The 46,266-nt window shown below is 56.1% G+C and carries 37 protein-coding genes and 8 pseudogenes; 23 read left to right on the top strand and 22 right to left on the bottom strand.

Features of this window, described 5'->3' with window-relative positions; translation table 11 throughout:
* Window positions 1–155 precede the first annotated feature (155 nt).
* Window positions 156–1,329, bottom strand: a pseudogene (locus DWB67_RS14675) (IS3 family transposase).
* A gap of 407 nt (window positions 1,330–1,736) precedes the next feature.
* On the opposite strand from DWB67_RS14675, the gene DWB67_RS14670 reads away from it, so the two are divergent.
* Window positions 1,737–2,336: a TRAP transporter small permease subunit gene (locus DWB67_RS14670; protein WP_119808350.1), complete on the top strand. Its 600-nt coding sequence runs from the start codon at window positions 1,737–1,739 to the stop codon at window positions 2,334–2,336.
* Window positions 2,333–4,150, top strand: a complete 1,818-nt coding sequence (locus tag DWB67_RS14665) for a TRAP transporter large permease subunit (protein ID WP_255418693.1) — start codon at window positions 2,333–2,335, stop codon at window positions 4,148–4,150. The genes DWB67_RS14670 and DWB67_RS14665 overlap by 4 nt, the downstream gene beginning before the upstream one ends.
* 72 nt (window positions 4,151–4,222) lie before the next feature.
* Here the strand turns inward: DWB67_RS14665 and DWB67_RS14660 are convergent, their stop codons facing one another.
* From DWB67_RS14660 to DWB67_RS14650, 4 genes and pseudogenes are all read right to left on the bottom strand, one after another.
* The gene (locus tag DWB67_RS14660; RefSeq protein WP_119808349.1) at window positions 4,223–5,344 is read right to left on the bottom strand and encodes a TRAP transporter substrate-binding protein; all 1,122 of its coding nucleotides are present in this window, start codon (window positions 5,342–5,344) and stop codon (window positions 4,223–4,225) included.
* 499 nt (window positions 5,345–5,843) lie between these two features.
* Window positions 5,844–6,191: a transposase gene (locus tag DWB67_RS14655; protein WP_255418694.1), complete on the bottom strand. Its 348-nt coding sequence runs from the start codon at window positions 6,189–6,191 to the stop codon at window positions 5,844–5,846.
* 64 nt (window positions 6,192–6,255) lie between these two features.
* Window positions 6,256–6,510: pseudogene (locus DWB67_RS18065) on the bottom strand (transposase); the annotation flags it as partial.
* Between the two features lie 185 nt (window positions 6,511–6,695).
* A pseudogene (locus DWB67_RS14650) lies at window positions 6,696–7,135 on the bottom strand (IS5 family transposase); the annotation flags it as partial.
* A 266-nt stretch (window positions 7,136–7,401) separates the two neighbouring features.
* Here DWB67_RS14650 and DWB67_RS14645 point away from each other — a divergent pair.
* Window positions 7,402–8,976 carry a family 16 glycosylhydrolase gene (locus DWB67_RS14645; protein WP_119808348.1) on the top strand — a complete coding sequence of 525 codons (1,575 nt, stop codon included), beginning with the start codon at window positions 7,402–7,404 and terminating at the stop codon, window positions 8,974–8,976.
* A 1,041-nt stretch (window positions 8,977–10,017) separates the two neighbouring features.
* Here DWB67_RS14645 and DWB67_RS14635 read toward each other — a convergent pair.
* Complete coding sequence (locus DWB67_RS14635; RefSeq protein ID WP_119808346.1) at window positions 10,018–10,263, bottom strand: hypothetical protein; 246 nt, start codon at window positions 10,261–10,263, stop codon at window positions 10,018–10,020.
* Between the two features lie 292 nt (window positions 10,264–10,555).
* On the bottom strand, window positions 10,556–11,032 hold the full coding sequence (locus DWB67_RS14630; RefSeq protein ID WP_119808345.1) for a MarR family winged helix-turn-helix transcriptional regulator: 477 nt from the start codon (window positions 11,030–11,032) through the stop codon (window positions 10,556–10,558).
* Between the two features lie 307 nt (window positions 11,033–11,339).
* Between DWB67_RS14630 and DWB67_RS14625 the strand changes: the two genes are divergently transcribed.
* Window positions 11,340–12,371, top strand: a complete 1,032-nt coding sequence (locus tag DWB67_RS14625; protein ID WP_182911598.1) for a YHYH protein — start codon at window positions 11,340–11,342, stop codon at window positions 12,369–12,371.
* Window positions 12,372–12,531: 160 nt separating this feature from the next.
* On the opposite strand, the gene DWB67_RS14620 is transcribed toward DWB67_RS14625, so the two are convergent.
* The 7 genes from DWB67_RS14620 to DWB67_RS14590 all read right to left on the bottom strand — a co-directional run bounded on the left by DWB67_RS14620 (window position 12,532) and on the right by DWB67_RS14590 (window position 19,655).
* A complete protein-coding gene (locus tag DWB67_RS14620; protein ID WP_119808343.1) occupies window positions 12,532–13,911 on the bottom strand; it encodes an FGGY-family carbohydrate kinase in 1,380 nt (459 codons plus the stop codon).
* A 13-nt stretch (window positions 13,912–13,924) separates the two neighbouring features.
* Window positions 13,925–14,239: an L-rhamnose mutarotase gene (locus DWB67_RS14615; RefSeq protein ID WP_119808342.1), complete on the bottom strand. Its 315-nt coding sequence runs from the start codon at window positions 14,237–14,239 to the stop codon at window positions 13,925–13,927.
* The gene (locus DWB67_RS14610; RefSeq protein ID WP_119808341.1) at window positions 14,239–15,240 is read right to left on the bottom strand and encodes an ABC transporter permease; all 1,002 of its coding nucleotides are present in this window, start codon (window positions 15,238–15,240) and stop codon (window positions 14,239–14,241) included. The genes DWB67_RS14615 and DWB67_RS14610 overlap by 1 nt, the downstream gene beginning before the upstream one ends.
* Window positions 15,237–16,214, bottom strand: a complete 978-nt coding sequence (locus DWB67_RS14605; RefSeq protein WP_119808340.1) for an ABC transporter permease — start codon at window positions 16,212–16,214, stop codon at window positions 15,237–15,239. Before DWB67_RS14605 ends, DWB67_RS14610 begins: the two co-directional genes overlap by 4 nt.
* Entirely contained in the window at window positions 16,211–17,749 is a 1,539-nt protein-coding gene (locus tag DWB67_RS14600) for a sugar ABC transporter ATP-binding protein (RefSeq protein ID WP_119808353.1), read from the bottom strand. Before DWB67_RS14600 ends, DWB67_RS14605 begins: the two co-directional genes overlap by 4 nt.
* A gap of 73 nt (window positions 17,750–17,822) precedes the next feature.
* The gene (gene rhaS, locus DWB67_RS14595; RefSeq protein WP_119808352.1) at window positions 17,823–18,815 is read right to left on the bottom strand and encodes a rhamnose ABC transporter substrate-binding protein; all 993 of its coding nucleotides are present in this window, start codon (window positions 18,813–18,815) and stop codon (window positions 17,823–17,825) included.
* Between the two features lie 36 nt (window positions 18,816–18,851).
* Entirely contained in the window at window positions 18,852–19,655 is an 804-nt protein-coding gene (locus DWB67_RS14590) for a DeoR/GlpR family DNA-binding transcription regulator (protein WP_119808339.1), read from the bottom strand.
* 181 nt (window positions 19,656–19,836) lie between these two features.
* Here DWB67_RS14590 and DWB67_RS14585 point away from each other — a divergent pair, with 181 nt between their 5' ends.
* From DWB67_RS14585 to DWB67_RS14575, 3 genes and pseudogenes are all read left to right on the top strand, one after another.
* Window positions 19,837–21,945 carry a bifunctional rhamnulose-1-phosphate aldolase/short-chain dehydrogenase gene (locus DWB67_RS14585; protein ID WP_119808338.1) on the top strand — a complete coding sequence of 703 codons (2,109 nt, stop codon included), beginning with the start codon at window positions 19,837–19,839 and terminating at the stop codon, window positions 21,943–21,945.
* Window positions 21,946–22,051: 106 nt separating this feature from the next.
* Window positions 22,052–23,320: an L-rhamnose catabolism isomerase gene (gene rhaI / locus DWB67_RS14580; RefSeq protein ID WP_119808337.1), complete on the top strand. Its 1,269-nt coding sequence runs from the start codon at window positions 22,052–22,054 to the stop codon at window positions 23,318–23,320.
* A gap of 126 nt (window positions 23,321–23,446) precedes the next feature.
* Window positions 23,447–24,379: pseudogene (locus DWB67_RS14575) on the top strand (IS5 family transposase).
* A gap of 74 nt (window positions 24,380–24,453) precedes the next feature.
* On the opposite strand, the gene DWB67_RS14570 reads toward DWB67_RS14575, so the two are convergent.
* The 3 genes from DWB67_RS14570 to nthA are packed head-to-tail and all read right to left on the bottom strand — an operon-like array spanning window position 24,454 to window position 26,056.
* On the bottom strand, window positions 24,454–24,780 hold the full coding sequence (locus DWB67_RS14570) for a nitrile hydratase accessory protein (protein WP_119808336.1): 327 nt from the start codon (window positions 24,778–24,780) through the stop codon (window positions 24,454–24,456).
* Window positions 24,777–25,439, bottom strand: a complete 663-nt coding sequence (nthB, locus tag DWB67_RS14565) for a nitrile hydratase subunit beta (RefSeq protein ID WP_119808335.1) — start codon at window positions 25,437–25,439, stop codon at window positions 24,777–24,779. Before nthB ends, DWB67_RS14570 begins: the two co-directional genes overlap by 4 nt.
* Window positions 25,436–26,056 (bottom strand): nitrile hydratase subunit alpha, encoded by a 621-nt coding sequence (gene nthA / locus DWB67_RS14560; RefSeq protein ID WP_119808334.1) that lies wholly within the window; start codon window positions 26,054–26,056, stop codon window positions 25,436–25,438. The genes nthB and nthA overlap by 4 nt, the downstream gene beginning before the upstream one ends.
* Before the next feature lie 211 nt (window positions 26,057–26,267).
* Here nthA and DWB67_RS14555 point away from each other — a divergent pair, with 211 nt between their 5' ends.
* The 5 genes from DWB67_RS14555 to DWB67_RS14535 all read left to right on the top strand — a co-directional run bounded on the left by DWB67_RS14555 (window position 26,268) and on the right by DWB67_RS14535 (window position 28,966).
* Window positions 26,268–26,627: a hypothetical protein gene (locus DWB67_RS14555; protein WP_119808333.1), complete on the top strand. Its 360-nt coding sequence runs from the start codon at window positions 26,268–26,270 to the stop codon at window positions 26,625–26,627.
* Window positions 26,624–27,241: a DedA family protein gene (locus DWB67_RS14550; RefSeq protein ID WP_119808332.1), complete on the top strand. Its 618-nt coding sequence runs from the start codon at window positions 26,624–26,626 to the stop codon at window positions 27,239–27,241. The genes DWB67_RS14555 and DWB67_RS14550 overlap by 4 nt, the downstream gene beginning before the upstream one ends.
* Before the next feature lie 130 nt (window positions 27,242–27,371).
* Complete coding sequence (locus DWB67_RS14545) at window positions 27,372–28,013, top strand: DsbA family protein (RefSeq protein ID WP_119808330.1); 642 nt, start codon at window positions 27,372–27,374, stop codon at window positions 28,011–28,013.
* A gap of 116 nt (window positions 28,014–28,129) precedes the next feature.
* Window positions 28,130–28,543: a thiol-disulfide oxidoreductase DCC family protein gene (locus DWB67_RS14540; RefSeq protein WP_119808328.1), complete on the top strand. Its 414-nt coding sequence runs from the start codon at window positions 28,130–28,132 to the stop codon at window positions 28,541–28,543.
* A gap of 45 nt (window positions 28,544–28,588) precedes the next feature.
* A complete protein-coding gene (locus DWB67_RS14535) occupies window positions 28,589–28,966 on the top strand; it encodes a hypothetical protein (RefSeq protein ID WP_119808326.1) in 378 nt (125 codons plus the stop codon).
* Between the two features lie 16 nt (window positions 28,967–28,982).
* Here the strand turns inward: DWB67_RS14535 and DWB67_RS14530 are convergent, their stop codons facing one another.
* On the bottom strand, window positions 28,983–29,894 hold the full coding sequence (locus DWB67_RS14530; RefSeq protein ID WP_119808351.1) for a DNA-binding response regulator: 912 nt from the start codon (window positions 29,892–29,894) through the stop codon (window positions 28,983–28,985).
* Window positions 29,891–33,226, bottom strand: a complete 3,336-nt coding sequence (locus DWB67_RS14525; protein ID WP_119808324.1) for an ATP-binding protein — start codon at window positions 33,224–33,226, stop codon at window positions 29,891–29,893. The genes DWB67_RS14530 and DWB67_RS14525 overlap by 4 nt, the downstream gene beginning before the upstream one ends.
* 201 nt (window positions 33,227–33,427) lie before the next feature.
* On the opposite strand from DWB67_RS14525, the gene urtA reads away from it, so the two are divergent.
* From urtA to DWB67_RS14485, 8 genes are all read left to right on the top strand, one after another.
* Entirely contained in the window at window positions 33,428–34,660 is a 1,233-nt protein-coding gene (gene urtA, locus DWB67_RS14520; protein WP_255418692.1) for an urea ABC transporter substrate-binding protein, read from the top strand.
* Window positions 34,661–34,721: 61 nt separating this feature from the next.
* Complete coding sequence (gene urtB, locus DWB67_RS14515; RefSeq protein WP_119808320.1) at window positions 34,722–35,648, top strand: urea ABC transporter permease subunit UrtB; 927 nt, start codon at window positions 34,722–34,724, stop codon at window positions 35,646–35,648.
* Window positions 35,649–35,658: 10 nt separating this feature from the next.
* Window positions 35,659–36,777 carry an urea ABC transporter permease subunit UrtC gene (gene urtC, locus DWB67_RS14510; protein WP_119808318.1) on the top strand — a complete coding sequence of 373 codons (1,119 nt, stop codon included), beginning with the start codon at window positions 35,659–35,661 and terminating at the stop codon, window positions 36,775–36,777.
* A 7-nt stretch (window positions 36,778–36,784) separates the two neighbouring features.
* Window positions 36,785–37,534, top strand: a complete 750-nt coding sequence (gene urtD / locus DWB67_RS14505; RefSeq protein ID WP_119808316.1) for an urea ABC transporter ATP-binding protein UrtD — start codon at window positions 36,785–36,787, stop codon at window positions 37,532–37,534.
* A 10-nt stretch (window positions 37,535–37,544) separates the two neighbouring features.
* On the top strand, window positions 37,545–38,234 hold the full coding sequence (gene urtE / locus DWB67_RS14500; protein WP_119808314.1) for an urea ABC transporter ATP-binding subunit UrtE: 690 nt from the start codon (window positions 37,545–37,547) through the stop codon (window positions 38,232–38,234).
* A gap of 19 nt (window positions 38,235–38,253) precedes the next feature.
* Entirely contained in the window at window positions 38,254–39,489 is a 1,236-nt protein-coding gene (gene fmdA / locus DWB67_RS14495) for a formamidase (protein ID WP_119808312.1), read from the top strand.
* A gap of 54 nt (window positions 39,490–39,543) precedes the next feature.
* Window positions 39,544–39,876: a zinc ribbon domain-containing protein gene (locus DWB67_RS14490; protein ID WP_119808310.1), complete on the top strand. Its 333-nt coding sequence runs from the start codon at window positions 39,544–39,546 to the stop codon at window positions 39,874–39,876.
* 364 nt (window positions 39,877–40,240) lie between these two features.
* Window positions 40,241–42,421, top strand: a complete 2,181-nt coding sequence (locus tag DWB67_RS14485) for an ATP-binding protein (RefSeq protein WP_119808308.1) — start codon at window positions 40,241–40,243, stop codon at window positions 42,419–42,421.
* A 69-nt stretch (window positions 42,422–42,490) separates the two neighbouring features.
* Here the strand turns inward: DWB67_RS14485 and DWB67_RS14480 are convergent.
* Window positions 42,491–42,672: pseudogene (locus DWB67_RS14480) on the bottom strand (transposase); the annotation flags it as partial.
* A 134-nt stretch (window positions 42,673–42,806) separates the two neighbouring features.
* On the opposite strand from DWB67_RS14480, the gene DWB67_RS14475 reads away from it, so the two are divergent.
* From DWB67_RS14475 to DWB67_RS14465, 3 genes and pseudogenes are all read left to right on the top strand, one after another.
* On the top strand, window positions 42,807–43,187 hold the full coding sequence (locus DWB67_RS14475; RefSeq protein ID WP_119808306.1) for a transposase: 381 nt from the start codon (window positions 42,807–42,809) through the stop codon (window positions 43,185–43,187).
* Window positions 43,184–43,530, top strand: a pseudogene (tnpB, locus tag DWB67_RS14470) (IS66 family insertion sequence element accessory protein TnpB). The gene DWB67_RS14475 and the pseudogene tnpB overlap by 4 nt, the downstream one beginning before the upstream one ends.
* A gap of 62 nt (window positions 43,531–43,592) precedes the next feature.
* Window positions 43,593–45,205, top strand: a pseudogene (locus tag DWB67_RS14465) (IS66 family transposase).
* 37 nt (window positions 45,206–45,242) lie between these two features.
* Here the strand turns inward: DWB67_RS14465 and DWB67_RS14460 are convergent.
* Window positions 45,243–45,487, bottom strand: a pseudogene (locus DWB67_RS14460) (IS5/IS1182 family transposase); the annotation flags it as partial.
* 68 nt (window positions 45,488–45,555) lie between these two features.
* Window positions 45,556–46,161 (bottom strand): IS630 family transposase, encoded by a 606-nt coding sequence (locus DWB67_RS14455; protein ID WP_182911597.1) that lies wholly within the window; start codon window positions 46,159–46,161, stop codon window positions 45,556–45,558.
* Between the last annotated feature and the right edge of the window lie 105 nt (window positions 46,162–46,266).

Raw genomic sequence — 46,266 nt, 5'->3', positions numbered from 1 at the left:
ACACGATCCGTCACCACAAAGCGCTGCTCGTTCATCCCAACCTCCGTTTGGGAGATTTGAATCAGAAATCAAAACCTATGGGAAGTATGATTGTCCACGGGCCCTAGTTTTTCGACCAGTTTTCTGCCGCAATAAGCTTTCGCATTGGTTTCATGTCAGGCGGCAGCTTTCAGGTTCGAGTCTTGAGTATCATAGGCCTCTGCCGGGGTCAGCAGGCCATGCGGTGAGTGCGGGCGTTTTTTGTTGTAGTAGCTGAGCCACGCGCCGATCCCACGACTCGCCTCTGAACCGGTCTCAAAGGCGTTGAGATAGACGCACTCGTATTTCGCTGCGCGGTCCTTCGGTTCAGCGACCGCCAGAGCCGTTCGATCATTCGATTGTCGATCCATCGTCCAAGTTCATCCATGGAAATCTTGACCTTGGCGTCGCGCAGCACGTCGGTGAAATCTGTGCTGGTGAACTGCGACCCTTGATCCGGGTTGAAGATTTCCGGCGGACCGTATCGAGTCAACGCATCTTTCAATGCCTCGACGCAGAACCCCACGTTCATGGTATTCGAGAGCCGCCAACTCAGGACTTTGCGGCTGAACCAGTCCATCACGGCAACCAGGTAAAGAAACCCGCGCCGCATCGGGATGTAGGTAATGTCGGTGCACCAGACCTGGTTTGGTCGGGTGATAGGCAATTCTCTAAGAAGAGATGGGTATATCTTGTGCGCGGGATGTTTTTTGCTGGTCTTGGGCTCTTGATAGATCGGGACAAGCCGCATCAGCTTCATCAGGCGGCGCACCTAGTGTTGCCCACAATTGTGGCCTTCCCGTTGCATGTGGCGGGCCATCTGCCGGGAGCCATACCACGGCGTTTCCAAGAACTGCCTGTCGATAATTTCCACTAAACGCAGGTTCCCGGCGCTTTCGCCCCGCGGTTGAGAGTACAGCGCCGCGCGCGACAGGCAGAGCAGCACGCATTGCTGGCGTACGCTTATATCAGGATGATCCTGCTTTACCGCCTTTTGCCTGCAGTCCCGAGGATAAGGCTGGGAGGCACTGGCCAAAAATCTCGTTCCAAGACAAGCTGTCAGATTTTGGCGTGAAGTTTTTCCAGATCCTGATCAGAAACCGACGGCGCAGTTGTCACATTGCCATCAAACGCGGCGGCAATGTTCAGGGTCGCCGCTGTCTTCCAGCCGGTGATCATCGTCGGGTGAATGTCGTATTTTTTGGCCAGCTCGGCCGTCGTCAGTTCCTCGCGAATGGCTTCCAAAGCCACCTTCACCTTGAACTCAGATGTATAGCGCTTGCGTTTCGTTATCTGGGAGCGGTCCTTCATCAGTCCCGAAAGCTTAGCAACTGGTCCGAAATCCTGCGACCAACTCTTCCTTCTTGGTATCACAAAACACCGTCTTTGCGCACCTGCTCCTTCAAGCGTAGAGTGAATGCGTGCTGATGCCGAGCCGAAAGCTTCTTCGTCGGATAGCCCCGTTCCGTGATCCGCACCGCCGTATAGCGTTTGAAATTTTCAGTCAAATTACCTGTACCTATTATGGCTTGCTGGCCTCAGAAGTAGCAAAGAAGGCGTCCACAAGACATGAGGTTGTTCAGTACATCCCGACCCCTACGTCATGTCATGGTCCAAATCAAATTTGGTTTACATCCGGAACGGGGCCTCCATAATCGAAGCCAATAGGAGAGTGGAGCGTTCTAAATGTCTGCAAAAAATGTTACAGGCATGTCATCGTGACGGGCCTTTTGAAATGTGCAAACGCGATTGACCGCCTTAATGGGTGGATCGGGCGCTGCGTTGCGTGGCTGTTGGTGGCTGCCATCGCCATCAGTGCTGGAAATGCCGTCTTGCGCAAATCGTTCAACATGTCGTCCAATGCGTGGCTGGAAGCACAGTGGTATTTGTTCGGCGCGGTATTCATGCTTTGCGCAGCATGGACCCTACGCGATGACGGACATGTGCGCGTTGATGTCCTTTCCAACATGCTGGGCCCGCGGAGGCGGGTCCTGATCGATCTGATCTGTCATATGCTGTTCCTGATCCCGTTTGCGGCGGTCATGGTCTATCTGTCTTGGCCGTTCTTCATGACCTCGTTTGTGTCGGGTGAGCAGTCCAGCGACGCGGGCGGCCTTGTCCGCTGGCCAGCCAAGTTCTTTATCCTGGCGGGGTTCGTCCTGCTGTTGGTCCAAGGTGTGTCCGAGATCATAAAATGCTTTGCAAAGCTGACCGGCGCTCTTACGATTTCCGCCGATACGCCACCGAATAATGAGGCCGATGTGGCAATCGCCGATCCTGCGGTATCCCGCAGCAAACCAAGCGGACCCACGACATGATTGCCGTGCTTGAAATCATCGCGCACAATCTGGCCCCGATCATGTTTATCAGCGTCATGGGATTACTGCTGCTGGGATACCCCGTTGCGCTGACCCTTGCGGCGGGCGGGTTGTTCTTTTTCGCTATCGGTGTTGGCCTTTCTGAATACTCCAGCGACATCAACCTGTTCTGGCCTCTTATGCGCGCCATGCCCGAACGGGTCTTCGGTATTATGTCGAACGAGACATTGCTGGCGATTCCATTCTTCACCTTCATGGGGCTTATTCTGGAACGCTCGGGCATGGCCGAGGATTTGCTGGATACGGTAGGGCAACTGTTCGGACCGTTGCGCGGTGGTGTCGCGTTCGCCGTCATTCTTGTTGGCGCCCTGCTGGGGGCGACTACGGGTGTGGTTGCCGCATCGGTCATTGCGATGGGATTGATTTCTCTGCCGGTGATGCAGCGCTATCGCTATGATCAATCGGTTGCCCTAGGGACAATTGCCGCCGCCGGAACGCTGGCACAGATCGTGCCGCCATCGCTGGTGCTGATCGTCATGGCGGATCAGCTTGGTGTATCCGTCGGGGACATGTATGTGGGCGCTGTCTGGCCGGCACTGATCGTGATTGCCGTCTATTGCCTCTATATCGCAGCGCTGGCCATTTTTCGGCCCGCCAGCGTGCCCGCCCTTCCACCCGAAGAGCGGCGTTTGGGTAACGGCATCGGATCGTTGCTGGCGATGATTGTGCTGGCGGTCGTTCTCTACATGGTTTCGTCGCGCTTGTTGTTTTCTAATATGGTGCCTGCAACACGGCTGGTCTTCGCCAGCGCGATCGCGGTTGCTGTCTGCTATGCCATCGCACTGGCAAATCAGCGGTTTAAGCTTGCTATCCTGTCGCGTCTGTCAGAGGCGATCATCATCGTCCTGATCCCACCACTGGCGTTGATCTTTTTGGTCCTGGGCACGATCTTTCTGGGAATCGCAACGCCGACGGAGGGAGGCGCGATGGGGGCAGTCGGTGCCGTTCTTCTGGCGCTAGGCAAACGCCGTCTTAGCTTGGCGGCATTGGCGTCGGCGGTCATGGCCACTGCCAAGTTGTCGGCCTTTGTCCTGCTGATCCTGTTGGGCGCACGCGTCTTTGGCCTGACGTTCTATGGCGTCAACGGCCAGGTCTGGATCGAGGAACTGCTGTTGGGCCTGCCAGGTGGGCAGATCGGATTTCTGATCGTCGTCACGATCGTGATCTTTATTTTGGGCTGTTTCTTAGACTTCTTCGAAATTGCGTTTATTCTTGTGCCTTTGCTGGCGCCGGTGGCGCAGACGCTTGGGATAGATCTGATCTGGTTCGGCGTCATTCTGTCGCTGAACCTTCAGACATCGTTTCTGACGCCGCCTTTTGGATTTGCGCTTTTCTATCTGCGCTCGGTGACGCCATCCAACGAACGACGCGATCCCGTTTCGGGCGAAATGATGCCAAAGGTGCAGACCAGCGAAATCTATCGCGGCGTGCTGCCCTATATCGGATTGCAGTTCGCCATTATCATGCTGGTGATCTTCATACCCGGGCTGGTTACGCATTACGATGACAGCCGTCAACGCACGGTTGTGCCTGCCACAAGTACAGAAGGCGGGTCCGGTTTGAATTTTGGCGGTCCGGCCACGACGAGCGTACCTGCCACCGGCGATAGCGGGTTCAACTTCGGCGGCGGCAATAACGGCAAAGCGGCCCCAGCCGCGCCGGCGGGTGGTGGGTTCAACTTTGGCAACGGACCGGCCCCCGCCGAAGGTGCCGCAGAACCTGCCCCCGCCGACGGCGGTTTCAACTTCAATTAGCGCAACAAAAGGGCCCGGATCCGCATGGATCCGGGCCTTTTTCAGACCATGGGCTGCAATCACACTGCAGGATCAATTACCGTCGGCGCTCTGCTGACCGGGCAGCTGATTGTTGCGCTGCTTGTCCATCATGAAATTTGCATAGGTGCTTTCCGCGACCTGTTTCCACAGAAAGTGATCGACGCCGAAGGCCATCATGCTGTCGTAGATCGTCTTCCATTCCGGATCGGACGCCAGTTCGCCATACAGCTCCATGGCCGCGTCATAGCTAGCATCCATTACATCCTGCGGGAATGCGCGCAACTGCGTTCCATTTTCCGCCAATGACCGCAAGGCTGTCGGGTTCTTGAAATCGTATTCAGCCATCATCTCGACGTTGGATGCGCGTGCCGCGGTTTGCAGAAGGCTTTGATAAGCGGGCGGCAGGCCATCCCATGCATCCTTGTTGATAAAGCTGCACAGGGTCAGGTTTCCCTCCCACCAGCCGGGATAGTAGTAATAGGGCGCGACTTGGTAGAAACCCAGCTTTTCGTCGTCATATGGACCAATCCATTCGGCAGCGTCGATCGTTCCCCTTTCCAGCGAGGGATAGATGTCGCCACCAGCAATCTGCTGCGGCACGACGCCGATCCGCTCCATGATCTGACCGGCAAGACCGGCGATCCGCATCTTGAGACCTTTCATGTCATCAAGCGACGTGATCTCGTTGCGGAACCAGCCACCCATCTGCGTGCCGGTATTCCCGGCCGGAAGGTATTGCAGGCCGTTCTTGTTGTAGAATTCGTTCAGCAGGTTGATGCCATCGCCATAATAAAGCCAAGCGTTCATGCCGCGCTGGTCCAGCCCGAACGGAATGACCCCGCCCAGAGCCCATGTGGGCGACTTGCCGACATAGTAGTAGCTGGCGGTATGACACATTTCCACGGTGCCGTTCTGCACCGCGTCGGCCGCTTGCAGACCAGGCACGATTTCACCGGCGGCAAAGACCTGAATATCGAATGCGCCGTCAGTCGCCTCGCGCACATAGGTCGCAAGATCGGTCGCGCCGCCATAAATCGTATCCAGCGCCTGCGGAAAGGACGACGTGCAGCGCCACTGCACCTTCTGCGTGTTTTGCGCAATCGCCGGCGCTGCGAGTGCAAATCCACCAGCGCTCGTCACTGCCGCGCTTGTGAGAAACTTACGTCTTTCCATATTCTTCCTCCAAAGAATTCGTTCTCAGCCTTTACTTTAACGATCAAACACAGACCTGCCAGACTGTTTGCGCTATTGCTCATGATTTGACTTGAAATATTACCAATACCGATGCGAGGTTCGGAGTCCTTTGCATATTTACAGACGCTATGCTTTGCCGACCGGACTAGAGAAGCGATCAAGTGCGACCAAACGCCGTGTTAGGTCGCTGGTTAGGTTCAGGACTTCGGTAACGGATCCGCCCCAGTCAAGACATTGTTCCCAAGAAGACTTTTTCCACCGAAGCAGGTGATTTTCATTTTTGACGTTCGTTCCTGATCTTCGTGCCCCGATAATTGAGATCCTTCGGGCACATGCTTCTGTCCGTGGTCATCGCTCGGCTGCAAACATGATGCTGGTTCGGCGCAATTCCGATGTGCCCATCTCATAGGCGTGCTTGACTAATGTCAGCGATGCGGGGCCTCACGGGCCTGCGATCAGGCAGGCAACGGGTGGGAGATCAGGTCGTTGGCGCAGCCTCCATTCGGAACATCGTGCCGTCGACCCACATGCGATGCAGTGTAACTGATATCCGGCGCGCCAAGTCTACCATGGCCCTTTTTCTACCCCGGCGTTTCGCAATCTGAGCGCTCCAGTTCCTCAGCCATGTCGCACGGCCCCGGTTTATCATGACGGTTGCGGCCTGACACAGCGTGCGCCACAGGTTCACGTCACCGGTTTTGGTTATATCACCTGAGACATCGCGCTCGCTAGGATGGTTGCGTGATGATGTCAGGCCAACCCATGGGCCCATGTTTTTTGGAGAGGTGAGGCGTGTAGGGTCGTCAAAGGCGGAGCAGTAGGTCAAAGGCAACAACTGCGCCAATCCCTGGCATCGTCATCAATCGTACGCAGACCGGGTCGTCTTAAGCCATCTGGCGAACCTCACGTTCCAGTGCCTTAATACGGTCCCGTTCTTCAGTGGTCACGCCATCGCGCATGCTACTGTCCTTCTCGGCCTGCTTGACCCATCCGCTCAGGGTTTGGGGAATACAGCCGATCTTGGGTGCAATGGCCGCGATCGCGCCCGCTTGCGTTTCGTAGGAGCCTTGATGCTCGAACACCATTCGGACCGCACGAGCGCGGACCTCGGGCGAGTAGCGATTTGCCATTTTGCTTTTTGTCATAACCATCATCCTTACTTAAGTTGATGGTCTCCGACAAAACCGGAACGATACAAACTGCCTTTGCCAGATCGACCCCGATCATCATATTCTTCATTTTGCCGTCCTCTTCTGCCCGTGGCGTTGAACACCACGACCTTGGCACATTGCGATGCCGTCTAGGGAGGGCAGCAACCACTCCATCTGGCCTGCCCAGCCGACATGAAGAACCGGATAGGCCTTCCTTTCGCATCAGTGACGGCATGTAGCTTTTTGTTCATACCGCCTTTCGTTCGACCGATCTGGCGACCGCGCCCCCCTTTTTTGCATGCAGGCTACAAACCGTGCGGTGCGTCTTGAGGTACGTGGCATCGATCATGATCGTCTTCGGATCGGTATCTTCGGCGGCCAGCCCGACCATGATCCATTCAAAGAACCCGTTTTCACTCCAGCGCTTCCAGCGGCTATAAAGCGTCTTGGCCGGTCCATATTCCCTCGGAGCATCGCACCATCGCAAACCATTGCGATTGATGAAGATAATACCGCTCAACATACGAAGATCATCAACGCGCGGGCGGCCATGGCTCTTTGGAAAGAACGGGCGCAGGCGCGCCATTTGCACTTCGGTCAGCCAGAACAGGTTGCTCATTGAGCAGGTCTCCTTGCGTATCCTGAAACACGCCGAAAGCCTGAGATCAATGAGTCTTAAGCCTAATAACCATCCCGCCAGAGCAATGCTCTATAATAATAAAATCTAATGATTATACATTATGTAAAAATCTATTAAATCTTACCCGTGGGCTAAAATGGCACTTCTTTTATGGAAAATTTATATATCGTCTTTATTATTTTATAAAGATTTGCCGTTATATAGACATGTCTAAGGCGATGCATTCTACATAAAGGGCCATCCAAATGATTCAATCTGAACGCGAAAGTGGCCTGAACATCTATACTTCAAGTGAAGCCAGGCCTAATAATGGCTGGCTTGTTTCGGATTGGGGCGCTGGCCAGACGTCTATTATGAACTGGTCGGAGGATAATGTCCGCGTTTCGGAATACGGACTTATCGAACTTATTCTTGATCGTGCGCCCGAGGGGTCCTCTGAGATTTGGGAAGGAGGCGAAATCCAGAACGCGACTGCCACAACAACCGGCACTTGGAGCTGGACCGCACAGGCCCCCGAAATGGCACCCGGCGCCGTTTTCGGGATGTTCACCTATAAGAGCGACTGGAAAAATGCACCTTGGACCGAATTCGACTTTGAATTTGTTGGTGACGACACGACAAGGGTTCAGTTGAATATCCACATGATTGATGCCTCTGGTCAACATGTTGCTTTGGAGCAGAATAAAGAAAACAAAACGATTATTGATCTTGGATTCGACGCAGCCAAAGGCATGCACACCTATGAGGTGTCGGTCTCTCAGACGCGGGCAACCTTTTACATTGATGGCAATATTGTTGGTAATTTTACAGCTTCCGACATGCCGGGGAACACATGGAACCTTGCGCCGATGAATAGTTATGTCGACCTGTGGGCCGCCCCTAGTTATATGGAACAGTGGACGGGGCAATGGATCGATCCCGGGCGCCCCCTTATTGCGCAGATTTTAGATGCTGAGATCCGAGACAGTGAATACGGCAGTACGTATGTTCCCGTCACCGATCATGTGGATGAGACAACCATACCTGACGCCGATATTTTGCCAGGGAACACCAAAGAAGATGGTATTCTTGGGGACGAGGAGAATAACACCCTTATCGGCAATTCCGAAGACAACGCGATTTATGGTTTTGCTGGCAACGACGTGCTTGACGGCAAATCAGGCATGGACGCGATGTATGGGATGACTGGCGATGACATATATTGGGTAGACGATCTTGGCGACAGCACCGTGGAAAATACGGATGAGGGCTATGATCAAGTCAATTCTTTCACCGATTGGACATTAGCCGATCACATGGAAGCACTGTTATTGCAGAACAAACTGCATATTAATGGCACCGGCAATGCTCTCGACAATACGATTATCGGAAGTGCAGGAAGAAACATTCTTCGGGGTCTAGGCGGGGATGACATGCTAGATGGCAAAGGAGGTCAGGACATTATTTTTGCTGACAGTGGAAGCGATACATTGGTCGGTGGCAGGGGCACAGACAGCATGTTTGGTGGCAGCGACAACGACCGCGATACATTTGTCTTCAATTCAGTAAAGGACAGCAGGCCGGGCTCCGGTCACGACATCGTGCACGATTTCATCTCTGGGGTCGACAAGCTAGATTTTGGGCAATTGGATGCCAATACATCGCTGTACGGGCAGAATGATTTTGTCTTCACCGATTCATCTACCGCATACTCCATATGGACCGTAAGTACTGACGCAGATTTACTCATTCAGGCCGATGTAGATGGAGACTCTTTAGTAGATTTCGAAATCCTGATTAAAGAAATGGCGTTGATTGTCGAGAATGATTTTATATTATAGATCTGACATGTGGCTATAAAAATTTGCTTTAAATTCTTCCGAAATATCAAGTAACACGCATCTAGCAACGATCGAAAAAACGGTTTTACAGAAATTTTTCTTGGCGCATTACCACCCGATACCCATCGATCAAGAATATCCTGAGTTCTGTTTCGGTCAGGTTATCAGCGATTAGCATACTCAATTGACGTCCCATAATGCTTCCTTCTAAGCTTGAGAAAAGATCGCACCATTAAACCGTGTGACCAAATATTTGGTCTTCAGACGCGAAATTATCGGGTGATGCCCGTCGCTTTGGGCAGTATTCTCGAAGTTTCAAATTAACGGCTTGGTCCTTTCGTGCTTCTGGTAGTTCAGTCTGCGGTCCCTTCAAACATGCTTAAATTTTTAAACGACCAATAACAAAAATTAACGAAACTTTATGCTGCCGCGCGTGATATATATTTTTCAATATATAAAATACGTTCCTGGCTTTCACTTATCTTTCATAGATACGTTTAAATGTTAGGACCAAGTGAGCTCTGCGCATTAAATTTAGGGCAATTTATTCATTGGTGATCTTACAAAGATGTTCTAGCGTTGAGACCGGACATCTTACTGCAGGAGGTCGCATGTCCACAAACAAGACCCGTCAAGCCAGATGGCGGTCCGCTAACCCGCAGAAATATGATGCCCATAAGGCGGTGTGTAAAGCAATGCGATCTGGCAAGCTGGAAAAGCAGCATTGCGAGGTTTGCGGCGCATCTCATGTAGACGCCCATCATGACAATTATGACAAGCCTTTAAACGTAAGATGGCTGTGTCGACGTCATCATATCCAACTACACTTCTATGGCGCAGACATGTTTCCCCTAAAAGGTAAAGCGTCGGAGGCAGGGTAACATCCAACTATTGCATGATGTCATGAATGTCGGCCGTATCTGTCAGGTCAAAGTCCAAGCAAAATTGGTAATGTCCAAAGGATGCAGTAAGGCGGCTATATCCCAATTTGGATACAGCGGCCTTACTTATAACAATCACAAAATCGTCCGCAGGACGATCTCAGCGATCCTGATTGTTGTATGCAGTGGTTGTGTTGGTCGGGAATGAGGTGATCATGGTATCGGCAGCGATGCCAGCACGGGTGAGTTCAACAGTGCTCATCACCAAGTCAGCGCGAATTCGCATTGTGTCAGCAGCCGAAGCGGTCGAAATTACGTCAGGGCGTTCGTTGCGGGTGTCGGTCGCAGCGCCGGCGACGCCAGTTGCCATGGCAAGTACGGTCAGGGCTATCATGATGGTTTTCATTATGTCAGTCTCCGGTATCTGGATTCCGGTGGAACAGTAGTTGTGTTCCGATGACTGCCACATAGGCCCCGCCGCCAAATTGATTAGGTGTCGACTTATGGTCTCTTTGTTCAATATGGCAATATAATAGCGCACGATGTTTCTGAGATGAAGAGAAATGGGTTCTTATAAGGCAGCAATTGATGAATAATTTTATTACTATTGACCCGAAGCATCCTCACCCTTGCGAAAAGTGGCTTTGCCAGCTTATTGGCGTATTTTATACAAACCGCTATGTGGAAGATCCGTTACGTCAACTTTGCTGATGACCCGATAACTTACCATGTTTCGTCAAAGGTGCCCGTCCGCCAATTGAATCTCGCAGCCGACCGCTTTGTAAAAACAGCTGTTCGGCGTTTTCCGGGCCTATTGCGTTGCAGATGATCCGGTCGACCTGTTGCCAAACCTCAAGCACTTGGTCCCGAAGATGCCATCCCTTATCAGACAAAGAAAGAAGGGTGGCACGTTTGTCCTTCGGATCATGGCGCATCTGGATGAAGCCGTTGGCTATCAGTCTTTTTGTCATCTGACTCATGCTGGCCGGGGTTACATTGAATTCGGATGCCAAATGCCGTTGTGACGCTTCTTTCAAGCGACCAAGTGCATGAATGAACCGCGCCTGTCCCGGATGAAGGTCAAAAGGTTTTAACAGCTCCCGCAAATGCTCATCAAGCAGATGGGTGCTGTGCAACAAGAGGTGGAAACCGGCACCTTGCAACGTTTCTGACATCAAGTTAGGGTCCTAACTGAGTAAACTGAGGATAATATACTTATACTTATACTTATACTTTTATTAGCGATACCATGCCCGTACTCTCTTTAAAGGCTGTAGTGTCGTTTGGGATGGTGACCATCAAAGCGAATGCACAAGTGAAAGAAAAGGCTTCAGAATGACCATCATTCGACGATCCCACGGGCAGGCTTCCTGTAAGTGCAACCTTGTCCTGCTAAGCGCAGTTGGCAATTTGATGTTTGCAACCGGCGCTTATGCTCACGGCAGCGGACATGCGGATACGCAGTCTCTAGCTGGCAGCGCATTGGCAAGCCCAAGCGAGATCGTCGATTGCACGCTGGAAAATGGGGATGCCACGCAATGCGCGCGCTATGTCGTCAAATATATGCCCGACGATATCAAAATCGGTCCGTTTTGTCCCGCAACGCTGGAGGATGAGGGTGGCATCTGGCATTGGGACGGCGACGAAGCCGGGCTTTACCGGATCGACGAGGCTTTCCTGCGAATGCTGGACGGGCAGGGGTATACTTTTTTCACTGAACAGGGGAAAGTCTATTCTTTCGACATTCTTGTCGAAGGGCCGACAGAACCGCACGAATGTATTCAGGCCTCTGGGGATCCAGATGTCGAAATGACGGTGGTCATTCCGGCCAACCCTGTGTTGGCTGACAAGCCGACCAGCTTGGGGACGGTTGCCAAGGTTGGCATCGGTTTGGACGGCGTTCCGATCTTTGCCGACGCGCCCTCGGTGCTACAAACTGGCCATATGCCTGCACTTGATACATGCGGTGGTCACATCGATCCAGGTGGTTGGTATCACTGGCATGCGACTGCAACCGATCTGAACGAGATCTACAAAAGCGAAGGCGTCAATGCAGAATGCTCCCATGTCGAACAGGATAAAACTGCGCAGTTCGGCTATGCATTCGATGGCTTTGGGATGTTCGGTACGTTGAACTATGACGGATCGACGCCCGAGAATCTGGATCAATGTGGCGGCCATATCGGCCTAACCGAAGAAGGCGGAGAACCCGTCTATCATTATCATTCAGCAACGACCTTCCCCAACCTGCCTACCTGTTTGGCGGGGGTGGTTGCACAAGACAACTTCTCTACAAACGCCACGGGTGGGATCGGGTCTACAAACGGCGCCCGAAGCCATGACGGCCCACCTGACCTTGCCGCCATTGCGAAGACCCTGAACGTAGACAGTGATTTGCTGGAACAGGCAATTGAAAAGGCCGGCGGCCCGAATGCCGACATGAACGAGCTTGCCGATCAGTTGGGTGTTTCGGTCGAAGCTTTACAAGCGGCCCTGCCTGGGCCTAGTGAATAGGGTCATGTCGCAAAGTGTTTGGGGGTTATTTCTGGCTCCAGACCCATTTATTTCGGGTCCTTTGCGTAATTCAGGTCTCCTTGCAGAGCCTGAATCAACCCAAAGGCATGAGATCAATAGGTTCGGAACCTAGGCCGCCGAACGCTCACGTAGACAGTTATTATAAAGCGGACATTGGTATTGTGCCGGTTAAATGCCGCCCCCAAAAAGCGGCGTAGGCGCGCATGGGTTCGGGATTGGAACAGGTGACAGGCGTGGTCTCGGGTAATTGTGCGTCATAGCCAGCAAGTAGGGATGCGCCGACGCTGGTGCCGGTCGCCGAGGCTGCAATACGGACGTCACCCCGTAAGGCGGTCAGCATGGAGGTGAAATCAGGGTTGCGGGTAAAAGGTCCCTCGACGATGACCGGACCTTGTGCTCCGATTAGGGACAGGCAGGTGTCCGTGACCAAAGCCAGATACCACGACAGTGCCAGCATTCTTGCGCCTTGGGTCTTTGGCTGCTGCGTCCAGGAATGGTGGCGATCTTTGAAGGGTCCGCTGTCCTTTACGACTGAGGGCAATAGTGCGATGCCGGAAAGAACCTCGGCGCGGTCCTGATCGGTCGGGACCGTATTGGACCCGTTGCGCATCATTTCGTATTCGCGGCCACCCATGAAACGGGCCGAGGGCACCGGCTGACCAAGCGCATTCACATTTATCAGCGTGTCCCGGGCAGGGTCCAGAGCGGGTGTGTCGTTGCCCATTGCCATAGCGATCACCCATGTGCCGGTCGAAACTACCGAAAAGGGTCCGTCATGCGCCAACACGTGGGGATAAAGCGAGGCGTTGCTGTCATGAATGCCGCAAAGGACCGGCACGTGTTGTGGAAGTCCGGTTCGTTCGGCGATATCGGGGCTGATGGTTCCCAGCACATCGTCAGCTCGGCGGGGTGGGGCCATCTTTTGCGTTAGATCAAGCCTGTCGACCAGTGCTGAAAAAGTGCCCTGACGCGGGTTCCATAGATCGGTGTGACAGCCGAGCGAGGTGACATCCGTAGCCATCCGTCCAGTCAACCGATGGCCCCAGAACTGTGGATAGGTCAGCACATGCGCGACCTTTTCCCGTAGTACGGGATCAGTTTCGAACTGCCAGAACAGTTGCGCACCCAGGTTCAGTCCGTTCGGCAAGCGCGGGGAACCTGTCTGGTCAAATGGGGGCCGGATCGCGTCATAGTCAGCGGCCATGCTTTCGGGGCCGTCATGTTCGTAATCCAGCATGGGGGCCGCAAGTTTGCCATTGCGATCCAGCAACACCGCGCTGGCGCCATGCGTGGTTATGGAAATTGCGTCGATCCCGTGTTTGGCCTGAAAAACAGCCAGATGATCAAGGAAGAAGGCCCAATGGCCCTCCAGATCAAAGCTGGGCCAAGGCGGGCCGGACAGGGCAAGGTTCGGGCGTGTAACGACCGCGATTTCCTGCAGTGTGGTCCCATCGACCAACGCCAGCTTGGCATTGGTCTTGCCGACGTCGATCACGGCGATATGGCGATGTCGGTTCATCCTGCGTTCCTGATCATGGCATCATGAAGACGGTTTCCAGCGCAGTCTCGCGCGGGCGGTTGTCGGGATGTGTGTCCATCAGGTCGGCCATATGCGCCCACCACCGTCGCATCACCGGATGATCGGGCAGGGCGGCCATGCCATGATTTTTTGGCCGCCAAAGCACAGCGAAAAGCGCATGACTGTCCGGATCATAGTGGATCGAATAATCGCGCACACCCGCATCGCGCAGCAGCGCGGACAGTTCTGGCCAGATCTGGTCATGACGCCGGTGGTATTCGTCAAGGCAACCGGGGTTCAGGCCCATGCGGAACGCGTATTTTTCCATCATGCCCTCCGCAACTTGGACCACAGGCGTGGCAATGCGATGACCCCGATCAACAGCAGGCCGATAAAGATAGACATCACAATGCCCGGCACGTTCAGCAGCCCCAGACCGAATGTCACCAGCCCCATAACAAAGGCCGCGATGACTACGCCGCCGATGGTTCCGGACCCACCAAGGATGTTGACGCCGCCAAGGACGACCATGGTCACCACCTCCAGTTCCATCCCGCTGGCGATAGAGGATCTGGTCGACCCAAGGCGCGATGTCAGGCAGACCGCAGCCAGCCCCGACATCAGGCCGGTCAGCAGGAACAGGATCATCTTGACGCGCGCCACCCGGATGCCGGAAAACAGCGCCGCGGTGGGATTGTTACCGACGGCATAGACCGCGCGGCCAAAATTCGTCCTGTGCAGGATGACCGCATAGATCACAGCCAGCAGGGCAAAGATCACGAATTCGACCGTGATGACCCAAAAGGCATAGCCTTGGCCGACCACCGCGAAGCTGTCGGGATAGCCGCGGAAGGCGCCGTCGCCCAGAATGATATAACTGATGCCGCGAAACAGGCTCATGGTGCCGATGGTCACGACGATGGACGGCAGCCCCAGACGCGTCACCAGCAGACCGTTGAAACCGCCGCAAAGCAGACCCGTCACAAGGCCCGTCGCCATGATGGCAGGGGTGCCAAAGCCTGCCTGCATCACCATACCCATGGCCGTGGACGCCAGCGCGATAATAGAGGCAACCGAGAGATCGATTTCACCCGCGATGATTAGCAGGGCCATGGCAAAGGCGATCATCGCCTTTTCGGTGAAATTGAAGGTAGCGTCCGACAGGTTCCAGGCATCCAGAAAATAGGGTGACGCAAAGCTGTTCAGGATGAATATCCCGATGGCGACCAGCAGCAGCAGGCTTTCCCAGCTTTTCAGAACGCGGCTGGTCGGCGTGGACAGCTGATCGGGAATATTGCGCCCTGTGGTATTGGTGGTGATGCTGCTCATGTCGCCTTCTCCGCTGATTTCAGGATGACCCGCCCGCGCGAACGGCCCGATCGTGAATTGAAGGTGACGGCGACTAGGATGGCGGCACCTGAAATGGCCAGCTGCCAGAAGGGCGAGATGTCGACCACTGGCAGGGCGTTCTTGATCACGCCCAGAAACAGCGCCCCCAGAATGGTGCCAAAGACCGTGCCGACTCCGCCCGCGATGGAAACGCCGCCGATGACGCAGGCAGCCACGACGTCCAGTTCGAACCCGCCAGCGATATCAACATAGGCGACCGCATAGCGCGAGATCCACAGATAGCCCGCCAGCCCCGCCAGCGTCCCCGAGATGACAAAGGCCAGAAACTGCGCCCGCCCCACATCAATGCCGGTATAGACCGCTGCATGGGGGTTGTTGCCCGTAGCATAAAAGCTGCGGCCCATGGGCGTGCGGGTCATGATCAGGGCCATGCCTGCGATCACAAGGATGGCCAGCCATCCCAGAACCGGCAGCCCGTAAATCTGCATGCGCGGAAAGCCGGTGAAGGCAGGTGACATCTCATGGCTGTTGATCCATGCACCATCCGACAACAGGAAGATGATCCCGCGATAGATGGTCATCGTACCAAGCGTAACCACGATGGGTGGGATCGCCAGCTTCCAGACCAGCAACCCGTTCACCGCCCCCATGACCGCACCGCAGGCCAGTGCGACAATCAGGATGACGGCGACAGGCAGTCCGGGATAGGCGACGTTCAGCATCGCACATACCATGCCGGTCAGCGCAAGGTTCGCCGCCACCGACAGATCGATACAGCGGGTCAGGATGACAACCATCTGGCCAAGCGCCAAGATTATCAGGGGCGAGGTATCATTGAAGACCGCCAGCAGATTGGCAGGTGCGACAAAGGCTGGAAAGCGGGTGGCGATCAGTCCCAGCAACAACAGGATCGCGCATGTCAGGATGGTCTCGCGGGCCTTCAACATGGTCATGCGGCTTTCCCCTTTGCGGTTTCGGAAATACCCGCCGCGTGGCGAACTAGTGTTTCGGGGGTCAGATCGGACCCTTCCAGCTGGGCGGCAATACGACCTTCGCGCATGACGATAACCCGATCGGACATGCCAAGGATTTCCGGGATTTCCGAGGAGACCATGATCACTGACAGCCCTTCGGCGGCCAATTCGGACATGAAATCATGGACGGCGGCCTTCGACCCGATATCGATGCCCTTGGTCGGTTCATCCAGAATGATGACCTTGGGGCGAGTGGCCAGCCATTTTGCGATGACGACCTTTTGTTGGTTGCCGCCCGAAAGCGCCCCGACGCGCGTATCCAGCGATGCCGCCCGCAGGTCCAGCCGTTCGGTATAGTGACGGGCCAGCGCAAATTCCTCGGCCATACGGGTGAAACCTGATCGCGAGGTTTGCCCAAGAGAGGGCAGCGTGACGTTCTGGAAAATCGGCATATCAAGGATGGCACCCTGCTTGCCGCGATCTTCGGGGACATAGACGATGCCCGCGCTGATCGCATCTGCGGGCGAACGGATCACCTTGATGAAGCCTTCGATCCGTGCAACGCCTTTTGCGGGTTTCGTGATGCCGATCAGGCTTTGCATGAATTCGGAACGGCCCGCGCCGACAAGGCCGTAAAATCCCAGAATCTCGCCTTTGCGCAGGGTAAAGCCGATGTCGTCGAATTCGGTGGGGTGGCAATAGCCAACGACCTTCAGAACCTCATCGCCGATGACGGCGGGGCGCTTGGGATAGATCTGATCGACAGAACGGCCCACCATCAGCTGCACCAGCTTGCCTTCGTCGATATCGGCCATCATGCCCTGGCCCACGAACTGTCCGTCACGAAAGACACACCAGCGATCAGCGATGCGGAAAATTTCATCGAATTTATGGCTGATGAACAGGATCGCCTTGCCTTGGGCCTTAAGCGTATCGACCAGCACATATAGCTCTTCGATTTCTTTCTGGCTCAGGGCGGCGGTGGGTTCGTCCATGATCACCACGCGTGCATCGACCGAAAGGGCGCGCGCGATGGCGACTAGGTGGCGCGAGGCGATGCCAAGATCCTTGAGACGTGCGCCCGCGTCGATTTGGGCGTCGATCCCGTCCAGCAGGGCTTGCGCCTTTGACCGCATCGCCTTGGTGTCGATCAGACCGAAACGTCCGCGCGGCGCGTGGCCCAGAAAGATGTTTTCGGCCACACTCAGTTCATCAAACAGCACCGTTTCCTGATGGATTGCTGTGACGCCGTGATCGGCAGCCGCCTGTGCGGTGGGAAAGGCGACTTCGGCACCGTCCATCAGGATACGGCCGCCGTCAGGTTGATAAATGCCGGTCAGTGTCTTGACCACGGTGGATTTTCCGGCACCGTTTTCGCCGACAAGCGCCGTGACCTGGCCTGCATGCAGTTCCAGATGCACGCCGTCCAGCGCCTTGACGCCGGGAAAAGTCTTGGTGATGGCATCAAGCGCAAGCAAAGCTTGCCCGGTCGCTGCCAAGGAGCGTTCGTCCATCTGAACCTCGCTTACGGTCAGGATATTTGTCAGGGAAAGGGCGGCGCACGGATGCGCCGCCAAGGGACAAGGATCAGAAGATGTCCTTGAATTCGTCGATATTGCTGGAATCATAGACAAAGGGATCGGCCATGGGGGCCGAATTTGTTTCGTCCAGCGTGACGGTGCCCATGCGTCCGATCGAAATCTCCGCACCGGGTTCGGCCTGTGCATCACCCTTGGCCAGATGATAGGCCATCATCGTGGCGGAATATCCCAGATCGATCGGGTTCCAGATCGCAAAGCTTTTCGATGCGCCGCTTTCGATGGCACCGGCCATTTCGGAAGGTAGGCCCAGACCAGTGACATTCACCTGTCCAACCCTGCCTGCATCCACCACCGCCTGCGCGGCAGCTACAATCCCGACCGAAGTTGGCGCGATGATCGCGTCCAGATCGGGGTGCGATTGCATCAGACCCTGCGCCTCGCGATAGGATTTATCTGCCAGATCGTCGCCGTAGACCGTGCCCACGACCTCGATCCCGGGATAATCGCCCATGACCTTGTTCATTTCCTCGATCCAGATGTTCTGGTTGGTCGAGGTGGTGGTGGCCGACAGCAGACCGACCTGACCGCCTTCTGGCAGTTCATCCGCCGCCAGCTTGATGATCATATTGCCGATCAACGGGTTCGAGGAGGGGTTCAGATGCGCCATGCGCCCGTCTTCGGCCACGCCGCTGTCCCAACTGACCACGGTAATGCCGCGTTGCATCGCCTTTTTCAGTGTCGGGACCAAGGCGTCGGTGTCATTCGCCGAAATGGCGATCGCATCGACGCGCTGTGCAATCAGCGAATTGATCACCTCGATCTGGCCTTCGGCGGTGGTGTTGGTCGGACCGGTATAGATGATCTGCACATCGCCCAGCTCTTCGGCGGCTTCCTCGGCACCCTTGGCTGCGGCTTCGAAAAATCCGATGCCAAGCGCCTTGGCGACCACGGCAATCCGCATGTCTTCTGCGGCTGCGGCATGCGCCATCAGTCCGGTTGCCATTGCGACCGTCATTGTCAGTTTAGAAATTCTGTTCATCATATCCTCCCTTTGAACCTCCCCGATCAAAGCCGATTAACCGGCTGCCTTATCCTCCTTCGTGGCCACCGTCGGGGCCACGATCAGCTTTACATCCGCGCTTTCCACCATTGCGGCGGCACGGTCGCTGATCCCGTCATCGGTGATCAGCACGTCGATCCGGTCTAGTCCGCACAGCACCAGCGACGAGCGGTTCTGGAACTTGGTTGAATCGACCAGCAGGACCAGTTCATCCGCCTGACCGATCAGTTTCTGTTCGGCCTGGATCAACAGTGGATCAGCCTCCATCAGTCCTAGCGGGCCGACCCCCTGTGCGCCCATAAACATGCGTCGCGCATAGAAATTGCGCGTCACGTCATTGTCGAAGGGTGACAGGATGATGTTCTGTTCGCGATAGATTGCCCCGCCCGGCATGGTGATCGTATTCCGCGAATGCTTCAGCAAATGCTCAGCAATAGGAAAAGAGTTGGTGAACACCTGCAACCGTCGCGAGGCTAGCGGATGCACCATCTGGAATGTCGTTGTGCCACCGTTGATAATGATCGGATCGCCATCGTGGCAAAGTTCGACAGCTGCACGGGCAATTTCCCGCTTTTGCGCGATCATGATCGTTTCGTTGATCGAAAACGGCCTTCCTGCAAGCGCGGGGATGGCATTCGGATCAAGGGCCTCGGCACCGCCACGCACGCGGCGCAGCTTCTTCTGCGCATGCAAGGCTCCGATGTCACGACGGATTGTCGCCTCGGAAGCGCCTGTCAATGCACAGAGTTCCGCAACCATGACGACTGGGCGGTCCTCGATTGCGGACAGAATGGCGATATGGCGTTCCTTTTCGTGCATTGTGCTCCTCCTGTTGGAATACTGATTGCCATATCAATCAATGTCAATCAATATATGCCAAATTTTGCGAATAAAGATTGTAAATGACTAAATATGATCATTAATGATTGACATGAGGTAATCTTGGCGGCAGCTTTACTGCGAAACGACCATCAGACTGTCCACCGGGAGGAGAATACCGATGACATCCGTTGACCAAAGGCTGCATGCCTGTCTGCAATCTCAATGGGATGATACCCTTGCGCAAGACATGAGCGAGTCGGAAAAGCTGCTTTATCGGTCCAATCTTCTGGGTTCGGACAAGCGTATCACCAATTACGGGGGCGGCAACACCTCGGCTAAGGTCATGCAGCCCGATCCTTTGACGGGCAGCGACACCGAGGTGCTGTGGGTCAAAGGATCGGGCGGAGATGTCGGGTCGATCAAGATGGATGGCTTTTCGACGCTGTATATGGACAAACTGCGGGCGTTGAAGGGTAAGTATCGCGGCCTTGCGTTCGAGGATGAGATGGTCGGCTTTCTGCCGCATTGCACCTTTAACCTGAACCCCCGCGCTGCATCCATCGATACACCGTTGCATGCCTATGTGCCCAAAGCACATGTCGATCATATGCATCCAGATGCAATCATTGCTATCGCCGCGTCGAAGAACTCTAGGGAACTGACCCGCCAGATCTTCGGTGATCAGATCGGATGGCTGCCGTGGAAAAAGCCGGGATATGAATTGGGCCTGTGGCTGGAAAAATTCTGTCTTGAAAACCCCGATGCCAAGGGGGTGGTTCTTGAATCCCACGGTCTGTTTACATGGGCCGATGATGCCAAGGAATGCTATGAACTGACGCTGCAGATCATCAACCGCGCCATCAATTTCTTTGACGCCGAAACCAAAGGCAAGCCCGCATTCGGCGGCGCGGTCCATACATCGCTGTCCCCTGATGCGCGTCGTGCTGTCGCCGCCGAAATGATGCCCGCCATCCGTGGCTTTGTTTCGGGAAACCAGCATATGGTTGGCCATTTCGATGACAGTGATGCGGTGCTGGAATTCGTCAATGCGCGTAACATGCCCGATCTTGCCGCCTTGGGAACATCCTGTCCCGACCACTTCCTGCGGACCAAGATACGCCCGCTGGTCGTGGCCTTCGATCCCGCCCGTGAAAATCTGGACGAGGTTCTGACCGGTCTGCCCGATCAGATCGCGGCTTATCGCGACGATTACGCGGCCTATTATGACCGTTGCAAGCACGCCGACAGCCCTGCCATCCGCGATCCGAACGCGGTCGTTTATCTGGTGCCCGGTGTGGGCATGATCACTTTTGCCAAGGATAAGGCGACGGCGCGCATTTCGGGCGAATTCTATGTCAATGCGATCAACGTCATGCGCGGCGCATCCTGCGTTTCGGAATACTGCGGGCTACCTGAACAGGAAGCCTTCGATATCGAATACTGGCTGCTGGAAGAAGCAAAGCTGCAGCGGATGCCAAAGCCGAAATCGCTGGCCGGACGTGTTGCATTGGTTACGGGGGGTGCTGGTGGCATCGGAATGGCCACGGCCGAACGATACCTATCCGAGGGTGCCTGCGTGATGCTGGCAGATATCGATCAGGATGGGTTGGCCAGCACGGCCTCGGCACTGTCAGGCTCTTACGGCAATGATGTCGTGCGGACGGTCCAGATGAATGTCACGGATGAAGCGGCAGTCGCGGCAGCCTATATTAACCTGTCAGTGGAATTTGGCGGCATCGACATTCTGGTATCCAATGCAGGCATCGCATCCTCGGCGCCGATCGAGGATACTTCGCTGGAACTGTGGAACCGCAATATGTCGATCCTGTCTACGGGATATTTCCTTGTCTCGCGCGCGGCCTTCGGCATCCTGCGGACACAGGGGATCGGCGGTTCGATCGTGTTTGTAGCGTCTAAAAACGGTCTTGCGGCAAGCCCGAATGCCGCTGCCTATTGTACCGCCAAAGCGTCGGAAATCCATCTGGCCCGCTGCCTGGCGCTGGAGGGTGCGGATGCCGGTATCCGCGTGAATGTCGTCAATCCCGACGCTGTGCTGCGCGGCAGTCGTATTTGGGAAGGCGAATGGCTGGACCAACGCGCCTCGACCTATGGCACCGATAAAGACGGGCTCGAGGAAATGTATCGCCAGCGCAGTATGCTGAAACGGTCGGTCTTCCCCGAAGATATTGCCGAGGCTGCCTATTTCTTTGCTTCGGACAAATCGGCCAAGTCGACCGGCAACATTATCAATGTCGATGCGGGCAACAAAGAAGCTTTCACACGCTAGGCCGCAATTTTCAGGACTGGTCGGCGCGCAAGCGACCGACCCGCCTCTTGCATGTCACAAAACGGGCCGGCGCACCCGGAATTGCGCTAAATGGGGGAGGGATTATATGATTTCCGAGGACGTCATCGCCGTTGAAAACGCGGCCCGCACTGCCGATCTTGCCGCTGATTTCGATGCGTTGGGGGCAAAGCTGGCCCGTAACGGCATCGATATCGATGCGCTGACCGAAAGGGCAAAGGGCTTTGCCGTGGCTGTTCCCAGTTGGGGCACCGGTACCGGCGGCACGCGGTTCGCGCGCTTCCCCGGCGAAGGTGAACCCGCGACAATTTTCGACAAGCTGGATGATTGCGGTGTTATTTACCAGCTGACGCAGGCGACGCCCACGGTTTCATTGCATATTCCATGGGACAAGGCCGACCCGTCCGATCTGTCGGCCAAGGCAGAGGAAACCGGGCTGGGCTTTGACGCGATAAACTCCAATACTTTCAGCGATAATGGCGACGGGCACAGCTATAAGTTCGGATCACTGTCGCATGTCAGCGCCGCAACACGGGCGCAGGCTGTCGAACACAATCTTGAATGCATCGAGATTGGCCGGAAGATAGGATCAAAGGCACTGACGGTCTGGATCGGGGACGGTGCGAATTTTCCGGGCCAGACCCATATCGGCCGCCAGTTCGACCGTTATCTTGCCGCGATGAAGGAGATCTATGCCGGTCTTCCCGACGATTGGCGTATCTTTTCAGAGCATAAGATATACGAGCCTGCCTTCTATTCGACCGTTGTGCAGGATTGGGGCACATCGCTACTGACCGCGCAGGAACTGGGCGACAGGGCGATGTGTCTGGTCGATCTGGGCCATCACGCGCCCAATGTGAATATAGAGATGATCGTGTCGCGCCTGATCCATGCGGGCAAACTGGGCGGCTTCCACTTCAATGATTCCAAATATGGCGACGATGATCTGGACGCAGGAACGATAGAACCCTATCGCCTTTTCTTGATCTGGAACGAGCTGGTCGATGCTGAAGCCAAGGGCCTGAACCTCTCTCATATGATCGACCAGAGCCATAACGTTACAGACCCCATTGAAAGCCTGATGATATCGGCAATCGAGATCCAGCGCGCTTACGTACAAGCATCGTTGGTGGACCGTACAGCGCTTTCGGGCTTTCAGGATGGAAACGATGCACTGATGGCCTCGGCCACGCTACGCGCCGCGTTCCGCACAGACGTGGAACCCATTCTTGCGATGGCCCGCGAGCAAACAGGTGGCGCGATTGACCCTGTCGCAACCTATCGCTCGGCGGGTTATCGGGCCAAGATGGCCGAAACACGACCGAAAGTTAAAGGCGGCAGCGGTGGTATCGTTTAAGGCTCATACGGAAACACCCGATTGCGTAGTGGTGCGATCGGGACCACCAACTCTATAATTAGGTACATATGTTTCACACTGGAGTGATGGATTCACTTCGTAAATCCAATGTAGTAGCCGGGAGGTATGAGCAGACGTCCGAAGACGACCTACAAGACCACCCACTGGAAAAGCTGCCATCAGGCGCTGAAGCAACGCGGATCACTGACCGCTTGGTTCGATCCCTCGATGCAGTGGGAAGCCATTCCGTCGGGGCGTCGCGGCCGTCAATAGGGCAACAGCGACGCTGCGATCCAGGCCTGCCTCACTCTTAAGGCCCTCCTCTGGCTGCCGCTCCGCCAAGCGACCGGTTTCGTGGCGAGCTTGCTCGAACTGTCCGGGCCCGGCTGGTCCGCGCCGGATTTCAGCAGTCTGTCGTCGCCGCTAAACGACTTGAACGTCACCATTCCGTATCGCGGTTCCAAGGGGCCGCAGCATCTGCTCGTAAACAGCACCAGCATCAAGGTGGAAGGCGAAGGCGAGTGGTACATGCGCAAGCATGACGGTTCGAAACGAAGGGTCTGGCGCAAGATCCACCTCGGCGTCGATGAACAGACTATGGATATCTGAGCAGCCGAGGTCACTTCCGGCAATGTCGGCGACGCGCCCATGCTCCCCGACCTTCATGCTCAGATCCCGCCGCACCAAGAGATCGCCACCATGACAACGGACGGTGCCAACGACACGCGCGCCTACCACGACGCTGGCGCCAGGTGCGGTGCCGCAGCAATCATTCCGCCTCACCGCAAAGTGAGGCTCTGGAGGCCGGAGGCGGCAGGAGCCAGAGCGCACACCGAGATCCTGCGGACGTTAAAACATCCTGGCTGGGGGCTTTGGCAGAATTGAAACGGCTACCACCGACGTAGCAGGGTGGAGACAAACATGAACTGCGTGAAACTGCTCGGACAAAGGCTAATGTCCCGGGACTTCGACCGCAAGGTGGCCGAAGTTCAGATCCGTGCGGCAGTCATGCGCTTCGCTGCCCTCGACATCCCCATCACTGTTCTGCCCCTAGCATAAGTGTGTCCGGGAAACGGGGACCTGCGGTCATCAGCTGATTTGTGCAACAACGCCTTATACATGCGTAACGATATTCATAAACTGATTGTCTCACCGTGGGGTGTCCGTTCAGCGGCCTCTTGCCACGCCTTCGCACAGTTACCAAGCTCGGACACAGTTGCCAGATGCTTCATTGCAACAATTCTTTCCAAAGCTCGTAGCCAATGCAAGTAATAATCTCGATCGATACCCGAATGAACCTCTGTTGAGAGGACATTTGCCCATTCTTTCCATTCAAACAGACCTGACTGGTGAAGATTGACGGTCATCGCAAAAGCTTGTGCTTGCCATGGTTCATCGAAGGCCGGTTCGTATCCGGATAATGCGATGTCAGGAAGAATTGACAGGTCCAGCATTGTCATATTGCAGCCCCCAGATAAGGTTCCCACAGGTCCAGCGAAACTGTGTCGATATCATTTCCCTGATTGCCCCATAGGGTGCGGGACGCGAATGTCACTTGGTACAGCCATTTCGGATCTTCGCCCAGTCCGGCAGCATTGCTGTCGGGATAGACGTGGAAGCCGTGAATTTTAGTAATCACCCCCAGTTTGTCACGGGCGTATCGTGCCATGCGCGTGTGGCCTGCAGGATGGTTGTTAATTGTTATGATCCGGTCGCCAACGGCAAACAGGGGGTGTCCTTCTTCGGCCCGGTCGACCGGGCCACCTGCCGCCAGCACCTTGTCGACATCGGCCGCAACCAGTTTGCGCTTCATTGGGCTGTGTGGGGTCACGGGTTGGCCGGTGGCAATTTCGTGTTCGGTGATCATACCGCGTTCGATCATCAATCGTATCGCGGCCTTGATCCAGATGCTGTAATATGGTGTTCGCATATAGTCGGCCGGATGCATATCCTCGCGCGCGAAGCGCGACATATCGATGTTCCACTGGCCGCATGTTCCCAAGGCAACGACAATGCCCAGGGCGCGAGCCTCCCATGGGGCGTGGAAAAGAGGCTCGTTCTGTTCGGGGGCGATTGGCCCGAGCCCTGCCATTCCACCAAGATCAGCGCCACTGTTCACGCGACACCTTCAGGTAGCAGGGCGACCGCGGTGCCGATCATAGTGTCGCGGGTCACCAGTTGGACCAGTTGATCTTCTGAAAAACCCTCTGTCCCGGCAGGGCGCTGCGGTATGACCAGATATCTGATTTCGGCAGTGGAATCATGCACCTCGACTTTTGTGGTGGTCGGCAGATCCAGCCCGAACTCACGCAGCACCCCTCGTGGGTCGATCACCGCTCGCGACCGGAAGGGAGGCGATTTATACCAAGTCGGCGGCAATCCCAGAACAGACCAAGGATAGCACGAACAAAGGGTGCAGACGGTCAGATGATGCACATCGTCCGAATTGAACACCGCCTCCATGTGTTCACCCTGCCGCGAAATATATCCAAGGGAATGGATTGCTGCTGTTGCGTCACGGCGCAGCCACGCCGCGAATTCGGGATCGCACCATGATTTCGCGACAACATGGGCACCGTTCTGCGGGCCGATCTTTGTTTCATAGGTCTGGATAATCCGGTCAACGGCCGCACTGTCGATATAGCCCTTTGCACTTAGCAAAGTTTCAAGCGCCCGCACGCGGGCCTCGGTTTCGGTCATATGCGAATGGTCGTCGTGATCGTGCTTAACAGACATTATGAATACGGTTTCCGTCCCTTGGGCATCGAAATGGTCAGCGGTGTCAGGGGCGATATTGCCACAGCGGATAAAATGATCCTACCATTTAATCCGCACCGGTACGACGGGTATCATCGTCACGACACAAGCCCGTCATCGCATGTGGTAAGCCGGTCGATCCGGCGTTAAGCCTTATCCGGACAAAGATTATGCGCACCGTTGAGGTTCTATGAAACTTCCATCAACCGCCTTGTCTCGCTTTGGACGTGACAACTGGCTACCCCTGTCGGTTTTTGCCATCGCAATAGCGGTTGCTTTATGGTTCGCGGTGCATGTCCTGATGAATGTCATCTATTTCAACGATCCGCGAAATGTCGATGTCGATTTACGGGAATGGATGACCCCGCGCTTTATTGTGATGACATACGACCTTCCCAAACCACTGGTGTTCGAATTTCTGGGCCTGCAGCCCGGCAAAGACGACAACCGTCCCTTGTGGCGGGTGGCCGAGGATTTGGGCGTCACGATGGATCAACTGACAGACCGCGTTCGTGATCGTGCCGAACAGTACCGAGAGACCCACCCGTGACTGAAACGATCCTTGCGCTTGTTCCCGATTATGGCCTGACCCTGATCTTCCTTGTGGTGTCGCTTGCCTGTCTCGCCGTCCCGCTGCCTGCCTCGATGCTGGTTCTGACGGCGGGCAGTTTCGCGGCCTCGGGCGATCTGTCGCTTGGCTGGGTGTTTGTCACCGCCTTTGCCGCGTTTATTCTTGGTGACCAGATCGCGTTTTTCATCGCACGACTGGCTGGGCCGAAGGTGCTGGCCATGCTGGGCCGGTCGCCCCGCATGGCGCCCGCCATCGCCCGCAGCGAAAACCTGTTACAAGATCGGGGCACGCTTGCCGTGCTTTTAAGCCATACGATCCTCAGCCCGACGTGCCCTTATATCAGTTATCTCAGCGGGGCAGGGGGCTTGTCGCATGGGCGCTTTTCACTGGCTGCCATTCCCGGTGCGGCAATCTGGACCCTTGGCTATGTCGGTTTGGGCTATGTCTTTGCCACCCAGCTTGAGCAGCTTGCCCAGATTACCAGCCAGTTTTTTGGGGTGGTTCTGGCCGCGACCGTGGCGATCGGGATGTTTATGCTGTTGCGTATCCGGTGGAAACATGAATCGGAGTCAGACGCCAAAAAGCATATCTGAAACAAATGGATATGATCTAACCTTCAGCATCGCGCATTGAAATAACACAGCACATTACCATTTGTGGGTGGCAAAGCGGCGGTTATTACGCTGTCGCCAGGTTCCAATACTGCTTGAAAGGGTATCTTAAATGGCGTCCCAACCGCTTCGCATTGATATTATTTCGGATGTTATGTGCCCTTGGTGCATTATCGGTTACCGACAGCTGGCCCAAGCGTTGGAAGATACTGGCACGCCGCATGAAATTCACTGGCACCCGTTCGAGCTGAACCCGAATATGCCAGCGGCAGGTCAGGACATGTTCGAGCATATCTCGGAAAAATACGGCTCGACCCGCGCTGAATCGCTGGAAAGTCGTGACCGTATGGCAAAGCTGGGTGCTGATCTGGGCTTTGACTTCCAGTGGCCCGATGATGCGCGCATGTATAACACCTTTAATACACACCAGCTTCTTCATTGGTCCGAAGCCTATGGCCGCAAGCATGATCTGAAGCAGGCGTTGTTTACCGCGCATTTCACCGATCGCCGCGATCTTTCCGACCCGAAGGTTCTGGCCGATGTCGCTGGTGAAATCGGTCTGGACCGTTCCGAGGCTTTGGCAGTTCTGGATGACCAACGCTTTGCCGATGACGTTCGCAATGCTGAAAAATTCTGGTTGAAGCAAGGTATTCAAGGTGTCCCCGCTGTTGTATTCGAACGCAAGCACCTTGTGACCGGTGCGCAGGGCACCCAGAATTACACGCAAATCCTGAAGCAACTGGCCACGCTTTGATATTCTGCGGTCCGTCTGTGCCGTCACTTGCAGCGGTACAGGCGGGGCGCTGCGGCCTCGGGCTGGTGCGACAAACCGGACATTGAAACAATTCGGTCGCAGCCTAATTTAAGGGTATGGAAAACGAATGTCCGACCTTGGTCCTTTATAATGGCAACTGTCCAGTCTGCGACTACGAGATCGGGCATTATGCTCGATATGCAGCGAAGACCGGTTTGCCGATCCGGTTCGATGATCTGAATTCAGGTGAATTGGTGCACTGGGGTCTGGATGCCGATACAGCTGCGCGTCGTTTGTATGTTTTGAATGACGGGATGCTGGCCTCGGGTATTCCTGCATTTCTGATACTCTGGGCGCAGATGCCTAGATATAAATGGCTTGGGCGTATTGTGGGGTTTTCCATCGTCAAACCGGTTGCTGTGGTTGTCTATGACTTTGTTCTGGCACCGGTGATCTATCACTGGCACCTTCATCGTCTTCGAAAAGCGGCCAGCGAAGACCCTGATCATGGCTTCAATAGAAAACGATAAGGGGTGCGGCGGACGGCTGTAAACCGATGGGCAAGCTATGACAGGATGACAGCCCCGCTTGGTACCGGAACAGGAAACGCCCCAGCGACCCGCTGGATTGCCACCCGTGCAGAAGCTGACAAGAGACTGGCAGAATTTGCACCGTATATGGGGTCGTGCTATACGCGTTACCGCAACACCGATCACGGTCCGGAAGGGCAAAATGTGGTGTCAGCCCTGTCGCCCTATGTCCGGCGTCGATTGTTATTGGAATCCGATTTGGTAAGCACTGCACTTGCCACGCATGGACTCGATGACGCCGAACGCTTTGTCCAGGAGGTATTCTGGCGCAGTTATTTTAAAGGCTGGCTGGAACATCGTCCCCAGATCTGGGACAGCTATGTGACCGGAGTGCAGTCAGATTTGAATGTCCACGGGCCCTAGATTTATCACCGATTATTCAGTGGCGTGATGATAACAACCGGTCTGCCATAAGCGCGGCCGAGGTCCTATTATCGACGCCCAGTTTTTGGAAAACCTGTTCCAGATGTTTGTTCACCGTGCGGGTGCTTAATGTCAGGATGTCGGCAATATCACGGTTGGCCTTGCCTTGGGACAACCAGATGAGAACCTCGGCCTCGCGTGATGTCAGGGCGAAGCGGTCGATCAGGATCCGGTCATTGTTGCCGCCCTGTTGCGGTTCGACCCGGATCAACAGGTGGCCTTCACCTGTCCGGCCGGTATATCGCAGGATCAACCGGCTGTCGCGAAACGGGATTGCGGTGGAAACCGGTTGTGCAGGCAGGTCTGCCAGCCATTTTGCCAATGCCGGAGCCGGCGCACGGTCATTATCTACCAAGCGTGCAGCCTCCATCTGTTCTAGCGCACGGGGCGAGCCCCAAGCCAGACTGCCCTGTGGGGTAACTGCAATGATCGACCGGTCCTGTGCATCGAAAGCCGACCTGAGGTCGCGTATCTGTCGTGCATTCAAAATATGGGTCGTGACGCGGGCGATCAGCTCATCGACATTCACGGGTTTGGTAACGTAATCGACACCCCCCGCTGCCAAACCCCGCCGGACATCCTCGGACCCTGTCAGGCCGGTCATAAAAATCACGGGTGCATCCGTCATCACTGGTTGGGATTTCATAAGCCGGCAGGTTTCAAACCCGTCCATGCCGGGCATTAGCGCATCCAGCAAGATAACATCGGGATCAATGCGGCCCAGTAATTCCAGCGCCCTATTGCCATCACGGGCAACGATGACGGTCGTGCCGCTATCTTCCAGCGCCTCGGACACCATCCCGACCGATCCGGGGTCATCATCGACAATCAACGCCATCGTTGCGATGCCGGACACCGGGTGCGTCATATATTCATCCATCGGATCAGCGTCTCCTCGATTGCGGGAAGGTCGTAGTCGTCCAAATGCCCGCGCAGGGTCTTTGTTGCCTGTGACGGGGACCCCAGATCGGTCTCGATCAGGTCCAGATGCCGTGACAGACCCCGTGCATGGCCGATGCGCGCGGATGACAGCAAAACCTCCATTTCGGCATTTGACAGGGGCCGCAGCGTATCGGCTGCGGTATCTACACCTTGTGTTTCATACAGCAGGTCCAGACGCAGCAGGGTTGCGATCGTTTCCAGCATATCGGTCAGCGTATAAGGCTTGATCAGGAAGCCGTCATGAACCTGTGTATCGGGTTGTCTGGCCCCGACCTGCAGGGCGTGACCGGTGCACATCAGGATCGGCGTTGTGCGGTGCCCGCCCTGCCGCAGCGACTGCGCAAAGCTCCAACCGTCTTCGCCCGGCATGTCGACATCCAGTACGAACAGGTCCGGCGATACATCGTTCAACATAAAGCGCGCAGTGGTCGTTTCAGGGGCGGCCACGATGTTGAACCCCAGATCACCGAAGAAACTGTCGAACAAAGTTAGGTGGTTCAGATCATCATCGACAATCATTAAAGTCCGGCGACGCCCGCCATAGCCCGAGGCACGGGTTTCCTCATCCAGATCAGCCTGACGTCCCGGCCTTGCCGCGTGATCCGGAACCGAGGGCAGCATCAGGCGCACGCGGAAGGTGCTGCCCTTACCCTGTGTGCTTTCCGCGACAATTTCTCCGCCCAGAATATCGACCAGCAGCTTGGTGATGGTCAGCCCCAGTCCCGAACCACCCGGATGCTGGTCACCGCAGCGTTCGAAAGGGCGCCACATCCGTTCCATCTGTTCGGGGGCGATGCCTTGGCCGGTATCGGTGACGGTAATGGTTGCAACTTCGTTACGATAAGTAAAGGCCAGCGACACCGATCCTTGGGCCGTATAGCGGACGGCATTGGTCAGCAGGTTGATCATAATTTGCCGCAACCGCTTTTCATCGGACATGATCCATACAGGCAGGGTGCCATTCGTGGTGATCGACAGGGCCAGACCCTTGGCGCGTGCCTGTTCGCGAAACAATGCGCCGATCTGGCTTAGGAAACCCGGCAGGTTGATACGTTCCCGCGACAGTTCGATCTGGCCGACCTCGATCTTCGAGATGTCCAGCAATCCCTCGATCAACCCTGCCAAATGTTCCGAGGACCGCCGGATGGTGCGGACAGCCTCGCGGCGGCGCATGGGGATATCGGGATCGGCCTCGACGATCTGGGCAAAGCCGAAAATGGCGTTAAGCGGTGTGCGGATTTCATGGCTAAGGCCCGCAAGATAACGGGTCTTGGCAAAATTGGCGGCCTCGGCCTTTTCCTTGGCGTTCTGTAAGGCAAGATCGGTTCGTTCATGGGCGCGGATTTCCTGAAGCAGGCGCAGGGTCTGGCGGTCCGCCTCGTCGCGGGCGTTCCGCCTACTTTCGCGCCCGAGGATAACCATCCAGATACCGACCCCGATAAAGACCACGGCAGCGCAGAAAATCGCCCCCAGAACAGTGCCATAGCTGCCCGACAGCCGGATACGAAACAGAAAGCCTAGCAGCAATGCGGTGGAAATAACGACCGCGCAGAATGTCACCGAAAACACCCCCGCGCGCGAGGTCAAAAACCGCGACAATGCCGGTGCGGCGGCGGTTTCGACAGCTGCACGAATAGAAGTGCTGGCCCGTCCGTGGGGCTTGCACCGGTCACCACATCCTGCTTCCAGTGAACAGCACAGCGAACAGATGTTGCCTTCGATAAAGGGGCACATGGCCATATCGGGTGCTTCGAAGCCGTAACCGCAAGTGTCGCACAGATGCGTTCCTGCTGCGAAAATGGCAGGTCGACGGGCGATATAGAACCGGCCCTTGGTCACAATCGCGATCAGTGGCGCAAAAAGGATAGCCGTGCCAAGTGACACGAAGGCCGACAACGCCGCTGCCGTTTCCCCTATAAAACCGCCGCTCGCCAAGAGACCTATCCCGACCGCACCCCCCATGGCACCCAGCCCAACAGGGTTCAGATCGTAAAGATAGGCACGGCGGAATTCGATTCCCTTGGGGCTAAGGCCAAGGGGTTTGTTGATCACCAGATCGGCAAAGATCGCGCCGACCCATCCCAATGCGACCGTAGAATAGAAACTGAGGGTGGCCTCAATTGCGTCGAAAACACCGAATTGCATCAGAAGAAAGGCAATTGCGACATTGAAGACCAGCCAGACCACGCGACCGGGGTGGGCATGGGTCAACCGCGAAAAGAAGTTAGACCATGCAATTGATCCGGCATAGGCATTGGTCACGTTGATTTTCATCTGGCACAGAATAATAAAGACCCCAGTCATAGCCAGCGCGAAAGTTGGATGACCCAGAACAGTTTCGAACGCTACGAAATACAGATGCGCGGGGTCGGCAAGATCGGTCACGCCGGTTCCTGCCGTGATCGCGAGCACCGTCAGGAACGATCCCGCTAGCATTTTCAGTCCGCCGATGACCGCCCATCCAGGTCCGGCGGCCAGAACTGCTGCCCACCAGCCGATACGTTCGCGTCGGTTCGATGGTTCGGGCAGGAAGCGCAGGAAATCGACCTGTTCGCCGATCTGCGCAATCATCGACAGCGCCACAGCCGATGCTGCACCGAACGACAAAAGCGTCAGATCACGCGTGCCGTCAAGGCCACGGAAATCGGTCCAGCCCGTATGGCCCAGCCCCATCATGGCGATCAGCACAAAAGGAACGGCGTTCATCACGAGCCACGGGATCTGCGTCCATGCCTGGAAACGCGATATGCGGGTGAACCCGTGCGCGACCAGCGGAATGACCACTACAACCGATGCAATATATCCCGCCCACAAGGGAACGCCGAAACAGAAATCCAGGGCAAGCGCAAGGATTGCAGCCTCTAGCGCGAAGAAAATAAACGTAAAGCTGGCATAAATTAGCGATGTCAGCGTCGACCCCAGGTAGCCAAAGCCCGCACCCCGCGTCAGTAGGTCGATATCGACGCCATAGCGTGCCGCGTAATACGCGATGGGTAGTCCCGTGGCGAACAGGATCAAGCAAACCGTAATGATTGCGGTTAAAGCGGTGGAAAACCCGAATCCCAAAGTTAGCGCTGCGCCGATCGCCTCGAGTGCAAGAAACGAGATCGAGCCTAACGCAGCATTTGCTACCCATGCTGCCGACCACCGCCTTGCGCGGCGTGCGGTGAAACGCAGGGCGAAATCCTCCATCGTCTCATCGGCGACAAGCCGGTTGTATTCACGTTTAGCAGTCGTGGCGTGCAGCAGCGTGCTCATCCGTCGGCCCCTTCGTGCAACGTCGTCCGCTGTTTACAGACGGTCAGATCATGGGAAACCGGCATAAGGGGAAATTCTGCGCAGGCATATAAGTCATTTGACGTATTCCGCGGCGCAGCAACACGGGCCAACCTCTGGTTAACCAAGGCGATAACCAGTGAGGACAACATGGCTGACCACAAGAAGGCTCCCTTTCCTGCGATGTCACGTCGCGCAATTCTGGCGGGCGGTGCGGCAATCGGGGCATCGCTGTTCTTGCCCAAAGGTCTGCGTGCACAGGACTTTCCGACCGATCAGGTGAATACTACCGGATTGGCCGTGACCGACGATACTGTTCAGGTCGGCATCCTGCATTCGATCAGTGGCACCATGTCGATTTCCGAAACCGGATCGGTTCAGGCCGAAAAGCTGGCCATCGAACAGATCAACGCCCAAGGCGGTGTCCTGGGCCGCAAGATCGAAACGATCCAGGAAGATGGGGCGTCGGACTGGCCGACATTTGCGGAAAAAGCCCGCAAGCTGTTGGTTAACGATAAGGTCGCCAGTGTCATGGGTTGCTGGACCTCGGCCAGCCGCAAGGCCGTATTGCCGGTCTTTGAACAGCATAACGGGATGCTGTATTACCCGACCTTCTATGAGGGTTTGGAAGAAAGCCCGAACGTCATCTATACCGGTCAGGAAGCCACGCAGCAGATCATCGCAGGCCTTGACTGGGTAGCGCGTGAAAAGGGCGCCAAGTCGTTCTATCTGCTGGGATCGGATTATATCTGGCCGCGTACTTCGAACAAGATTGCCCGCAAGCATATCGAGGACAAGCTGGGCGGAGAAGTCGTGGGTGAGGAATATTACCCGCTTGGCCATACCCAGTTCAATTCTGTCATCAACAAGATCCGCCTGAAAAAACCGGATGTGATCTATGCCATCGTTGTGGGTGGGTCGAACGTCTCCTTCTACAAGCAGCTGAAGGCCGCGGGCATCGACATGACCGAGGAAGCACCCCTGTTGCTGACCATTTCTGTGACCGAGGATGAAATCCGCGGCATCGGCGGTGAAAATATCGAAGGCGCTTATGCCTGCATGAAGTATTTCCAGTCGCTTGAGAACGAGAACAACAAGGAGTTCGTCGCCGCTTTCAAGGAAATGTGGGGCGATGACATGGTCATCGGCGATGTGACGCAGGCTGCCTATCTGGGTCCATGGCTGTGGAAGGCCGCTGTCGAAAAGGCAGGGTCCTTCGATGTGGACAAGGTCCGCGAGGCAAGCCCCGGGATCGAATTGACGACCGCGCCGGAAGGCTATGTCAAGATCCATGAAAACCATCACTTGTGGTCCAAGACCCGCGTCGGCCATGCGATGGCGGACGGCCAGTACGAGGTGGTATTTACCACCGATGATCTGGTCGAGCCTGATCCCTTCCCCGAAGGCTATCAGTAAGCACCCCGCGGGCGGCCGCGCGGGCCGCCCATTCCTTCCCTTCTCGACAGGAGTGCTGCCGATGTTTTCGGGGTATTCGCTTCCAGAGCTTGGCGCGATCTTCGCGATGCAGGGCTTTGCCGGACTGATCCTGTTTTCGGTCTTTGTCCTGATGGCCCTGGGTTTGGCCATTATTTTCGGCCAGATGGGCGTCATCAACATGGCCCATGGCGAATTCATGATCCTTGGGGCCTATGTCACCTATCTGGTGTCCCAAGCCTTCGCGACCTATGCACCCGCGTTGTTCGGGGCCTATTTTTTCGTGGCAATGGTGCTGGCGTTCTGTGCGTCGGGCCTTTTGGGCATGTTCGTGGAATGGGCTATCATTCGCCATCTTTACAAGCGTCCGCTGGACACTTTGCTGGCGACATGGGGCCTTAGCCTGATCCTGCAACAATCCTTCCGGTCGCTGTTCGGCGCGCGCGAGGTCGGCGTCACCATCCCCAGTTGGATGATGGGATCCTTGCCTTTGACCGATCTGATCGAGGTGCCCATCAACGGCATCTTCGTCATGGTTCTGGCCCTTGGGATTTCCGCTGCGGTCTATGTGATGATGTTTAAATCCGGTTGGGGACGGCAGGTCCGCGCCGTGACGCAGAACCGCACAATGGCCGGCGCCGTGGGCATTGACACCGAACGCACCGACCGTCTGACATTCGGCATCGGATGCGGAGTTGCGGGCATTGCGGGCGCGGCTTTCACCATGATCGGATCGACGGGGCCGACATCCGGTCAGGCCTATATCGTCGACACTTTCCTTGTTGTTGTTTTCGGCGGCGCGGCCAGCCTGCTGGGCACTATCGCCTCGGCGTTCTCGATCAGCCAGGCGCAATCTATTCTTGAATTCTTCCTCTCCGGCTCGATGGCCAAGGTCATCACGCTGCTGGTCGTCGTGGGCATACTGATGCTGCGTCCGCAGGGGCTGTTTTCCATCAAGCTTCGCAAGTGAGGGCCGATAGATGACCAAAACGTCATTCCTGAAACGCGACGAGGCTGTCGGCTTCGCCATTCTGGCGCTGATCATCTTTATCGTGTTCCCCCTGATGCTGGACGATTTCCGGCTTAACCTGTTCGGCAAATATCTGACCTATGCCTTTGTCGCAGTCGGTCTGGTACTGTGTTGGGGGGCGGGCGGTATCCTTAGCCTGGGGCAGGGGGTGTTCTTCGGCCTTGGCGGATATTGCATGGCGATGTTTTTGAAGCTGGAGGCATCGACCCCCGAGGCGACCGCAATCCAGTCGACACCGGGCATTCCCGACTTCATGGACTGGAACCAGATTTCGGCCCTGCCGATCTGGTGGCAGCCCTTCAACAGCTTCGGTTTTACCGTGCTGGCAATTCTGGCCGTGCCTGCGCTGTTTTCCCTGATCATCGGTTTTGCGATGTTCCGCCGCCGCGTCGGGGGCGTCTATTTCGCCATCATCACGCAGGCCATTGCGGCCATTGCCACGATCCTGATCGTGGGGCAGCAGGGCTATACTGGCGGCGTGAATGGCATCACCGATCTGCGCACGCTGATGGGATGGGACATTCGCCCCGACAGCGCGAAGACCGCGCTATACTTCGTGAACGCCGTTCTGCTGTTCGCCTGCCTTTTTATCGCTATGGCCATCCGCAAGTCCAAGTTCGGGCGGGTGCTGGTCGCGATGCGTGACGCCGAGGATCGCGTCCGCTTTTCGGGCTATGACGTGGCCAGCTTCAAGATCTTCATCTTCTGTGTCGGCGCGATGATGGCATCGGTCGGGGGTGCAATGTTCACCCTGCAGGTCGGGTTCATGTCGCCCACCATCGTCGGCATCGTGCCGTCGATCGAAATGGTTATTTTCTGTGCGGTGGGTGGTCGTCATTCGCTGCTGGGGGCCGTTTATGGCGCGCTGCTGGTCAACTGGGCGCGCACGACGCTGTCGGAAAGCTTTCCCGAACTGTGGCTGTTCGGCCTGGGCGGGCTGTTCATCGCCGTGGTTCTGGCATTCCCGAACGGTCTGGCGGGTCTTTACGACGATTATGTCAAACCGCGCTTGAAGTTGTCGCGCCGCAATCATGCGGCAAAACCCTCAAACCCCCAACTGGCAGAGTGACGGCACCATGGTTCAGGACAATCCGAATTTCATTCTGTCAGTCGAGGATCTGACTGTCTCCTTCGACGGTTTCAAGGCGGTTAACGGCCTCAGCTTTTATATCGAGCCGAACGAATGCCGCGTCATCATCGGTCCCAACGGCGCGGGCAAGACGACCGTGCTGGACCTGATCTGTGGGCGCACCCGTGCCACCGAAGGGTCCATCAATTTCAAGGGCCACGAACTGACCCGCATGCGCGAGGACCAGATCGTCCACGCGGGTGTCGGGCGCAAGTTCCAGACACCTTCAGTCTATGAGGATCTGAGCGTCTACGAGAATCTGGAAATCTCCTATCCGCGGGGCCACAGCGTTTTTGGTGCATTGACCTTCAAGCGCGACGCCGATGTGAACCGCCGCATCCGCGAGATCGCCGAAACGATTTTTCTGTCGGATATGCTGGACGAACGCGCAGGCATCCTGAGCCATGGCCAGAAGCAATGGCTCGAAATCGGGATGCTGCTGATCCAGGACCCCGAATTGATGATGCTGGACGAACCCGTCGCGGGGATGTCGGTCGCCGAACGCAAGAAGACCGCGGAATTGCTGAACCGCATCATCAAGGATCGCGCGGTTATCGTCATCGAACACGACATGGGCTTTGTCGCCGATATCGCGACCCGCGTGACGGTTATGCATCAAGGCAAGCGTCTTTCCGAAGGGTCGATGGCCCATGTGCAGGCCGATCCGTCGGTCGTCGAAGTCTATCTTGGGCATTAAGGGGGACGTCATGCTGAACATCCAGAACCTGACATCGGGCTATGGTGAATCCCGTGTCCTGAACGGTTTGGACCTGACAGTTCCGAAAGGGCAAATCGTGGCGATCATGGGGCGCAACGGCATGGGCAAAACCACGCTTATGAAGTCCTTGATGGGGATCGTGCAGGCGACGGACGGGACTGTCGCCGTGGACGGGACCCCGGTCGGGGGAATGAAATCCCATGCCCGGGTTGCCAACGGATTGGCCTATGTCCCGCAGGGGCGGCAGATTTTTTCCGCCATGACCGTCGAAGAAAATGTCGAAACCGGCCTGACTGTCACCGGTCGCAAAACCGTGCCTGCGAACATCTATGACCTGTTTCCCGTGTTGGTCGATATGAAGCACCGTCGCGGCGGCAACTTGTCGGGTGGCCAGCAACAGCAGCTGGCCATCGCACGGGCCATGGCATCCGACCCCAAGGTCCTGTTGCTGGATGAACCGACCGAAGGCATCCAACCCTCGATCATCCGCGAGATGGCACGAACGCTGCGGCGCATCCGCGACGAACACGGCCTGACCATCGTCGTGTCGGAACAGGTGCTCAGCTTTGCGCTGGACGTAGCCGACCGCGTTCTGGTGCTGGAAAAGGGTGCGCTGGTCCATGACAGCCCCCGCGCCGGCATCGACGAGGCGCATGTTTCGAAGTTTCTCTCTGTTTGAAGCAAGAAAGGAGGCCGTGATGGCCGACACCCTGATTTCCGTAAACCTGAGCGAAGATCCCCACACCAACGAAAACATCCACAACCGCTGGCATTGCGATATCCCGATGGCCTGCTGGGTCGAACCGGGCGATGATTTCAAGGTCGAAACCTATGACTGGACGGGCGGACAGATTGCCAACAATGATGATGCTTCGGACGTGCGTGATGTGGAACTGGAACAGGTGCATTACCTGTCCGGCCCGATCGGGGTAAAAGGGGCCGAACCAGGTGATCTGCTGGTCGTGGATATCCTTGATATCGGCGCGAAAGAGGAAATGAACTGGGGCTTTAACGGCTTCTTTTCCAAAAAGAACGGCGGCGGCTTCCTGACCGACCATTTCCCCGAGGCCCAGAAGTCGATCTGGGATTTTGACGGCATGTTTACCAAATCGCGTCATATTCCGGGTGTGCGCTATGCCGGCCTGATCCACCCCGGCCTGATCGGATGTCTGCCCGATCGCAAGATGCTGGATACGTGGAACACCCGCGAAAAGGGATTGGTTGCGACCGATCCGGACCGTGTCCCCGGGCTGGCCAACCTGCCGACCATGCAATCGGCCCATATGGGCAAACTGAAGGGCGAGGCGCGCGAAAATGCTGCTGCCGAAGGTGCGCGTACCGTTCCCCCGCGTGAACATGGCGGCAATTGCGACATCAAGGATCTTAGCCGCGGGTCGAAGATCTATTTCCCCGTCTATGTCGATGGTGCAGGCCTTTCGATGGGCGATTTGCACTTCAGTCAGGGCGACGGTGAAATTACCTTTTGCGGCGCCATCGAAATGGCGGGCTGGCTACATATCCGCGTTACGCTGATCAAGGGCGGAATGGAGAAATATGCCATCAAGAACCCCATTTTCCGCCCATCACCTATCGTGCCGAAATACGACGATTTTCTGATCTTTGAAGGGATCAGCGTCGATGAGGGGGGCAAGCAGCACTATCTAGATGTCCATGTCGCCTATCGTCAGGCCTGCCTGAATGCGATCGAGTACCTGAAAAAGTTCGGCTATTCGGGTGCGCAGGGCTATGCCATTCTGGGGACAGCTCCGGTTCAGGGGCATATCTCGGGCGTGGTCGATGTGCCGAACGCTTGCGCAACGCTGTGGCTGCCGACCGATATTTTCGAAAACGGGTCCAAGTTAATGCCATCATCAGACGGTCCGACGCCTTTGGTTGACGGTTCCGTTGATCTGCCTCTGGCCCCCGATCTGTAATTCTTGCAGGCCGCGCAATCCCGTGCGGCCTTCCCCTTTTCAGGAGCGATCCCGATGCCCGTCTATGATTATGCCTGCCCGCATTGCGGCCCGTTCGAGGCGCTAGCAGCAATGTCCGCCTATGCTGACCCGTGTTCCTGTCCGGAATGTTCGGCCATCGCACCAAGGGTTATGCTGACTGCGCCGCGTATTGCCAATATGGACGGTGGCCGACGTATTGCCCATGATACGAACGAACGCAGCGCCGATAGTCCCAAGCGCCTTAGCAGCCACGGTCCCGGTTGCGGATGCTGTTCGGGCGGCAAGAAGAAAGCAAGCCGTACGTTGCACCGCCCTGATGGGTCAAAGACCTTGGTCGGCACACGGCCCTGGATGATCTCGCACTAGCGTTTATCAGGTGCGCGGGCTGGCCTTTCGAGACGTGCGTCGCGGTGTGGCAACGACAGCAACCAATTCCTTGCGGCAGCTAATTTGGAGAAGAGATGTCCAGTATGGACGTGGCCGTGTGCAACACATTTACAATTAAGGTCGCGGACCCTTTGCCGCGGCCGCGTTTATCAATTGGTGGGTTTGGACCACCTTAAAAGAAATCGGCCAGATCTGATATGTCACCGCAGAATGCAGAGAGGGTTGTTCCCGAAAATTTTCATTATATGCGCAGTATTTGTTAACTGGACCGGATGTTGGAACGCGGTTAGCGTCGTATCTAGTCATATGGTTCATTGCCGGACCAGCGCAGGGGGAAATTTCGATGAAGCGTCAATACCAGATGGCGCTGATCGCATTTCTGGCAGTGGTTACACTCGCCGTCGGGACAATCTGGCGTTTTAACCAGGAAATGAACCGCCAGATTAACACATTAAGCACTGCCACGTCGGACAGTATTCAGTGGTTCATCGCCCAGTCCGAGGTAGAGCTGCTGGCCCTGCGCGATACTGCCAGACAAATGTTGATGGATGACACAATTCCCGCGCAAGAATTGCGCAAGCGGTTTGATGTGCTCTATTCTCGCCTAAGCACTCTGGAATCAGGGCAGAATTTTGCGCAATACCGGCTGGAGCCGACTGTCGCGCACGCACTTTCCGATATCAGAAGGATGATGGATGACGCGATCCCGATTATCGACAGCGATGACAGGATATTGCGCGCCGCCGTGCCGGACCTGATCGAGAAATTTCAGAATATTGCGCCTGCACATCGGACAATTTCACTGGAAGGCGTCCGGTATTTTGCCAACATCTCTGATGTCAGGCGCGCGGCAATGGTGCAAACACTGCGTGATATGTCGAGGGTCATCGCACTTTTGTTTGCGGTTCTGGCAACAACCGTTCTGGTGTTGCTGTTTCTGGTCAAATCTGCGCGGACACAGAACAACAAGATTATGTCCGCTCGCAATCGCCTGAATTCACTGTTCGAAACCTCAATCGATGCAATCGTTGTCGCTGATCAGGATGGCATCATCCAGAATTATAATTCGGCCGCTGAACGTATCTATGGATTTACCTCAACAGAAGCGATCGGTGCTGACATACGTGATATTCTGACACCTCCGGACAGGATGGAGGCTGTCAACGCGCTATTGGACCAGATGCGTAACGGTCGCGGAGCCTCGCCGCTGAAAAACCTTGGTATCAGCCAGACGCAGGCCAAACATAAATCCGGCCATCTGATCCCCGTCGAAGTATCGCTGTCGATCAATCGTGACAAAAAGGGGCCCTTATTGGTTGCCTTTGTGCGCGATGTTACCAGCAGGGTTGCCGCCGAATCTGAACTGATCGAAGCCCGCGATCACGCCCTGGAGGGCGATCGCGCCAAGGCCCGTATGATCGCAACGATGAACCATGAAATGCGAACGCCGTTGAATGGTGTAATGGGTACATTGGACCTGTTGAAATCCACCGATCTGGATGATGAACAGCGTCGATATATTGACGCCATGGACCGCTCGGCCAGATTGTTGCTGCAGCATGTGAACGACGCGCTGGATGCATCACGCGAATATAACAGAGAAATAGAGGTTAAATCCCGGATATTTGATCCTGTTTCGCTGGCGGAAGATGTGCTTGAGGGGTTGCGCGCAACTGCGGAAAAGCGTGGCAACACCTTGGCGTTCCAAACGCATGGTGAGGATAATCGGAAACTGGTCGGAGATGACGGAAAAATCCGCCAGATTCTGGTCAATCTTGTCGGGAATGCCATAAAATTCACGGATGGCGGGAATATCACTATTCGTTTGATCAGACATGGTATGGATGGCTGCATCGAGATGCAGGTGAGTGATACCGGCAGCGGAATCGCAAAAAATGACATTGATCGCATTTTTGACGAGTTTGTAACGCTCGGGTCGTTTTACGACCGCAAGGTAGAAGGAACCGGTCTAGGTCTCTCCATAGTAAAACGTCTGGTAGGCGCGATGGAAGGCGAAATCGCTGTCGAAAGTGAAATCGGCAAGGGGAGCAGTTTCAATCTGCGCCTAAAACTGTCCATCGCGGAGGAGCAGACGGACATCCAGCAGGGCATAAAGATTGACAGTGGCAGTCGACATGACGGCCGCAGAATACTTTTGATCGAGGATAACCAGATTAACCGGCTTGTCGCGCGGGAGATGTTGAAATCCTATGGATGCATTGTTACCGAAGCTTACGATGGCGCTGAGGGGGTCCAACAGGCACTAACAGGGACGTATGATTTGGTTCTAATGGATATCAGTATGCCACGCATGAACGGGGTAGTGGCTACGCGTAGTATAAGGAAAGACGGCCCGAACCGATCTACGCCTGTGATTGCCCTAACTGCCCATGCAACTCCGGAAGATCTGACTTGGTTCTACGACGCGGGTATGAGCGGTTCGCTTATAAAGCCAATCAACCGGACCAGTCTAAAAGCAATTCTTGACTTGCATTTATCAGTCGAACGGCAACATAACCGATAACGCGGTCTGAAAGTGCCCCATTTACCCTTATACTAGCTAGCTGGCGTCAGGGCTCATTCTTAATCAGAGTTAGAATAGAACAGTTGCGGCCAATTCGATTGCGGAGAGGTATGTCTCTGGACGCCTGTCGTAACGCGTTGCAATCCGTCTCCAGTCTTTCAGTCGACCGAACATGATCTCGATGCGATTGCGCTTTTTATAGGGCTCTTGTCGTAATTCACGGCCTTTTTGCCGGAATTTCGACCAAGGATTCACGCGTTTATCCCTTTGTCTTACAATGCACTTCGTAACTGCGCCATTGTCACCGCCTGCCTGAGGCTGCTGCGATGATCTAAGAGACGTCGCTAATGACGTCATTACTGACGTCTCTTATGCGGGGCCTGTGATGCGTGTTGAAATTCTTGGGGCGGAGCGGCGACGCTTTTGGCATGACGACGACAAGCTTGAGATTGTCGCGTCGGTTGGGATTGCCGGGGCGAGCGTGACACAGGTTGCGCAGCGCCATGAAATTAAGCGGCAGCAAATTTACGCGTGGCGGCATGAGCTGAAGAAGAAAGGCTTGTGGTCGCCCGATGCCGGGGCGCTTTTCTTGCCGCTGGACATGCCCGTGACTGTAGGAGTGCCGGTGGTGCAGGCCCCGGTCGCTGAGCTACCGCCGCCAGTTGCTGTTGAAGTGCGGCTGCGGGGTGGGCGCAGTTTGCACTTTGACAGCACAGTGGCCCCGGCCACGGTGACAGCCCTGATCCGAGCGGTGGACGCCGCATGATTGGCCCCGGCACCGGAGTGCGTGTGTATCTGGGCTGCGGCGTGACGGATATGCGCAAGGGGATCGCGGGGTTGCCGGCGCTGACCCAGGATGTGCTGCATCAGAAGCCGGCCAGTGGTGCAGTGTTTGCGTTCCGGGGGCGACGTGGGATCGGATAAAGCTGCTGTATTGGGATGGTCAGGGTTTTTGCCTTTATTACAAAGTGCTCGAGCGCGGACGTTTCCCTTGGCCGAGCGCCAAGGATGGCGCGGTGCGGATGACATCTGCGCAGCTTGCGATGTTGTGGGAGGGGATCGACTGGCGACGTCCTGATTGGGGTGCTCCACCGGCGCGGGTCGGATGATTTTTTCGTCCAGCTTGCCCTATTTATATGGTTCTCTTGCCTGATTTTTGGTAGTCAGGCGCATGTCGAAACCCGCTGAAAACCTGCCCGATGATCCCGCCGTCTTGAAGGCGATGATCGCCGTTTTGCAGGCGGAGAACGCGAAAATATCGGCCACGTTGCACGTCCATTATCAACTGGTTCAAGCGCTGCGTTTGCGGATCGCTAAACTCCAGAAACTGGCCTTCAGCAAATCCTCGGAAAAGATCGAACGCGAGATTGAGCAGCTGGAACTGGCGCTCGAAGACCTGCTGGTCGCGGTGGCTGAAGACGATGACGCGCTCATCGACGAAGGTCCTGATGAGCCATCACCGGAAGCTCCCGATGCGCCCGCGTTGCGCCGCAGGCCACGTGTCTCGGATGCGACGCCGCGCGAACGCCGTGAACTGGACCCTGGTGCCCCGGCTGCGGCGGTGATCTGCGTGTCGTGGGTGAGGACGTCAGCGAACTGCTCGATATGATCGCCGCCCAAATGAAGGTGATCCAGATCGCCCGGATCAAGAAGTCCTGCCGCCGTTGTGAGCGGATGGTGCAGGAGCCAGCCCCCAGCCGCCCGATCCCGGGAAGTATGGCCGGTCCGAACCTGCTGGCGCATGTTCTGGTCTCGAAGTTCGACGATCACCTTCCGTTATATCGCCAGCACGAGATCTTCGCCCGCATGGGGGCAGATATTCCCGAAAGCACGCTTGTTGGTTGGTGCGGGCGGGCCATGAAGACCCTGCAGCCGCTGATCGAACGGATCGAGGCGGACATCATGGCCAGTGATCTGCTGCACGCAGACGACACACCCATCCGGGTGCTGGATCGCAGCCTGCGCGACAAGGGACTTGGCAAAGGGGTCAAGAAAGGCCGGATCTGGGCTTATGTGCGCGATCAACGGCCATGGGCGGGTGCTTCACCACCCGGGGCTGTCTATCAGTTCGCACCGGATTGGAAGAAAGAACACGTTCTCAGCCATCTGGCCAACGCCCGCGGCATTCTTCAGGCCGACGGCTACAAGGGCTATGCCAAGCTCTATGAGCCAGAACCTGACGGCGGGCCACCGCGTTTGCGCGAAGCGGCCTGTTGGGCCCACCTCCGGCGCGACTTCCACGACTTCTGGACCTCAACCAAATCCGAGATCGCTCGCGAGGCGCTCGACCGGATCGGCAAGTTCTACGATGTCGAGCGCGACATCAACGGCCAACCCGCTGACGTCCGTCATGCGGCACGTCAAAAGCTGAGCAAACCAAAGGTTGAGGCTTTCTTTGCCTGGTCCGAACAGCAACTCCTGCGCATCCCGGGCAAAAGCGATCTGGCGAAAGCTTTCCGCTACGGCCTCGCGCGGCAGGAGGCCTTCAGCCTGTTCCTGACCGACGGACGTGTAGCGATCGACAACAACCCGGCCGAGCGCGCCCTGCGCCCGATTGGAACCGGCCGAAAAAATTGGTTATTTGCAGGAGCGGATACCGGTGCAGAAACCCTCGCGCGTGCAATGAGCGTCATTGAAACCGCCAAGCTGAACGGTCTCGACCCGCTGGCCTACCTCGCCGACATCCTCGACCGTATCCATGATCACAAGATAAACCGGCTGGATGAACTGCTGCCATGGAATTGGGTGCCATTGGCATCCGTGACGGAAAGTCAAGCCGCGTAAGCGGCGGTATCAACGGGGCGCTTACTGCTCTTCACAGCCAGTCAGCATCACATACCCGGTCCGCCGATAGCCAGTCAGCCTTTGGCAAGCAGCTCAACATCGCTGCCGCGCCCTTGTAGTCGCTCACTTGCCCTGCCGACATGAAGAAGCGGATGGGTCTGCCTTTCGCATCGGTGACGGCGTGCAGCTTTGTGTTCATGCCGCCATTTGTTCGGCTGATCGGGCGAGCAGGCCCCCCTTTTTCGGGCGCAGGCTGCACGCCGTGCGATGCGTTTTCAGATACTTGCGCAGCCTCTCTCGAACGCATGGCGTTCGCCTGCTTACATCGATGATAATAGAGCGTTTCGGCCTTAACCTGATACATACCCTGCCGCGTGGAAGTAGTTCCAGCACTCTTGGGGCGAGAACATGTTGCAGATGTCGCCGAGGGCTTTGAACAGATCACTGAAGGTTCGTGCGCCCATTTTGCGGAGATGCGCCTTCAGCTTCGAGAATGCCTGCTCAATGGGGTTTAGATCGGGTGAATAGTGCGGCAGATACAGGAAGCAACATTTGGCGGCACGGACGGCTTCGGCGGCCTCGACGTTGCGGTGGGTCGCGAGGTTGTCGAGGATGACGACCGAGCCGGGCGTCAGTTCCGGGGCCAGGACATCGCGAATATAAGTCACGAAAGCGGAGCCATCCATCGCCCCCTTTATCCCCCAAGGCGCGATGAGCCCCTCCGACGTGAGGCCCGCAATGAATGTCTGCATGCCCCAGCCACCCAAAGGCGCGTCCATCCGCAGCCGCTGGCCGCGCCATGCGCGCCCCCGCAGTCGGGTCAGGTTCGTCTTCACGGAGGTTTCGTCAATGAACACCAGCCGTTCGGGCTGGCGACGCATGAAGGGAATGCGCCGTTCCTGCCACGCGTGCCGGGTCTGCTTTACACGGGCGCGGTGCGGTTCAGAGGCCGCCAACGATTTTTTTATAGGTGAAACCAAGCCGCTTGAGCAGCGCCGCAATCGAGGAGTGATGGACCTTCACGCCCTCGGCCATGGCCAGCGCATCGCGTCGTTCATAGA

This window comes from Paracoccus sp. JM45 (genome assembly GCF_003590715.1).
Lineage (GTDB): Bacteria > Pseudomonadota > Alphaproteobacteria > Rhodobacterales > Rhodobacteraceae > Paracoccus.
Note: the sequence above shows the minus strand (reverse complement) of the source record. Positions and strands in the feature narration are given on the sequence as shown.

Excerpts from the sequence above, each read along its gene's own strand:
- DWB67_RS14665 (WP_255418693.1), top strand. The coding sequence starts at position 2,333 with ATGATTGCCGTGCTTGAAATCATCGCGCACAATCTGGCCCCGATCATG.
- DWB67_RS14660 (WP_119808349.1), bottom strand. The coding sequence starts at position 5,344 with ATGGAAAGACGTAAGTTTCTCACAAGCGCGGCAGTGACGAGCGCTGGT.
- DWB67_RS14645 (WP_119808348.1), top strand. The coding sequence starts at position 7,402 with ATGATTCAATCTGAACGCGAAAGTGGCCTGAACATCTATACTTCAAGT.
- DWB67_RS14635 (WP_119808346.1), bottom strand. The coding sequence starts at position 10,263 with ATGAAAACCATCATGATAGCCCTGACCGTACTTGCCATGGCAACTGGC.
- DWB67_RS14630 (WP_119808345.1), bottom strand. The coding sequence starts at position 11,032 with ATGTCAGAAACGTTGCAAGGTGCCGGTTTCCACCTCTTGTTGCACAGC.
- DWB67_RS14620 (WP_119808343.1), bottom strand. The coding sequence starts at position 13,911 with ATGAACCGACATCGCCATATCGCCGTGATCGACGTCGGCAAGACCAAT.
- DWB67_RS14615 (WP_119808342.1), bottom strand. The coding sequence starts at position 14,239 with ATGGAAAAATACGCGTTCCGCATGGGCCTGAACCCCGGTTGCCTTGAC.
- DWB67_RS14610 (WP_119808341.1), bottom strand. The coding sequence starts at position 15,240 with ATGAGCAGCATCACCACCAATACCACAGGGCGCAATATTCCCGATCAG.
- DWB67_RS14605 (WP_119808340.1), bottom strand. The coding sequence starts at position 16,214 with ATGACCATGTTGAAGGCCCGCGAGACCATCCTGACATGCGCGATCCTG.
- DWB67_RS14600 (WP_119808353.1), bottom strand. The coding sequence starts at position 17,749 with ATGGACGAACGCTCCTTGGCAGCGACCGGGCAAGCTTTGCTTGCGCTT.
- rhaS (WP_119808352.1), bottom strand. The coding sequence starts at position 18,815 with ATGAACAGAATTTCTAAACTGACAATGACGGTCGCAATGGCAACCGGA.
- DWB67_RS14590 (WP_119808339.1), bottom strand. The coding sequence starts at position 19,655 with ATGCACGAAAAGGAACGCCATATCGCCATTCTGTCCGCAATCGAGGAC.
- DWB67_RS14585 (WP_119808338.1), top strand. The coding sequence starts at position 19,837 with ATGACATCCGTTGACCAAAGGCTGCATGCCTGTCTGCAATCTCAATGG.
- rhaI (WP_119808337.1), top strand. The coding sequence starts at position 22,052 with ATGATTTCCGAGGACGTCATCGCCGTTGAAAACGCGGCCCGCACTGCC.
- DWB67_RS14570 (WP_119808336.1), bottom strand. The coding sequence starts at position 24,780 with ATGACAATGCTGGACCTGTCAATTCTTCCTGACATCGCATTATCCGGA.
- nthA (WP_119808334.1), bottom strand. The coding sequence starts at position 26,056 with ATGTCTGTTAAGCACGATCACGACGACCATTCGCATATGACCGAAACC.
- DWB67_RS14555 (WP_119808333.1), top strand. The coding sequence starts at position 26,268 with ATGAAACTTCCATCAACCGCCTTGTCTCGCTTTGGACGTGACAACTGG.
- DWB67_RS14545 (WP_119808330.1), top strand. The coding sequence starts at position 27,372 with ATGGCGTCCCAACCGCTTCGCATTGATATTATTTCGGATGTTATGTGC.
- DWB67_RS14540 (WP_119808328.1), top strand. The coding sequence starts at position 28,130 with ATGGAAAACGAATGTCCGACCTTGGTCCTTTATAATGGCAACTGTCCA.
- DWB67_RS14535 (WP_119808326.1), top strand. The coding sequence starts at position 28,589 with ATGACAGCCCCGCTTGGTACCGGAACAGGAAACGCCCCAGCGACCCGC.
- DWB67_RS14530 (WP_119808351.1), bottom strand. The coding sequence starts at position 29,894 with ATGACGCACCCGGTGTCCGGCATCGCAACGATGGCGTTGATTGTCGAT.
- DWB67_RS14525 (WP_119808324.1), bottom strand. The coding sequence starts at position 33,226 with ATGAGCACGCTGCTGCACGCCACGACTGCTAAACGTGAATACAACCGG.
- urtA (WP_255418692.1), top strand. The coding sequence starts at position 33,428 with ATGTCACGTCGCGCAATTCTGGCGGGCGGTGCGGCAATCGGGGCATCG.
- urtB (WP_119808320.1), top strand. The coding sequence starts at position 34,722 with ATGTTTTCGGGGTATTCGCTTCCAGAGCTTGGCGCGATCTTCGCGATG.
- urtC (WP_119808318.1), top strand. The coding sequence starts at position 35,659 with ATGACCAAAACGTCATTCCTGAAACGCGACGAGGCTGTCGGCTTCGCC.
- urtD (WP_119808316.1), top strand. The coding sequence starts at position 36,785 with ATGGTTCAGGACAATCCGAATTTCATTCTGTCAGTCGAGGATCTGACT.
- urtE (WP_119808314.1), top strand. The coding sequence starts at position 37,545 with ATGCTGAACATCCAGAACCTGACATCGGGCTATGGTGAATCCCGTGTC.
- fmdA (WP_119808312.1), top strand. The coding sequence starts at position 38,254 with ATGGCCGACACCCTGATTTCCGTAAACCTGAGCGAAGATCCCCACACC.
- DWB67_RS14490 (WP_119808310.1), top strand. The coding sequence starts at position 39,544 with ATGCCCGTCTATGATTATGCCTGCCCGCATTGCGGCCCGTTCGAGGCG.
- DWB67_RS14485 (WP_119808308.1), top strand. The coding sequence starts at position 40,241 with ATGAAGCGTCAATACCAGATGGCGCTGATCGCATTTCTGGCAGTGGTT.
- DWB67_RS14475 (WP_119808306.1), top strand. The coding sequence starts at position 42,807 with ATGCGTGTTGAAATTCTTGGGGCGGAGCGGCGACGCTTTTGGCATGAC.